This window comes from Nocardia nova NBRC 15556 (genome assembly GCF_001613005.1).
Classification (GTDB): Bacteria; Actinomycetota; Actinomycetes; order Mycobacteriales; family Mycobacteriaceae; genus Nocardia; species Nocardia nova.
On the sequence record NZ_BDBN01000060.1, the window covers coordinates 1 to 55,662 of the forward strand.

The 55,662-nt window shown below is 68.1% G+C and carries 58 protein-coding genes and 2 pseudogenes (1 of these 60 only partly in view); 33 read left to right on the forward strand and 27 right to left on the reverse strand.

The genetic code is table 11. The features are described 5' to 3' along the window. Positions 1-874 (forward strand): DUF8176 domain-containing protein (locus NN2_RS22950; protein ID WP_063015928.1); only part of this gene is annotated, 874 nt, incomplete at its 5' end. Positions 875-959: 85 nt separating this feature from the next. Continuing rightward, positions 960-2,135: an aminotransferase-like domain-containing protein gene (locus NN2_RS22955; protein ID WP_063015929.1), complete on the forward strand. Its 1,176-nt coding sequence runs from the start codon at positions 960-962 to the stop codon at positions 2,133-2,135. 325 nt (positions 2,136-2,460) lie between these two features. Here the strand turns inward: NN2_RS22955 and glpK are convergent, their stop codons facing one another. After that, complete coding sequence (gene glpK / locus NN2_RS22960; protein WP_063015930.1) at positions 2,461-3,960, reverse strand: glycerol kinase GlpK; 1,500 nt, start codon at positions 3,958-3,960, stop codon at positions 2,461-2,463. Between the two features lie 132 nt (positions 3,961-4,092). Here glpK and NN2_RS22965 point away from each other — a divergent pair, with 132 nt between their 5' ends. Then, complete coding sequence (locus NN2_RS22965) at positions 4,093-5,841, forward strand: glycerol-3-phosphate dehydrogenase/oxidase (RefSeq protein ID WP_063015931.1); 1,749 nt, start codon at positions 4,093-4,095, stop codon at positions 5,839-5,841. 3 nt (positions 5,842-5,844) lie between these two features. Here the strand turns inward: NN2_RS22965 and NN2_RS37370 are convergent, their stop codons facing one another. The 4 genes and pseudogenes from NN2_RS37370 to NN2_RS39225 all read right to left on the reverse strand — a co-directional run. After that, positions 5,845-6,018: a hypothetical protein gene (locus tag NN2_RS37370; protein WP_156511422.1), complete on the reverse strand. Its 174-nt coding sequence runs from the start codon at positions 6,016-6,018 to the stop codon at positions 5,845-5,847. A 119-nt stretch (positions 6,019-6,137) separates the two neighbouring features. Continuing rightward, on the reverse strand, positions 6,138-6,944 hold the full coding sequence (locus NN2_RS22970) for a DNA-formamidopyrimidine glycosylase family protein (RefSeq protein ID WP_063015932.1): 807 nt from the start codon (positions 6,942-6,944) through the stop codon (positions 6,138-6,140). Positions 6,945-6,985: 41 nt separating this feature from the next. Further along, positions 6,986-10,978: pseudogene (locus NN2_RS38690) on the reverse strand (Lhr family ATP-dependent helicase); the annotation flags it as partial. A 396-nt stretch (positions 10,979-11,374) separates the two neighbouring features. Further along, positions 11,375-11,983, reverse strand: a pseudogene (locus NN2_RS39225) (DEAD/DEAH box helicase); the annotation flags it as partial. 90 nt (positions 11,984-12,073) lie between these two features. On the opposite strand from NN2_RS39225, the gene NN2_RS22980 reads away from it, so the two are divergent. The 3 genes from NN2_RS22980 (at position 12,074) to NN2_RS22990 (ending at position 14,439) form a co-directional block, all read left to right on the forward strand. Then, on the forward strand, positions 12,074-12,562 hold the full coding sequence (locus NN2_RS22980) for a VOC family protein (RefSeq protein ID WP_425437679.1): 489 nt from the start codon (positions 12,074-12,076) through the stop codon (positions 12,560-12,562). An 81-nt stretch (positions 12,563-12,643) separates the two neighbouring features. Next, positions 12,644-13,591, forward strand: coding sequence for a patatin-like phospholipase family protein (locus NN2_RS22985; RefSeq protein WP_063015934.1), 948 nt, complete (start codon positions 12,644-12,646; stop codon positions 13,589-13,591). Further along, complete coding sequence (locus NN2_RS22990; RefSeq protein WP_063015935.1) at positions 13,588-14,439, forward strand: SDR family NAD(P)-dependent oxidoreductase; 852 nt, start codon at positions 13,588-13,590, stop codon at positions 14,437-14,439. The genes NN2_RS22985 and NN2_RS22990 overlap by 4 nt, the downstream gene beginning before the upstream one ends. A 4-nt stretch (positions 14,440-14,443) precedes the next feature. Here NN2_RS22990 and amaB read toward each other — a convergent pair whose 3' ends face one another. Further along, complete coding sequence (gene amaB, locus NN2_RS22995; protein WP_063015936.1) at positions 14,444-15,973, reverse strand: L-piperidine-6-carboxylate dehydrogenase; 1,530 nt, start codon at positions 15,971-15,973, stop codon at positions 14,444-14,446. 97 nt (positions 15,974-16,070) lie between these two features. Here amaB and NN2_RS23000 point away from each other — a divergent pair, with 97 nt between their 5' ends. The 5 genes from NN2_RS23000 to NN2_RS23020 all read left to right on the forward strand — a co-directional run bounded on the left by NN2_RS23000 (position 16,071) and on the right by NN2_RS23020 (position 21,008). Further along, positions 16,071-16,523 carry an Lrp/AsnC family transcriptional regulator gene (locus NN2_RS23000; protein WP_030513603.1) on the forward strand — a complete coding sequence of 151 codons (453 nt, stop codon included), beginning with the start codon at positions 16,071-16,073 and terminating at the stop codon, positions 16,521-16,523. 64 nt (positions 16,524-16,587) lie between these two features. Then, positions 16,588-17,952: an L-lysine 6-transaminase gene (gene lat, locus NN2_RS23005; protein WP_063015937.1), complete on the forward strand. Its 1,365-nt coding sequence runs from the start codon at positions 16,588-16,590 to the stop codon at positions 17,950-17,952. A 146-nt stretch (positions 17,953-18,098) separates the two neighbouring features. Further along, complete coding sequence (locus NN2_RS23010; RefSeq protein WP_063015938.1) at positions 18,099-19,739, forward strand: acyl-CoA carboxylase subunit beta; 1,641 nt, start codon at positions 18,099-18,101, stop codon at positions 19,737-19,739. A 206-nt stretch (positions 19,740-19,945) separates the two neighbouring features. Then, positions 19,946-20,281: an acyl-CoA carboxylase subunit epsilon gene (locus NN2_RS23015; RefSeq protein ID WP_030513606.1), complete on the forward strand. Its 336-nt coding sequence runs from the start codon at positions 19,946-19,948 to the stop codon at positions 20,279-20,281. A 1-nt stretch (position 20,282) separates the two neighbouring features. Then, a complete protein-coding gene (locus NN2_RS23020) occupies positions 20,283-21,008 on the forward strand; it encodes a Maf family protein (protein WP_063015939.1) in 726 nt (241 codons plus the stop codon). Here NN2_RS23020 and NN2_RS23025 read toward each other — a convergent pair. After that, positions 20,916-21,707, reverse strand: coding sequence for a helix-turn-helix transcriptional regulator (locus NN2_RS23025; protein ID WP_063015940.1), 792 nt, complete (start codon positions 21,705-21,707; stop codon positions 20,916-20,918). The two genes, NN2_RS23020 and NN2_RS23025, sit on opposite strands and share 93 nt — an antisense overlap. Before the next feature lie 158 nt (positions 21,708-21,865). Here NN2_RS23025 and NN2_RS23030 point away from each other — a divergent pair, with 158 nt between their 5' ends. Then, entirely contained in the window at positions 21,866-22,795 is a 930-nt protein-coding gene (locus NN2_RS23030) for a sulfurtransferase (protein ID WP_063015941.1), read from the forward strand. 121 nt (positions 22,796-22,916) lie between these two features. Further along, positions 22,917-24,719 (forward strand): acetyl/propionyl/methylcrotonyl-CoA carboxylase subunit alpha, encoded by a 1,803-nt coding sequence (locus NN2_RS23035; protein WP_063015942.1) that lies wholly within the window; start codon positions 22,917-22,919, stop codon positions 24,717-24,719. 91 nt (positions 24,720-24,810) lie between these two features. On the opposite strand, the gene NN2_RS23040 is transcribed toward NN2_RS23035, so the two are convergent. Further along, complete coding sequence (locus NN2_RS23040; protein WP_063015943.1) at positions 24,811-26,322, reverse strand: serine/threonine-protein kinase; 1,512 nt, start codon at positions 26,320-26,322, stop codon at positions 24,811-24,813. Positions 26,323-26,612: 290 nt separating this feature from the next. Between NN2_RS23040 and NN2_RS23045 the strand changes: the two genes are divergently transcribed. The 7 genes from NN2_RS23045 (at position 26,613) to NN2_RS23075 (ending at position 31,330) form a co-directional block, all read left to right on the forward strand. Further along, positions 26,613-27,068 carry a DUF1707 SHOCT-like domain-containing protein gene (locus NN2_RS23045; RefSeq protein ID WP_063910848.1) on the forward strand — a complete coding sequence of 152 codons (456 nt, stop codon included), beginning with the start codon at positions 26,613-26,615 and terminating at the stop codon, positions 27,066-27,068. Then, on the forward strand, positions 27,068-27,406 hold the full coding sequence (locus tag NN2_RS23050) for a hypothetical protein (protein ID WP_063015944.1): 339 nt from the start codon (positions 27,068-27,070) through the stop codon (positions 27,404-27,406). Before NN2_RS23045 ends, NN2_RS23050 begins: the two co-directional genes overlap by 1 nt. Before the next feature lie 132 nt (positions 27,407-27,538). Then, positions 27,539-27,775, forward strand: coding sequence for a hypothetical protein (locus tag NN2_RS23055; protein ID WP_036523144.1), 237 nt, complete (start codon positions 27,539-27,541; stop codon positions 27,773-27,775). A 123-nt stretch (positions 27,776-27,898) separates the two neighbouring features. Beyond that, entirely contained in the window at positions 27,899-28,696 is a 798-nt protein-coding gene (locus NN2_RS23060) for a biotin--[acetyl-CoA-carboxylase] ligase (protein ID WP_030513667.1), read from the forward strand. 29 nt (positions 28,697-28,725) lie between these two features. Next, positions 28,726-29,274, forward strand: coding sequence for a PH domain-containing protein (locus tag NN2_RS23065; protein ID WP_063015945.1), 549 nt, complete (start codon positions 28,726-28,728; stop codon positions 29,272-29,274). A gap of 61 nt (positions 29,275-29,335) precedes the next feature. Then, entirely contained in the window at positions 29,336-30,013 is a 678-nt protein-coding gene (locus tag NN2_RS23070; protein ID WP_030513615.1) for a response regulator transcription factor, read from the forward strand. Between the two features lie 6 nt (positions 30,014-30,019). Beyond that, positions 30,020-31,330 carry a sensor histidine kinase gene (locus NN2_RS23075; protein ID WP_030513616.1) on the forward strand — a complete coding sequence of 437 codons (1,311 nt, stop codon included), beginning with the start codon at positions 30,020-30,022 and terminating at the stop codon, positions 31,328-31,330. Between the two features lie 9 nt (positions 31,331-31,339). Here the strand turns inward: NN2_RS23075 and NN2_RS23080 are convergent, their stop codons facing one another. Continuing rightward, positions 31,340-31,885, reverse strand: a complete 546-nt coding sequence (locus NN2_RS23080; RefSeq protein WP_063011191.1) for a GtrA family protein — start codon at positions 31,883-31,885, stop codon at positions 31,340-31,342. Between the two features lie 151 nt (positions 31,886-32,036). Here NN2_RS23080 and NN2_RS23085 point away from each other — a divergent pair, with 151 nt between their 5' ends. Together NN2_RS23085 and purE are read left to right on the forward strand one after the other, a co-directional pair. Then, a complete protein-coding gene (locus NN2_RS23085; RefSeq protein ID WP_063015970.1) occupies positions 32,037-33,239 on the forward strand; it encodes a 5-(carboxyamino)imidazole ribonucleotide synthase in 1,203 nt (400 codons plus the stop codon). Then, positions 33,232-33,735, forward strand: a complete 504-nt coding sequence (purE, locus tag NN2_RS23090) for a 5-(carboxyamino)imidazole ribonucleotide mutase (protein WP_063015946.1) — start codon at positions 33,232-33,234, stop codon at positions 33,733-33,735. Before NN2_RS23085 ends, purE begins: the two co-directional genes overlap by 8 nt. A 7-nt stretch (positions 33,736-33,742) precedes the next feature. Here the strand turns inward: purE and NN2_RS23095 are convergent, their stop codons facing one another. Both NN2_RS23095 and NN2_RS23100 read right to left on the reverse strand, forming a co-directional pair. Further along, positions 33,743-34,309 carry a PIN domain-containing protein gene (locus NN2_RS23095; RefSeq protein WP_063015947.1) on the reverse strand — a complete coding sequence of 189 codons (567 nt, stop codon included), beginning with the start codon at positions 34,307-34,309 and terminating at the stop codon, positions 33,743-33,745. Position 34,310: 1 nt separating this feature from the next. Next, positions 34,311-34,763 carry a helix-turn-helix domain-containing protein gene (locus NN2_RS23100; RefSeq protein WP_063015971.1) on the reverse strand — a complete coding sequence of 151 codons (453 nt, stop codon included), beginning with the start codon at positions 34,761-34,763 and terminating at the stop codon, positions 34,311-34,313. 106 nt (positions 34,764-34,869) lie between these two features. Between NN2_RS23100 and NN2_RS23105 the strand changes: the two genes are divergently transcribed. From NN2_RS23105 to NN2_RS23115, 3 genes are all read left to right on the forward strand, one after another. After that, positions 34,870-35,550 carry a TetR family transcriptional regulator gene (locus tag NN2_RS23105; protein WP_063015948.1) on the forward strand — a complete coding sequence of 227 codons (681 nt, stop codon included), beginning with the start codon at positions 34,870-34,872 and terminating at the stop codon, positions 35,548-35,550. A 182-nt stretch (positions 35,551-35,732) separates the two neighbouring features. After that, positions 35,733-36,890: an acyl-CoA dehydrogenase gene (locus NN2_RS23110; RefSeq protein ID WP_063015949.1), complete on the forward strand. Its 1,158-nt coding sequence runs from the start codon at positions 35,733-35,735 to the stop codon at positions 36,888-36,890. 301 nt (positions 36,891-37,191) lie between these two features. After that, positions 37,192-37,500: a hypothetical protein gene (locus NN2_RS23115; RefSeq protein ID WP_030513629.1), complete on the forward strand. Its 309-nt coding sequence runs from the start codon at positions 37,192-37,194 to the stop codon at positions 37,498-37,500. A gap of 30 nt (positions 37,501-37,530) precedes the next feature. Here the strand turns inward: NN2_RS23115 and NN2_RS23120 are convergent, their stop codons facing one another. Together NN2_RS23120 and NN2_RS23125 are read right to left on the reverse strand one after the other, a co-directional pair. Next, positions 37,531-37,821, reverse strand: a complete 291-nt coding sequence (locus NN2_RS23120) for a GNAT family N-acetyltransferase (RefSeq protein ID WP_030513630.1) — start codon at positions 37,819-37,821, stop codon at positions 37,531-37,533. Positions 37,822-37,958: 137 nt separating this feature from the next. Beyond that, positions 37,959-39,317: an FAD-binding oxidoreductase gene (locus NN2_RS23125; RefSeq protein ID WP_030513632.1), complete on the reverse strand. Its 1,359-nt coding sequence runs from the start codon at positions 39,315-39,317 to the stop codon at positions 37,959-37,961. 50 nt (positions 39,318-39,367) lie between these two features. Between NN2_RS23125 and NN2_RS23130 the strand changes: the two genes are divergently transcribed. Beyond that, positions 39,368-39,688 carry a GroES family chaperonin gene (locus NN2_RS23130; protein WP_030513633.1) on the forward strand — a complete coding sequence of 107 codons (321 nt, stop codon included), beginning with the start codon at positions 39,368-39,370 and terminating at the stop codon, positions 39,686-39,688. 47 nt (positions 39,689-39,735) lie between these two features. Here NN2_RS23130 and NN2_RS23135 read toward each other — a convergent pair whose 3' ends face one another. Further along, entirely contained in the window at positions 39,736-41,199 is a 1,464-nt protein-coding gene (locus tag NN2_RS23135) for an MFS transporter (RefSeq protein WP_063015950.1), read from the reverse strand. Positions 41,200-41,356: 157 nt separating this feature from the next. On the opposite strand from NN2_RS23135, the gene NN2_RS23140 reads away from it, so the two are divergent. Further along, positions 41,357-41,944 carry a TetR/AcrR family transcriptional regulator gene (locus NN2_RS23140; RefSeq protein ID WP_063015951.1) on the forward strand — a complete coding sequence of 196 codons (588 nt, stop codon included), beginning with the start codon at positions 41,357-41,359 and terminating at the stop codon, positions 41,942-41,944. A gap of 12 nt (positions 41,945-41,956) precedes the next feature. On the opposite strand, the gene NN2_RS23145 is transcribed toward NN2_RS23140, so the two are convergent. Both NN2_RS23145 and NN2_RS23150 read right to left on the reverse strand, forming a co-directional pair. Then, positions 41,957-42,601 (reverse strand): cysteine hydrolase family protein, encoded by a 645-nt coding sequence (locus NN2_RS23145; RefSeq protein ID WP_063015952.1) that lies wholly within the window; start codon positions 42,599-42,601, stop codon positions 41,957-41,959. 7 nt (positions 42,602-42,608) lie between these two features. Beyond that, positions 42,609-42,935 carry a YciI family protein gene (locus NN2_RS23150; RefSeq protein WP_030513637.1) on the reverse strand — a complete coding sequence of 109 codons (327 nt, stop codon included), beginning with the start codon at positions 42,933-42,935 and terminating at the stop codon, positions 42,609-42,611. A gap of 67 nt (positions 42,936-43,002) precedes the next feature. On the opposite strand from NN2_RS23150, the gene NN2_RS23155 reads away from it, so the two are divergent. Next, entirely contained in the window at positions 43,003-43,335 is a 333-nt protein-coding gene (locus tag NN2_RS23155) for a winged helix-turn-helix transcriptional regulator (protein WP_030513638.1), read from the forward strand. A gap of 27 nt (positions 43,336-43,362) precedes the next feature. On the opposite strand, the gene NN2_RS23160 is transcribed toward NN2_RS23155, so the two are convergent. The 3 genes from NN2_RS23160 to NN2_RS23170 are packed head-to-tail and all read right to left on the reverse strand — an operon-like array spanning position 43,363 to position 45,326. Continuing rightward, on the reverse strand, positions 43,363-44,013 hold the full coding sequence (locus NN2_RS23160) for a Type 1 glutamine amidotransferase-like domain-containing protein (protein WP_063015953.1): 651 nt from the start codon (positions 44,011-44,013) through the stop codon (positions 43,363-43,365). Positions 44,014-44,019: 6 nt separating this feature from the next. Then, entirely contained in the window at positions 44,020-44,859 is an 840-nt protein-coding gene (locus tag NN2_RS23165; RefSeq protein ID WP_063015954.1) for a maleylpyruvate isomerase family mycothiol-dependent enzyme, read from the reverse strand. After that, the gene (locus tag NN2_RS23170) at positions 44,856-45,326 is read right to left on the reverse strand and encodes an HIT family protein (protein WP_063015972.1); all 471 of its coding nucleotides are present in this window, start codon (positions 45,324-45,326) and stop codon (positions 44,856-44,858) included. The genes NN2_RS23165 and NN2_RS23170 overlap by 4 nt, the downstream gene beginning before the upstream one ends. 326 nt (positions 45,327-45,652) lie before the next feature. Between NN2_RS23170 and NN2_RS23175 the strand changes: the two genes are divergently transcribed. The 4 genes from NN2_RS23175 (at position 45,653) to NN2_RS23190 (ending at position 48,999) form a co-directional block, all read left to right on the forward strand. Continuing rightward, positions 45,653-46,741 carry a Re/Si-specific NAD(P)(+) transhydrogenase subunit alpha gene (locus NN2_RS23175; RefSeq protein WP_063015973.1) on the forward strand — a complete coding sequence of 363 codons (1,089 nt, stop codon included), beginning with the start codon at positions 45,653-45,655 and terminating at the stop codon, positions 46,739-46,741. Beyond that, positions 46,741-47,082, forward strand: a complete 342-nt coding sequence (locus NN2_RS23180; RefSeq protein ID WP_063011164.1) for an NAD(P) transhydrogenase subunit alpha part 2 — start codon at positions 46,741-46,743, stop codon at positions 47,080-47,082. The genes NN2_RS23175 and NN2_RS23180 overlap by 1 nt, the downstream gene beginning before the upstream one ends. A gap of 3 nt (positions 47,083-47,085) precedes the next feature. After that, complete coding sequence (locus NN2_RS23185) at positions 47,086-48,498, forward strand: NAD(P)(+) transhydrogenase (Re/Si-specific) subunit beta (RefSeq protein WP_063015955.1); 1,413 nt, start codon at positions 47,086-47,088, stop codon at positions 48,496-48,498. Positions 48,499-48,681: 183 nt separating this feature from the next. After that, positions 48,682-48,999, forward strand: a complete 318-nt coding sequence (locus tag NN2_RS23190) for a hypothetical protein (protein WP_063015956.1) — start codon at positions 48,682-48,684, stop codon at positions 48,997-48,999. Between the two features lie 6 nt (positions 49,000-49,005). Here NN2_RS23190 and NN2_RS23195 read toward each other — a convergent pair whose 3' ends face one another. Beyond that, complete coding sequence (locus NN2_RS23195) at positions 49,006-49,512, reverse strand: MarR family winged helix-turn-helix transcriptional regulator (RefSeq protein ID WP_063015957.1); 507 nt, start codon at positions 49,510-49,512, stop codon at positions 49,006-49,008. A gap of 59 nt (positions 49,513-49,571) precedes the next feature. Here NN2_RS23195 and NN2_RS23200 point away from each other — a divergent pair, with 59 nt between their 5' ends. Continuing rightward, on the forward strand, positions 49,572-51,008 hold the full coding sequence (locus tag NN2_RS23200) for an MFS transporter (RefSeq protein ID WP_063015958.1): 1,437 nt from the start codon (positions 49,572-49,574) through the stop codon (positions 51,006-51,008). A 69-nt stretch (positions 51,009-51,077) separates the two neighbouring features. On the opposite strand, the gene NN2_RS23205 is transcribed toward NN2_RS23200, so the two are convergent. From NN2_RS23205 to NN2_RS23235, 7 genes are all read right to left on the reverse strand, one after another. Further along, positions 51,078-51,362 carry a hypothetical protein gene (locus NN2_RS23205; protein WP_146101057.1) on the reverse strand — a complete coding sequence of 95 codons (285 nt, stop codon included), beginning with the start codon at positions 51,360-51,362 and terminating at the stop codon, positions 51,078-51,080. 9 nt (positions 51,363-51,371) lie between these two features. After that, positions 51,372-51,674, reverse strand: coding sequence for a hypothetical protein (locus tag NN2_RS23210; protein ID WP_063015960.1), 303 nt, complete (start codon positions 51,672-51,674; stop codon positions 51,372-51,374). Further along, a complete protein-coding gene (locus NN2_RS23215) occupies positions 51,675-53,096 on the reverse strand; it encodes a hypothetical protein (protein WP_063910849.1) in 1,422 nt (473 codons plus the stop codon). It lies immediately after the preceding gene. A 5-nt stretch (positions 53,097-53,101) separates the two neighbouring features. Beyond that, the gene (locus NN2_RS23220) at positions 53,102-53,422 is read right to left on the reverse strand and encodes a hypothetical protein (RefSeq protein ID WP_063015962.1); all 321 of its coding nucleotides are present in this window, start codon (positions 53,420-53,422) and stop codon (positions 53,102-53,104) included. Between the two features lie 196 nt (positions 53,423-53,618). Beyond that, positions 53,619-54,407 (reverse strand): oxidoreductase, encoded by a 789-nt coding sequence (locus NN2_RS23225; RefSeq protein WP_063015963.1) that lies wholly within the window; start codon positions 54,405-54,407, stop codon positions 53,619-53,621. A gap of 68 nt (positions 54,408-54,475) precedes the next feature. Further along, on the reverse strand, positions 54,476-55,051 hold the full coding sequence (locus tag NN2_RS23230) for a TetR/AcrR family transcriptional regulator (protein ID WP_063015964.1): 576 nt from the start codon (positions 55,049-55,051) through the stop codon (positions 54,476-54,478). 9 nt (positions 55,052-55,060) lie between these two features. Then, positions 55,061-55,662 carry the end of an MFS transporter gene (locus NN2_RS23235; RefSeq protein ID WP_063015974.1) on the reverse strand. Its footprint extends 739 nt past the window's final position, so 602 of the gene's 1,341 nt are visible here — the last part of the coding sequence; its start codon lies beyond the right edge, outside the window; it ends in the stop codon at positions 55,061-55,063.

Genomic DNA, 55,662 nt, shown 5'->3' on the forward strand with positions numbered 1-55,662 from the left:
GCGGACGCCCGCGCCGGAAACCATGCGGACGCCCGCGCCCGAAACCCGCCGCGTTCCCGAGCCGCCGCACGGCACGGACGCGGCACGCGCCCCGGAGACGGTGCGCTACCCCGACGCCGGCGGTGCCGACGCGGACCGCGGAACCTGGTGGCGCGCAGACGATTCCGGCTTCCCACCCACCCCGCCGCGGGAAACCACGGGCTCGCTGTGGGACGACGAACTGGCGAAGAAGCTCACGGTGCCGCGCGGTGGCGCCGAGCAGAAATCGGGTTCGGGCTCGTTGTGGGACGACGACGAGCTGGCCAAGAAGCTCGCGCCCTCGCGGCCGGTGCCCGGACCGGAACCCGCCGAGGCCGGCCGCAACAAGACGGTCCTGATCGGCAGCATCGGCGCGGCGGTCGTGCTGATCGTGGCGTTGATTGTGGTTGTCGTCTTCGCCACGAGCGGTGGTGGCGACAAGTCCGACAATGCGCAGGCCGGTGGTGCGACCAATGCGGCCGACGGCACCGGCTGCCAGGCCCGCACCGAGGGCAATCTGGTCTACGGCAACGGACCCGGCGACACCTCGAGCGGTGCGAACGCAATCTTCGGCTACCAGCACGCGTATTACACCGATCGCAATGCCGAGAAGGCGCACACCTTCATCGCTCCTGGGGCGAACGTGCAGGCCCCGCCGGACCTGCAGAAGACCATCGACGAGCACATCCCGAAGGGCACGACGTACTGCCTGCGGATCGCGACGACCGCGCCCAACCAGTTCAACGTCGAGGTCTCGGAGTTCCACCCCGACGGTACGAAGTCGTTGTATCTGGAGGTCATCACGACCGTGAATCAGGGAGGCCGGAACCTCATCCAACTGATCCAATCGTTCTAAATCTCACAATATGAGAATATGAGTTCATATTGTGGATGCCGCTGTGCGAAAGTGGAGGTACCACCCTTTTCGCTCGGAGGTCTCCATGTCGCCGCATACTCCACCCCTGTCCCGTCGGCTGGGCGGTCTGCAGAGTTCGGCGATTCGGGATCTGCTCAAGCTGACCTCCCGGCCGGACATAGTCAGCCTGGCCGGGGGCCTGCCCGACGAACAGCTGATGCCGCGCGATGCCATCGCCCGCGCCGCGGAGTCGGCGCTGGCCGACCCGTCCCGGTTGCAGTACACCGAGTCCGCGGGTTGGGGGCCGCTGCGTGAGGTGCTCGCCTCGCGGGAGTCGGTGCGACTCGGCCGGCCGGTGCCGGTGGAGGAGATCTTCGTCACGCACGGTTCGCAGCAGGCTCTCTCGCTGCTGGGTGAGGTCCTGCTGGATCCGGGCTCTCTCGTGGTGGTCGAGGATCCGGCCTACGTCGGTGCGTTGCAGGTGTTCCGCGCGGCGGGGGCGCGGATCGTGGCGATTCCGCTGGATTCCGACGGTATGCGTGTCGACGCTCTGGCCGAGCTGCTCGAGCGCGGCGAGCGTCCGGCGCTGGTGCATACGGTGAGCAATTTCCACAACCCGCGGGGTGTGACGCTGATCCCGCAGCGTCGTCGCGAACTGGCGGCGCTGGCCGAACGCTACGGCTTCTGGGTGGTCGAGGACGATCCGTACGGCGAGCTCTGGTTCGATCGCCCCGCGCCGCAGGCCGTTGCCTCCTACTCGCCCAACGTGATCCGGCTGTCGAGCGCCTCGAAGATCCTGGCGCCGACACTGCGGGTGGGCTGGATGATCGCCCCGAACGCGGTGTGCCGTGGCGTGGAATTGCTGAAGCAGGGCGCCGATCTGTGCGGTTCGGCGCTCACCCAGCAGATCGCCGCGGACCTGCTGGCCGACGAGCCGTGGCTGGGCGCCCACCTGGACAAGGTGCGCGGCATCTACGGCGAGCGTGCCACCGCCCTGGTGAACGCGGTTCGCACCCGTTTCGGCGACCGGGTGGTGAGCACCGACGCCGCCGGCGGCATGTTCGTGTGGCTCGACTTCACCGACGGCACCGATACCGTCGAACTGCTTCCGCGCGCGATCGACCACGGCGTGGCCTACGTCCCGGGCTCCGCCTTCGCGGTCTCGCAGCCCTACCGCGGCTCGATGCGCCTGTGTTTCACCACGTCGGATGCGGCGACGTTGGAGCATGCGGTCGACCGGCTCTTCGCCGCCGCAGAGTGATCCGTTACCTCGATTACCCACTAGCGCAATAATTTTCGCAATTGCGCAGTAGTTGATCTTGCCGTTACGATCCATGTGGACTCAAGGGAGGGAGAATGTGATGTCCGCAAAGGTTGTTTTCGGGGTAGCGATTGTCGTGTCACTCATCGGGTTCGCGCCGAGCGTGGCAGCGGCAAGTGGTCCTTGTCAGCCAGGTGTATCGACAAACTGCACGTCGACACCGCCGCCGCCGCAGTGTCAGCCTGGAGTGTCGACGAGATGCCCGCGGTGACTGGTAGTGCGTCACGGTAGCGTCGACGGTCAATGACACTACGGGTGGGCTGGCTTAATCAGCCCACCCGTAGGTGCGTTCGACGGCCTTGTTCCACTCGGCGTAGAGGCGTTCGCGGTCGGTGTCGGACATGGTCGGCTGCCATACCTTGTCCTCGGACCAGTTGGCGCGGATGTCGTCGGTTCCGGACCAGTAACCGACGGCCAATCCGGCCGCGTAGGCGGCGCCGAGCGCGGTTGTCTCGGTGATCACCGGCCGCACCACCGGCACATCCAGGATGTCGGCCTGGAATTGCATGAGCAGTTCGTTGGCCACCATGCCGCCGTCGACCTTGAGAGTCGTCAGTTCGACGCCGAGATTCTCCGCCTCGGCGTCGGCGCGCATCGCGTCGATCACCTCGCGGGTCTGAAATGCGGTGGCCTCCAAGACCGCTCGGGCCAGATGCGCCTTCGTGACGAAACGGGTGAGTCCGCTGATCACGCCGCGCGCGTCCGGCCGCCACCGCGGTGCGAACAGACCCGAGAAGGCGGGCACGATGTAGGTGCCGCCGTTGTCGTCGACACTGCGGGCCAGCGGTTCGATCTCGGCCGCGGATTCGACGATGCCGAGGTTGTCGCGCAACCACTGCACCAAGGATCCGGTCACCGCGATCGAACCCTCCAGCGCGTACACCGCGGGCTGGTCGCCGAGCCGGTAGCAGACCGTGGTCAGCAGGCCGTGCTTGCTGAATACCGGAGTGGTACCGGTGTTGAGCAGCATGAAATTGCCGGTTCCGTAGGTGTTCTTGGCCTCGCCCGGCGACAGGCACGCCTGCCCGAAGGTCGCGGCCTGCTGATCGCCCAGGATGCCGGCCACCGGAACCCCGGCGAGCGGTCCGGCGGAGATCTCGGCATACACCTCCGAGGAGCTGTGGATCTGCGGCAGCATCGAGACGGGGATGCCGAACTCCGCGCAGATCTGCGAATCCCATTGCAACGTCTCAAGATTCATCAGCATCGTGCGGGAGGCGTTGGTGACGTCGGTGAGGTGACGGCCGGTCAGCTTCCACAGGATCCAGCTGTCCATGGTGCCGAAGCACAAATCCCCGGCCTCCGCGCGGGCGCGCACCCCCTCGACGTTGTCGAGGATCCACCGCAGCTTGGGGCCGGCGAAATACGTGCTCAGCGGCAGTCCGGTCCGGTCGGCGTAGCGCGCGGGACCGACGTCGCCGGCCAGCTCGTCGCACAGCGCCGCGGTGCGGGTGTCCTGCCAGACGATGGCGTTGGCCACCGGCTTCCCGGTGGCGCGCTCCCAGACCAGGGTGGTTTCGCGTTGGTTGGTGACGCCCACCGCGGCGATGTCCCCGGCGCCGATCCCGGCGTCCTCCAGGGCGGCGCCGATCACGAATTCGGTGTTGCGCCAGATGGTTTCGGCATCGTGCTCGACCCAGCCCGGCCGTGGGAACAACTGCTCGTGCTCACGCTGCCCGAGGCCGGCGATGCGGCCGGAGCGGTCGAACACGATGCACCGGCTCGAGGTTGTCCCCTGATCGATGGCGGCCACGAAGCGTCGCATCCGTGCAGGCTACTAAACCTCGCACGCGCCGCGCATCACATCGCCGCGGGCCCGGCGGTGGACTAGGGTAGTAGCGATTACCGACGGGTAACGCAGGACGATCCCACCGAACAGTGCGGAGGAAGTCGAGCGATGAACGAGAAATCACACGGTCAGCACACCGGCGAACTGGGGCCCGAGCAGCGGGAGGCCAGCTGGGAAAGCTTGGGCGCCAAGCATTTCGACGTCATCGTAGTCGGTGGCGGGGTCGTCGGCGCGGGCATCGCCCTCGATGCCGCCACGCGGGGCCTGGAAGTGGCCCTGGTGGAGGCGCGCGATCTGGCCTCGGGCACGTCGAGCCGTTCGTCGAAGATGTTCCACGGCGGCCTGCGCTACCTCGAGCAACTGGAATTCGGGCTGGTCCGGGAGGCGCTGCGGGAACGTGAGCTCAGCCTGAAGACACTGGCCCCGCATCTGGTGAAACCGCTGCGGTTCCTCTACCCGCTGACCAACCGCGGCTGGGAGCGGCCCTACGTCGCCTCGGGACTCGTGCTCTACGACACCATGGGTGGCGCGAAATCCGTTCCGGGACAACATCATGTGACCCGGTCCGGCGCGCTGCGGCTGGCGCCGGGGGTGCGCCGGGACGCGCTGATCGGCGGGGTCACCTACTACGACACCGTGGTCGACGACGCCCGCCACACCATGACGGTGGCCCGGACCGCCGCCCACTACGGCGCGGTGATCCGCACATCGACGCAGGTCGTGGACTTCCTGCGGGAGGCCGACCGGGTGGTCGGAGTGAAGGTGCGCGACAGCGAGGACGGGCGCACCACCGAGGTCCGCGGACATGTCGTGATCAACGCGACGGGCGTGTGGACCGACGAATTGCAGGCGCTGTCGCATGTACGCGGCCGATTCCATGTGCGCGCGTCCAAGGGCGTGCACATCGTGGTCCCGCGCGATCGGATCGCCAGCGACGCCGCGCTGATTCTGCGCACCAAGACCTCGGTGCTGTTCGTGATTCCGTGGGGCAGCAATCACTGGATCATCGGCACCACCGATACCGACTGGAATCTGGACCTGGCCCATCCGGCCGCCACCAAGGCCGATATCGACTATCTGCTCGAACGGATCAACGAGGTGCTCGTCACCCCGCTCACCCACGCCGATATCCAGGGTGTGTACGCGGGGCTGCGGCCGCTGCTGGCCGGGGAGAGCGACGAGACGTCCAAGCTGTCGCGCGAGCACGCGGTGGCGCAGATCGCGCCCGGTCTGGTCGCCATCGCGGGCGGCAAGTACACCACCTACCGGGTGATGGCCTACGACGCGGTGGATATCGCCGTTCACGACATTCCGCAGCGGGTGTCGTCCTCGATCACCGACAAGGTGCCGCTGCTCGGCGCCGACGGCTACTTCGCCCTGCTCAACCAGACGCCGCAGCTGGCGCAGACCTACGGTGTGCACCCCTACCGGATCGAACATCTGCTCAACCGCTACGGCGCCCTGATCACCGACGTACTCGATCTGGCCGAGGGCAAACCCGAACTGCTGCAGCCGATTACGGCCGCGCCCAGCTACCTGCGGGTGGAGGCGGTGTACGCGGCGGCCGCCGAGGGGGCGCTGCATCTGGACGACATCCTGGCCCGGCGCACCCGGATCTCCATCGAGTTCTCCCACCGCGGCACCGAATGCGCCGACGAGGTGGCGCGGCTGGTGGCGCCGGTGCTGGGCTGGGACGAGGAGCAGATCCGGCGCGAGGTCGGGACGTACAACGCCCGGGTCGACGCCGAGATCCGGTCGCAGACCCAGCCCGACGACGTCTCGGCCGACGCCCTGCGCGCCGCCGCACCGGAACCTCGTCCGGAGATTCTGGAACCGGTGCCGCTTCCGCAGGGATAGCGGTCAGGGCGCGGTCGACGTGGGCGCCGAGGTGTGACCGGAATGCACGGGGCCCGTACTCGGCGAGTGCTGCAGGGCATAGGTGAACAGCACGGTGGCCGCGATGGCGATGGCGGTGATCATCAGCTGGGTGACGAGCCGTGTGCTACGACGCATCGCGGTGCTCGCATATGCCATCTGCCCTGCTTCCCGACCGGTGACGATCTGTGTCGCCCTTATGTCGCGCTCACGCTCCGAAACGTTAGCGGCCGAAAGAAATATAGCTATCAATCGGCAAACATTGTGCTTCGTCCCGGTCAGCGGCGAGCCCGGCGTGCGGCCCTCGGTTCCGGCGTCTCGGGTGCGGGCTGACAGCGAGGGCAGAAGTAGATGCCGCGTTCGGTGGCGGTGGCGGAGGCGGCATCCGGTCCGAACATGCGGACGAGAATCATCGATCCGCAGCGCCGGCAGGGTTGGCGCTGCCGGCCGTAGACCACCGCGGGCCGGGGTGGATGGTGGGCCGCTCGCTCGAGGATGCGGTGCGCGGCGTCGACGAGTCCGGGGAGATCGGGTACGGCTGCGACCGGAGTGGCCGGGTGGATCCGCTCGGCGAAACAGATCTCACTGCGGAAGATGTTGCCGACTCCGGCCATGACGGTCTGGTCCAGCAGCGCGAGCCCGATCGGCCGCTCCGGGTCCGCGCGCAGCCGGCGGACCGCCTCGGCCGCATCCCAATTCGGGCCCAGGAGATCCGGGCCGAGATGATCGATGGCGGTGTGCTCGTCGGCGAGCGGGAGCACCTCGACCAGGCCGAGGGAGAAGCCGACGGCTTCGGTGTCGTCGGTGGCGAGAATCAGGCGCGCGGTGAATCCGGGTTTGGTCCACCGCTGGCCGGGGCGGTAGACCCGCCAGGTGCCCTCCATCTTGAGATGGGTGTGGATGCTGACCTTTTCGGTGCGCACGAACAGGTGTTTGCCGTAGCTGCCGACGCTGTCGACCCGGCTGCCGCGCAGATCGAGCGTGGCATAGCGCGGGACACGAAAGTCACTGCGAGTCAGCGTCTTTCCCGCCAGCGCGGTTCGCAGCCGGGCCGCCGCGAGGTAGACGGTATCTCCTTCCGGCATCGCCGTTCACCCCCTGTGTCGCCCGAGGATGCGCGCCGGTCTCATGCTGTGCTGCGGAGCCGGAAGCCCCGGGGAGTGGTGTGGAAGCCGGCGTCGGTGAGGAATGTGGCGAAGGTGTTGCCGTGCACCGATTCCCCGTCGACGCGTTCGACGACCAGTGAGTCGATCCGGCGGTCGTGGACCAGAGCCGCCAACGCGGCCGCGGCCTCGGTCCGGATCTCGGGGTCCTCGGTGAAGGTGAGCAGAGTCTTACCACCGCGTTCCAGGTACAGTGCCAGCTCGCCCGCGACCAGGACGACCAGGGCTCCCGCCTTACGGCCCGGACGGTGTCCGGCTCCCTCACCCGCGTTCTTCGGCCACGGCAGTGCGGCGCCGTACGGATTGGCCGGATCGCAGGCGGCGAGCGCGACCGTGCCGCCCCGGCCGATGTCGCCGCCCACCCGGTCGGAATCGTAGGAACGCAGCCGATCCACCACGTCGGTGGTGGAGAACTGCGCCCCGCCGAGAGTATCGACGAAATAACCGCGCCGGCAGCGCCCGCGATCCTCGAATTCGGTGAGCACCCGGTACATGAGCGCGAAGCCGCCCGGAATCTCCTCGTTCTGCACCGAACCCCGGGTCAGCACCCCGTAGCGTTCCAGCAGGAGATCGGCGGTGGCGTGGGCACGAATGGTGTTGTCCGGCAGGCGCTGTGGCAGCAGCGACCATCGACCGGCCACCGCGGGCGGGCCGGTTCGGGTCGGCATGGCCGGTCGCGGCAGGTACATGCGGCCGCGCGGGGTTCGTCGCGGGGTGCGGTGGGCGGTGGTGCTGCGGGTTGTGCCGGACAGTCGCGCCCGGACCGGGGCGAAGGTGTCGCCGGACAGATACCCCGCCCACACCAGCTCCCACAGTGCCGCCGCCACGGCCGCATCGTCGAGCACCCCGGTGGCGTCGGACAGTTGCCGGAAGAAGTAGGCGCCGCCCGCCACCGCGACGATCCGGTTGCCGCCGAACGCAGCCGGTTCGGTGGCGGCCGCGTCGTCGCCATCGCCATCGAGCGCGATCGCGTCGCCGGTCGCCACCGTCAGCTCCGCGCCCAACGCCGTCAGCAGGCGCACCTGGACATCGGTGAAGTCGATCTCCTGCGGCGGCGCCAGCGTGACCGGTGCCTGATCCGCCGGATGCAGGGCGATCCAGCCGTCCTTCGCGGTGATGGCGCCGTGGCCGGACCAGAGCACCTCACCGGAGGCGGTGAGTTCGTCGAGCATCGCCGGTGTGTAGTCACGGACCCGCGACGGCAGAATGAGCGACTCCCACGCCGAGGCCGGAATCGGCACGCCCGCAAGCTGTTCCACCACCGTCGCGACACCGTCCACGCCGCGCAGTGTCGAAGTGCCGATATGCTGCCACGCCGGCAGGAACCGGCCGAACGCGCCCGTGGATACCGGCTCGACCTCCTTGCGCGCCGCGGCCAGCGAACGGCGGCGCAGCCGGCGCAACACCTGCGCGTCACACCATTCCGCACCGGCCGAGCCCGGCGTGAATTCACCTTCCACCACCCGCTTCTCGGCCCCGAGGTGGTGCAGGGCGGTGGCGGCGACGGCCGGTCCGATTCCGAAGCGCCGGGCGACGGCGTCGAGGGTGAACGGGGCGTGGGTGCGGGCGTAGCGCCCGATCAGATCACCCAGGGGATCGGCGACCGGTTCGATGAAGGCCGCCGGGGTGCCGATCGGCAGGGGGACGCCCAGGGCATCGCGCAACCGGGCGGCGTCCTCGATCGCCGTCCACCACCGCGATCCCGCGAACGACACCTCGAGAACGCGCCGGGCCCGCAGCAATTCGGCGAACCACGGGTTCGGGTCGGCGGTGCAGCGCGCGGCCGCCTCGGCCGGGGTGAGCGGGCCGAGCAGTCGCAGCAGGTCGGCGAGCCCTTCCGCGTCGCGGGCGTGGCGCTCGGGGGTCAGCCGCTGCAGTTCGCGTTCGGTCAGTTCGAGGACCGCGGCGTCGAGGAGTTCGCGCAGTTCCACCCGCCCCAGCAGTTCGGCGAGCAGGCTCGAATCCAGCGACAGCGCGGCCGCGCGACGCTCGGCCAGCGGGCTGTCGCCCTCGTACATGAACTGGCCGATGTAGTCGAACAGCAACGCGTTGGCGAACGGTGACGGGGCGGCGGTCTCCACCTCGACCAGGCGCAGTTTGCGCCGCGCCACATTCGTCAGCAGATCTCGCAGGGCGGGCAGGTCGTAGACGTCGCGCAGGCATTCGCGCACCGTTTCCAGCAGGATCGGGAAGTCGGGGAATTTCCTTGCCACATCGAGCAATTGGGCGGCGCGCTGGCGCTGCTGCCACAGCGGCGCGCGGCGGCCGGGATCCCGGCGCGGCAACAGCAGCGCTCGCGCCGCGCATTCGCGGAAGCGGGAGGCGAACAGCGCCGATCCGCCCACCTGCTCGGTCACCACGTCGTCGATCTCGTCCGGTTCGAAGACGAACAGTTCCGCGCCCGGTGGATCGTCGGTGGTGTCGGGCAGCCGGACCACGATGCCGTCGTCGGAGGCGGTCGGTGCGGCATCGACCCCGAACCGCTCCCGCAACCGCGCGCCGACCGCGAGCGCCCACGGCGCGTGCACCGGTAGACCGTAGGGCGAGTGCAGGATCAGCCGCCAATCCCCGAGTTCGTCGCGAAACCGTTCGACCAGCAGCGTGCGATCGGTCGGCAGATGGCCGGTCGCCTGCCGCTGCTCGGCCAGCAGTGAGACCAGATTCGCCGTCGCGAAATCGTCAAGGCCGGCGGCGTGGACGAGTTGTTCGAGTTCGACCAGTTCGTCGCCCTTCGCGGCGGTCTTACCCGCCTTGGAGGCCGCGGCTCCCGCGCGGGAGGGCGTGCGTCGCGTGGCGCCGTTTCCGCTGGGGTCCGCGGACGATCGGCGTTGCCGCGCAGGACTTTCCGCACGCGCCGCCGGGGACTTCGGCTGCTCGTCGCCGAACGAATCGGCGCCGTTCCCCGCGGCCCGGCGCGCGGACTGCTGCCGTCCGCGGCCGCGCGTCGCCGGCCCGGAGTCGAGTGCTTCGCCGTCGAGCGCCGCATCGGACCCACCCGCGTCTCGCACGAGTTCCGCGATCCGCCCGGCCGGTGCGTGTTCGACCGCCTGACCGGCTGTGCGGATGAATTCGCCCAGGGCCGCGCCCAATTCGGCCGGACGCCCGAGGGAATCGCCGTGCCAGAAGGGGAGTCGGCCCGGCAGGCCGAACGCGGGGGAGACGAGGACCCGGTCGTGGGTGATGTCCTCGATGCGCCAGCTGGTCGCGCCGAGGGCGAACACATCGCCCACGCGCGATTCGTAGACCATCTCCTCGTCGAGTTCGCCTACCCGCGAAGCCTTTTCGCCGACCATGAACACCGGGAACAGGCCACGGTCGGGAATCGCGCCGCCGGAGGTGACCGCGAGGCGCTGAGCGCCGGGACGCCCGGTCAGAGTGCCCGCATCGCGATCCCACACCAGGCGCGGACGCAGCTCGGCGAATTCGTCGGAGGGATATCGACCCGACAGCAGGTCCAGCACCGATTCGTACGCCGAGCGCGGCAGCGCGGCGAAACTTCCTGTCCCCCTGACCGTTTCGAACCACTCGTCGACATCGATCGGTTCCAGTGCGCAGGCGGCCACGGTCTGCTGGGCGAGGATGTCGAGGGGATGGGCGGGGATCTTCAACTCCTCGATCTGTCCCGCCGTCATCCGCATCGACGCCACGGCGCAGTGGATCACATCGGTGCGGTGTTTGGGGAAGATCACCCCGCGCGAGATCTCACCCACCTGATGTCCGGCGCGTCCGACCCGCTGCAGCCCGCCCGCGACCGACGGCGGCGCCTCGACCTGCACCACCAGATCCACCGCACCCATATCGATACCGAGCTCGAGGCTGCTGGTCGCCACCACACACCGCAACCGGCCGCTCTTGAGATCGTCTTCGATGATGGCGCGCTGTTCCTTGCTCACCGAGCCGTGATGGGCCCGGGCCAGCAGCGGCGCCGCCCCGTGATTGACCTCGGTCGGCGACCCGAGCTGGGCGGGCGGCGCGTGCTCGCGGCGTCCCGCGACCTCCTCCGCCTCGTCGGGTTCGGCGATCCGCTCGGCGTATTCCTCGTTCAGCCGCGCCGTCAGGCGTTCGGCCAGCCGCCGCGAATTCGCGAACACGATCGACGAGCGGTGCGCCAGCACCAGATCCACGATCGCGGCATCCACATGCGGCCAGATCGAGCCCGGCTGATCGGATTCGTCCGGCTCGGTCATATCCGCCACCGGCACCCGCACCGACAGGTCGAACGTCTTCGGCGCCGGCGGCGACACGATCGTGATCGGCGCCGAGCCGACCAGAAAGCGCCCCACCTCCTCCGGCGGACGAACGGTCGCCGACAACCCGATGCGCTGGGCGGGCCGCTCGGTGAGCTGGTCGAGCCGGGCCAGCGACAGTGCCAGATGCGCCCCACGCTTGGAACCGGCGATCGCGTGGACCTCGTCCACGATCACGGTGCCGACCTGCGACAACGTCTCGCGGGCCGCCGAGGTGAGCATTAGGTACAGCGATTCCGGGGTGGTGATCAGGATGTCGGGCGGCTTGCGCTGCAGGGTCCGCCGATCGGCCGGGGTGGTATCGCCCGACCGCACGCCGACGCTGATCTCCGGGGCGGGCATACCGAGCCGCGCGGCCGTGCGGGTGATGCCCACCAGGGGTGCGCGCAGATTGCGCTCGACGTCGACCGCGAGGGCCTTGAGCGGGGAGATATAGAGCACGGCGGTGCGCTGCGGGCCGTCCGTGGGTTCGCGGGTGGCGAGCCGGTCGATCGCCCACAGGAAGGCCGACAGAGTCTTACCGGACCCGGTCGGCGCGATCACCAGAGTGTGTTCTCCCGCGGAGATCGCCTCCCAGGCTCCCAGCTGGGCGGTCGTGGGCGCGGGGAACGCACCGTCGAACCACTCCTGGGTCGGCCGGGAGAACTGCTGCATGGGTTCAGTGTGCACCCGGGCACCGACATCGAGACCCGGCGGCGAAGTCCCTCGGCGCATTTCCGGGCTCGAGCTCGGCGGACGGGGTCGCCGACGCGGACGGATCGGCGCCGGTCCACGGCTCGTCCCGATAGGCTGGCCGCGACCGCGGTGGCTACCGACGATGGGACCGACATGAGCGAGCGCCCCGACACTGTGACCCAGATTCCGGCCGACCCCGCACAGGTGACGAACGACCCCGCCGACCCGCCGGTCCCGCCCGGCACGATGCTGCTCGAATTGGTGCCGGTTCCGGTGCGCGATATCGACCGGGGAATCGAGTTCTATCGCGATCGGCTCGGCTTCCATCTCGATGTGGACGTGGCTCCGGCACCGGGCGTGCGGATCGCGCAGCTGACTCCACCCGGTTCCGCCTGTTCGATCCTGCTGTCCGAAGGCGTCCCCACCGCGGACGGCGCGGTCGGCTCCCTGCGCGGATTGCATCTTGTCGTGGCCGATATCGAGGCAGCGCGCGCGGAACTCGTCGCGCGGGGCGTCGCGGTGGGCGCGATCGCCGATGTCGGCGGTGGTGTGCTGTACGCCCATTTCGCCGACCCCGACGGCAATACCTGGAGTCTGCAGTACATGCCCTGGCGGTAGCCGGGGCCGTTCATTGCCGAACGGTTGCGATCGGCCGATCGGGCCGCGCATCGTGGCCCTCGCCCGCTAGTGTTTGAGACTATGCGTAACAGTAACGGGTTACAGCGGCGTGGCCTGGCGATCGGATGCGGCGGCACGGTCGGCGCGGCCTGGATCGTGGCGGCGCTCGCGGCGGTGCGAGATGTCCTGCAGTGGGATCCGCGCGAGGCCGATGCGCTGATCGGCACGTCCGCCGGCGCGGAAATGGTGACGATGCTGGCCTCGGGAGTCTCCGTCGACGATCTGGTGGCGATGCAGCGCGGCACCGTCGCCGATCCGATCCTGGCCCGGCATATGGCCGACGAACCGGGCCGCTTCCCGCCGCTGCCCCGTCCCCGCCTCGGCGCCCCGCGAATGGCCTTGCACGGCAATCGTTCCCGGCAAGCCCTGCTGACCGCGGGCAGCCGGCTGCTGCCGCTCGGCGGCGGCGATGCGAGCTGGCTGCAGCGCCTGGCCACCGATCTGAACCGTCACCGGGACTGGTTCGCCCATCCGGCCGCGTGGCTGGTCGCGATGGACTACGACTCCGGCGAGCGGGTCGCCTTCGGCGCACCGGAGGCGCCGGCCGCGACGATCGGCCAGGCGCTGCGGGCGTCGTGGGCGGTTCCGGGCTGGTTCCCGCCGGTGCCGATCGCCGGTCGGCGGTTCGTCGACGGCGGCGCCGCCTCCACCGCCTCGGTGGATCTGCTGCTGCCGCTGGGCCTGGACGAACTGGTGGTGCTGACACCGATGGCTTCGGCGCGGTCGGTGCCCGCCGGCGGACCGGGACACTGGCTGGAGCGTCAGCTCCGCGGGCCGATGAGCGCGCAACTGGAATCGGAGATCGCCGCCGTGCGCGCGGCCGGAACCCGTGTGTTGCGGCTGGCGGTGACCGCGGCCGACCTGGCGGTCATGGGCCCGAACTTCATGGACGGCCGCCGGCGCGGCGAGACCTTCGAGCACAGTCTGCGCAGCACCCGCAGCGCCATGGAACGGAGTGAATTCGCATGAACCTGTTCGGTACCGGCTATCCGCCGATCGACCTGGCCGCAGCCCGCGTTCTCGTCACCGGCGCCGGTCGCGGCATCGGCCGGGCCACGGCGGAGTTGTTCGCGCACAAGGGATCCGACGTGGTCCTCGCCGATGTGGACGCCGCGGCCGCGACCGCCGCGGCGGCCGACATCGGCGCCCGCGCGGTCGAACTCGACGTGCGCGACCGGGAGCAGTGGGACCGGGTCGTCGCCGACCTGGGCCGGATCGACGTCCTGGTGAACAACGCCGGAGTGATGCCCGCGGGCCCGTTCCTCGGCGAGCCGGATGCCGTGGGGCACACCACGATCGATGTGAACGTCTGGGGACTCATTTACGGTATGCGGGCCGTCGCGCCGGCGATGATCGACCGCGGCCGCGGTCATATCGTCAACGTCGCCTCGCTGGCCGGAAAAATCCCGCTGCCCGGGCTGGCGGTGTACAACGCGAGCAAGTTCGCCGCCGTCGGACTCTCGGCCGCGACCCGGCTGGAATTCGCCGAATCGGGGGTCAGCGTGAGTTGTGTGCTGCCCTCCGCGGTGCGCACCCGCCTGTCCTCGGGGCTGACCCTGGGCCGCGGGTTGCCCACGGTCGACCCGATCGACGTCGCCGCCGCGATCGTCAAGACCTGCCGGACCCGGCGGGCCGAGGTGGCGGTGCCGCAGTATCTCGATCCCGTCGACATCGCGCTGGCGGCCGCCCCCGAATCGGTCGTGCGCATGGTGCGCGGCCTCTTCGACGGCGACCGGGCGCTGCATCCGGGCGATGCGGCGGTACGGGCCGCCTACGAGGACCAGGTCCGCGCCATCGCGCGCGAACCGGAGCGCTGAACGCTCAGCCGAACCGAATGCCTTGTGCCAGCGGCAGTTCGGTGGAGTAGTTGACCGTATTGGTGGCGCGGCGCATATACGCCTTCCAGGAGTCGGAGCCCGATTCGCGTCCGCCGCCGGTCTGCTTCTCACCGCCGAACGCACCGCCGATCTCCGCACCCGAGGTGCCGATGTTCACATTGGCGATGCCGCAGTCGGAGCCGTCGGCGGCCAGGAATCGTTCCGCCTCGCGCTGGTCGCCGGTGAAGATGGCCGACGAAAGCCCCTGTGGCACAGCGTTGTGCAGGGCGATCGCGGAATCCAGATCGTGATAGGTGAGCACGTAGAGAATCGGCGCGAACGTCTCCTCGCGCACGATCGCGGTCTGAGCGGGCATCCGGATGATCGCGGGACGTACATAGTAGGAATCGTCGCCGCCGACCTCGACGCGCTCACCGCCGCAGATCAATTCGCCCCCGTCGGCGAGCGCACGGTCGATCGCCGCCCGCATCGCGGTGTGGGCGCGGCCGTCGATCAGCGGCCCGACCAAGACCGAGTCGTCGAGCGGATTGCCCACGGGCAGTTGGCGATACGCCGCGCTCATCCGATCCAGCAGCGACCCGGCGATATCCACGTGCGCGATGACCCGCCGCAGTGTCGTGCACCGCTGTCCGGCCGTTCCCGCCGCGGCGAAAACCACGGCCCGCGTGGTGAGGTCGAGGTCTGCGGACGGGGTGACGATCGCGGCGTTGTTACCGCCGAGCTCGAGCAGGCACCGGCCGAAACGCGCCGCCACCCGCGGTGCCACCGCCTGCCCCATCCGCACCGATCCGGTGGCGCTGACCAGAGCCACCCGTTCGTCGTCGACGAGCTGGGTGCCGACGTCGGCGCCACCCTGGATCAGCTGGTGGATCCGCGGGTCGGCGCCGACGTCGAGGGCCGCGCGCCGCAGCAGCGCATCGCAGGCCAGCGCGGTCAGCGGCGTCGTCTGCGAGGGTTTCCACACCACGGTGTCGCCACAGACCAGGGCGATCGCGGTATTCCACGACCAGACCGCGACCGGGAAGTTGAACGCCGAGATCACCCCGACCACCCCGAGGGGATGCCACGTCTCCATGAGCCGATGCCCGGGTCGTTCGGAAGCCATGGTGCGGCCGTACAGCTGGCGGGACAGGCCGACGGCGAATTCGCAGACGTCGATCATCTCCTGCACCTCGCCGCGCGCCTCGGCGCCGATCTTGCCCGCCTCCAGGGTGACGAGTTCGGCCAGCGCGTCGAGATTGTCGGCCAGTAGTCGTCCCAGCCGCCGCACCACCGCGGCACGTTGCGGTGCGGGCACGGATCGCCACGCCTGAAAAGCGCTGTGCGCCTTGTCGATCGCACAGGACACGTCGAATGCGGAGGTGGCCGGGACGCGCATCAGCTCACCGCCGGTGATCGGTGTGCGGGCCGGCAGGTCGCCCGAATCGACGGGGTCGGCGCCGAGTTCGACCAGCAGGCGCGCGGCCCGATCGCGCAGTTCGCCGGTGGTGGGCAGAACGGGTGCGGATGTCATCTACGGCTCCGTTTCCGAAATCGGTTGATGGGGGGCTTCGCACCGGTGGGAGATCGTTTCCGGCCCCGGCCACCGCCCGCTGGGTTAGCCTTCGCTGATGGCGGATGCACCTGCGAAACCTGTTCTCGACGACATCGATCGGCTCCTGATCCGCGAATTGATGGCCGACGGCCGGGCCACGCTGTCCAATCTCGCCGAGAAGGCCAGTCTGTCGGTATCCGCGGTGCAGTCGCGAGTGCGCCGGCTCGAGGCGCGCGGCGTGATCCGCGGATATTCCGCGAAGGTCGACCCGGAGGCGCTGGGACAACTGCTCTCGGCATTCGTCGCGATCACTCCTCTCGATCCCTCGCAGCCCGACGATGCTCCGGCCCTGCTCCAGCACATCCCCGGCATCGAGGAATGCCATTCGGTGGCGGGGGAGGAGAGCTACATGCTGCTCGTCCGGGTGGCCTCGCCCCGGCATCTCGAACAGTTGCTGCAGGAGATCCGCGCCACCGCCAATGTCCGCACCCGAAGCACCATCATTCTGCAGACATTCTATGACAGGTGAGACCTGATCGTAATTTATACGTTTGCTCGTAGTGAAACCGTAAATATTTTCGTATCCTGGGGGTGTGACCCTCGAACTGGAGCGCCCCGGAACGGCCGACGCGGAGGTCACGAACCCGGCGTCGGTCACCGCCTCGCGCGTACACGACATCCTGTCCGCCCATATGCTCGCCGACGGTTTCGATCTGGTGCTGGACCTGCGCAGATCGCGGGGACTCGACCTGGTCGACGCCCGGGACGGCACCGTCTATCTGGATATGTTCGGCTTCTTCGCCTCCTCCGCGCTGGGGATGAACCATCCGGCGCTGGCGGCGAATGCCCGATTTCGCGCCGAACTCACCAGGGCGGCGCTGAACAAGCCCAGTAATTCCGATGTCTATACGGTCGCGATGGCGCGCTTCGTCGACACCTTCGCGCGGGTCCTCGGCGATCCGGCACTGCCGCATCTGTTCTTCATCGACGGCGGTGCGCCGGCGGTCGAGAACGCGCTGAAGGTCGCCTTCGACTGGAAGAGCCGCCACAACGCGATGCACGGCCGCCCGGCCGAACTGGGCACGAAGGTGCTGCATCTGACCGGCGCCTTCCACGGCCGCTCCGGCTACACGCTGTCGCTGACCAACACCGACCCGATCAAGACCGAACGATTCCCGGCCTTCGACTGGCCGCGCATCGAGACCCCCTATCTGCGCCCCGGCATCGACATCGAGGTCGCCGAGCAGCGCGCGCTGGCGCAGGCCTGGGCCGCATTCGCCGAAAATCCGCACGACATCGCGTGTTTCATCGCCGAGCCGATTCAGGGCGAGGGCGGCGATCGGCACATGCGACCGGAATTTCTCCGGCGCATGCAGCAGCTGTGCCACGAGCAGGACGCGCTGTTCATCGTCGACGAGGTGCAGACCGGCGTGGCGATGACCGGGTCGACCTGGGCCTACCAGCAGTTGGGCCTGCGACCGGATGTGGTCGCCTTCGGAAAGAAGACGCAGGTCTGCGGAATCATGGCCGGCGGGCGCGTCGACGAGGTGCCCGACAACGTGTTCGCGGTGAGCTCGCGGCTCAATTCCACCTGGGGCGGCAACCTCGCCGATATGGTGCGGGCCCGCCGCATTCTCGAGGTGATCGAATCCGAGGACCTGGCCGCCCGCGCGAAGGAGCTGGGCGCGCTGCTGCTCGACCGGCTGCGCGCGCTCGCCGACCGGCACGAGCTGCTCACCGATCCGCGCGGTCGCGGGCTGATGTGCGCGGTGACACTGGATTCCGCCGAACTGCGCGATGCCGTCCTCGCGGAACTGCGCGAGCGCGAACGGGTACTGTTCCTCGGAACCGGCGAGCGCGGTATCCGGTTCCGGCCGCCGCTGACGGTCACCGCCGACGAACTCGAGCGGGCGGTGGATGCCCTGGATCGCGTCCTCGCGGGCATGGCCGATCGCTGACGATTCCCAGGCTCGCGCGAGCGTGTCCGGACCGTCGTTGTGGCACTTCACCAGCGCTTTTCTGCTGGCGGGTAGCCAATAAGGGTACTGGTCGGTAGCCCCCACTGGAATTCCGCCGGGCTGCGCCACTGGTTACACTCCGGGGCATGACGAGTGTCCAGAGTCAGCCTTCGCCGGGTTCGGCGGGCGCCCCCGATATCCACACCACCGCAGGGAAGCTGGCTGATCTGCGCAATCGGCTGGAAGAGGCCAAGCACCCGATGGGTGAGGGCGCGGTCGAAAAGGTCCACGCCAAGGGCAAGCTGACCGCGCGCGAGCGCATCCTGGCCCTGCTGGACGAGGGTTCGTTCGTGGAGATGGACGCGCTCGCCCGGCACCGCAGCGTCAACTTCGGCCTGGAGAACAACCGTCCGCTCGGCGACGGCGTGGTCACCGGCTACGGCACCATCGACGGCCGCGACGTCTGCATCTTCAGCCAGGACTCGACGGTGTTCGGCGGCAGCCTCGGTGAGGTCTACGGCGAGAAGATCGTCAAGGTCATGGACCTCGCGATCAAGACCGGCCGCCCGTTGATCGGCATCAACGACGGCGCCGGCGCTCGCATCCAGGAGGGCGTGGTCTCGCTCGGCCTCTACGGCGAGATCTTCCACCGCAACATCCAGGCCTCCGGCGTGATCCCGCAGATCTCGCTGATCATGGGCGCCGCGGCGGGTGGGCACGTGTACTCCCCGGCGCTGACCGACTTCGTCGTGATGGTCGACCAGTCCAGCCAGATGTTCATCACCGGCCCGGACGTCATCAAGACCGTCACCGGTGAAGAGGTCACCATGGAGGAGCTGGGCGGCGCCCACACCCATATGGTGAAGTCCGGTACCGCGCACTACGTCGCCTCCGGCGAGCAGGACGCGCTGGACTGGGTGAAGGACCTGCTGAGCTACCTGCCCAGCAACAACCGCGCCGAGGCGCCGCGCTTCCCGGCCAGCGACCCGATCGCCGGCGCGATCGAGGATTCGCTGACCGAGGAGGATCTCGAGCTCGACACCCTGATCCCGGATTCGCCGAACCAGCCCTACGACATGCACGAGGTCATCCGGCGACTGGTCGACGACGACGAGTTCTTCGAGGTGCAGGCCGAACGCGCGATGAACGTCATCGTCGGCTTCGCCCGCATCGACGGGCGCAGCGTGGGTTTCGTGGCCAACCAGCCCACTCAGTTCGCCGGCTGCCTCGACATCGACGCCTCGGAGAAGGCCGCCCGGTTCGTGCGCACCTGCGACGCGTTCAACATTCCGATCATCACGCTGGTCGACGTTCCGGGCTTCCTGCCGGGTACGGGCCAGGAGTACAACGGCATCATCCGCCGCGGTGCGAAGCTGCTCTACGCCTACGGTGAGGCCACTGTGGGCAAAATCACGGTCATCACTCGCAAGGCCTACGGCGGCGCGTACGACGTGATGGGCTCCAAGCACATGGGCGCCGATGTGAACCTGGCGTGGCCCACCGCCCAGATCGCCGTCATGGGCGCTTCGGGCGCGGTCGGCTTCGTCTACCGCAAGAAGCTGCAGCAAGCGGCCGCGGAGGGCGCCGATGTCGACGCCCTGCGCCTCGAGCTGCAGAACGAGTACGAGGACACGTTGGTCAACCCGTACGTGGCGGCCGAGCGCGGTTACGTCGACGCGGTGATTCCGCCCTCGCACACCCGCGGCCAGATCGTCGCGGCGCTCCGCTTGCTCGAGCGAAAGATGGTTACTCTTCCGCCGAAGAAGCACGGCAACATTCCGCTCTGATCCGACGATATGTGCGGTAGCGGAGGCACACTTTCCGGGAGAGTGGCGAGTTCGTACCGCGCACGATTGCCGCATCCGGGTGAAGATGGTAGGAAAAGGCCCTCATTCGATGAGGGCCGCACGAATACCGTTCGCGGCGTGGGTTCGTCCCGCGCCGTGAACGCCGGGCCCTCTCGGTCCGGCACAGAACAGGAGGAGTTGGCGCTGTGACGGCTGTGGCTGACGAAGAGATATTGCGCGCTGCCGAATTGGATTTGGCGGTCGACGAATTCGGTGACGGCGACACCAGGCTCGCATCCGACACCGCTGTCGTCGAGGCCGAGGTCGGCCACGGGCCGGTCATCCGCGTTCTGAAGGGTTCGCCCACCGACGAGGAACTCGCCGCTCTGGTCACCGTGTTCGCCGCCGCGGGCGCGAACGCCGACGCGGCGCCGCAGGATCAGGGCCCGGTGGACAACTGGGGCCGGCCCACCATGATGCACCGCGGTACCTCGCCGTTCTCTCCCTACGCCTTCCCCTATCTGTCGCACATCCGCGGCTGACGTGACGGGATTCGTTCTCGGCTCCGCCTCGCCGGCGCGACTGCAGGTGTTGCGTTCGGCCGGGCTGGATCCCGTGGTCCGAATATCCGAGGTCGACGAGGACGCGGTCGCCGCGGCGCTCCCGCCGGACACACCACCCGCGGGCGTGGTGACCGCTCTCGCCCGAGCCAAGGCCCACACCGTCGCCGCCGCGTTGATCGCCGACGCCGCCGCGTCCGTGGAGGGCCCGGCCGCCCCGGATTCCTATGGCCTAGTGGCCGCGCGGGCCCCGCGCTTGGTCGACGACTGCGTGGTCGTCGGCTGTGACTCGATGCTGCTGGTCGGCGGCGTGCTGCAGGGCAAGCCCCATACCCCGGACGTCGCCCGCGCCCGCTGGGCCGAGATGGCCGGGCGCAGTGCCGATCTGCTCACCGGCCACTGTGTGCTGCGCGTGCGCGACGGCGCGATCGTCGCCGACGCCCAGGACTGCAGCACCACCACCGTGCATTTCGCCGATCCCGGGCCGGCCGAGCTGGATGCCTATATCGCCACCGGCGAGCCGCTGCGGGTGGCCGGTGCGTTCACCCTCGACGGAATGGGCGGCTGGTTCGTCGACCGCATCGACGGTGACCCGTCCAGTGTCATCGGAATCGGCCTACCGCTGCTGCGTCGCCTCCTGGGCGACGTGGGCGTCGGAATTGCGCAACTGTGGTTCCGTGCGCAGCTGCGGGCCGACGCGATTGGCTGACGGCGTCGGTAGTCGCGGTCCGGTCCCGGCCTGATCGGGGATGTGGGCGGGATCCGGGAGCGTGCTCGCCAGTGCCTCCAGATGGATCACGCACAGTTCCGGGCCCACGAACGGGTGCAGCCGGACGTTGACCGCATCGCGTCCGCCGTTGCGGTCCAAGACTTCGCGCATCAGGCCCTGATGCACACCGCAGACCACCTCGGAGTGGGTGCGCGCCAATTCGCGCAGCGGGCAGGCGGTCAGGCGGATGTTGAGCTGGTCGCCGGTTTCGGAGGCGGGATCGCGCTCCGGGGCGAAACCCAATTCGGAGCTCACCGTGACCGCGACATCGCGCGCGTCGTCGAGCGAGGCGATGGGCTGTTCGAGCTGTTCGACCTTGGCGCCCCACGCGCGACCCGCCGTCACGGCCAATTCGGAACGCCGGCGGGGATCACTGCCGAGCTGATCGGCCAGCACCTGCGCGAGATCTTGATAACCGACCGATCGCTGCACCGCCGTGTATCCGATGCGCGGGCGGCCGCGGCCGCGGGGCGGCTGCTGGAATTGGCGGACCAGCGATTCCCGGGTGAGAACATCCAGATGAAAGCGGACGGTGGTGACGTGCTGTCCGGTGATGCGCGCCAGTTCCTGGGCATCGAGAGGCTCGCTGGCGCTGCGTAGGATCGCAAGCAGGCGCCGTCGTGGCCAAGAATCGGACATAGCTCACCCCTCCTCCCATGTGACTTTATCGGACGAAGCTGCGACTTAATCGCGCTTCATCCGATTCGTGATGTGAAACCGACGGCGCACATTGTTCGCACCTACGATCGGTACTGCCCAGCCGCCCATCGTCTACCACGCGTGAAGGATCTTCCACCGTGCCCGTCGCTCCGGACTCTCATCCATCCTTCGGCTCTCATGCATATCCACAACGATTGGTAACCACTGAGTGGCTGTCGGCAAACATCGGTACGCCGGGCCTCGCGATCGTCGAGTCCAACGAGGACATCCTGCTCTATGACATCGGCCATGTGCCAGGGGCGGTCAAGATCGATTGGCGCGCCGAGCTTACCGATCCGCTCACCCGCGACGTGATCGACGGCGCCCGTTTCGCCGCACTCATGCGTGCCAAGGGCATCGCTCGCGAGGACACGGTCGTTGTCTACGGCGACAAGGCCAACGGCACCGCCGCCGCCACCGCGTGGGTCTTCGGCCTGTTCGGGCATCCGGATGTGCGGCTGCTCGACGGCGGCCGGGACGCGTGGATCTCCGAGGCTCGCGACACCACCTTCGAGGTGCCCGACGTCGGGCTGGGGGAGTATCCGGTCGTCGAGCGCGACGATCGCAGCGCCCGGGCCTTCCTCGAGGATGTGCGCGCCTGCCTGAACGACGGCGGAACGGGCGCCGGACTGGTCGACGTGCGCGCGGTGGGGGAGTACACGGGCGACGACGACCGCATCCGGGACCGCCCGGAGGAACAGTCACTGCGCGCCGGGCACATTCCGACCGCGATCAACATCCCGTGGACCACGGCGGTGGGCGGCGACGGCCGATTCCGCAGCCGGTCGGAGCTCGAGGAGATCTACGCGCCGCTGCTCGGCGCCGAGGACACCATCGTCTACTGCCGCATCGGCGAACATTCGGCACACACCTGGTTCGTGCTGACTTCGCTGCTGGGCGTGGCGAATGTGCGTAACTACGACGGCTCCTGGACCGAGTGGAGCAACGCTGTGCGCACGCCGATCGTCAAGGGAAGTGAACCGGGTTCGGCTCCGGCCGCCGTGTCGGCGGCGGCACAGTCGGTCTAGGGTGTTGTTCACGTCACGGGGGTCCGGGCTACTGTTCGGTAGCCCTATCCCTGTTCGGAGTCTGTTGGCACACTGCCTACACTCACCCGAGACGTAAGTTGTCCAAAGCACAGGAGGCTCAGTGCCCAGCCATGCCAGCGCGCAGATCACGAAAGTCCTGATCGCCAATCGGGGCGAGATCGCGGTGCGTGTGATCCGGGCCGCCAAGGATGCCGGTATCGCCAGTGTCGCCGTGTACGCGGAACCGGACGCGGACGCGCCATTCGTCAAATTGGCCGATGAGGCATTCGCGCTCGGGGGGCAGACCTCGGCCGAGTCGTACCTGGTCTTCGACAAGATTCTCGACGCGGCGCGCAAGTCCGGCGCCGACGCGATCCACCCCGGTTACGGCTTCCTGTCCGAGAACGCGGATTTCGCCCAGGCCGTCCTGGACGCCGGGCTGATCTGGATCGGCCCCTCGCCGCAGTCGATTCGCGATCTGGGTGACAAGGTCACCGCTCGCCACATCGCCGAGCGCGCGCAGGCTCCGATGGCCGCGGGCACCAAGGATCCGGTGAAGGACGCGAACGAGGTCGTCGAGTTCGCCGAGCAGTACGGCGTCCCGGTGGCCATCAAGGCCGCCTTCGGTGGTGGTGGCCGCGGCATGAAGGTCGCCCACACCATCGAGGAGATTCCCGAGCTGTTCGACTCCGCCACCCGCGAGGCGACCGCCGCCTTCGGCCGTGGCGAGTGCTTCGTCGAGCAGTACCTGGACAAGGCCCGCCACGTCGAGGCCCAGGTGCTGGCCGACAAGCACGGCAACGTCATCGTCGCCGGCACTCGCGACTGCTCGCTGCAGCGCCGGTTCCAGAAGCTGGTCGAGGAGGCGCCCGCGCCGTTCCTGTCCGACGAGGTCCGCGCCAAGATCCACGAGTCCGCCAAGCGGATCTGCAAGGAGGCCGGCTACTACGGCGCCGGCACCGTGGAGTACCTGGTGCAGGGCGAGACCGTGTCGTTCCTCGAGGTCAACACCCGCCTGCAGGTCGAGCACCCCGTCACCGAGGAGACCTCGGGTCTGGACCTGGTGCGCTGGCAGTTCCGCATCGCCAACGGCGAGGAGCTGACCATCACCGAGGACCCGACTCCGCGCGGCCACTCGATCGAATTCCGCATCAACGGTGAGGACGCCGGCCGCGGATTCCTGCCCGCACCGGGCCCGGTCACCGTCTACAAGGAGCCGTCCGGCCCCGGCGTGCGCGTCGATTCCGGCGTGGTCGCGGGCAGCGTGATCGGCGGACAGTTCGACTCGATGCTGGCCAAGCTGATCGTCACCGGCGAGAACCGCACCCAGGCGCTGGAGCGGGCCGCGCGTGCGCTGGCCGAATACGAGATCGAGGGCCTGGCGACGGTGCTGCCCTTCGACCGCCACATCGTGACCAACCCGGCGTTCGTCGGTGACGGCACCAAGTTCGACGTCTACACCAAGTGGATCGAGAACGAGTGGGAAAACACCATCGAGCCCTACACCGGTGGCCGGCCCATCGAGGACGAGGACGAGGGTGCGCGCCAGACGGTGGTCGTCGAGGTCGGCGGCCGTCGCCTCGAGGTGTCGCTGCCGGGCCAGTTCAGCGTGGGCGCGGGCGCGGCCGGCGCCGCGGGCAACGGGGCGGGCGTGATCCGCAAGAAGCCCAAGCCGCGCAAGCGTGGCGGCGCGGGCGCCTCGGCCGCCTCCGGTGACGCCGTCACCGCGCCGATGCAGGGCACCGTGGTCAAGGTGGCCGTCGAAGAGGGCCAGTCGGTCGAGGCCGGCGACCTGATCGCGGTGCTCGAGGCCATGAAGATGGAGAACCCGGTCAACGCGCACAAGTCCGGTGTGGTCACCGGTCTGGCCGTCGAGGCCGGCGCCGCCATCACCCAGGGCACCGTGCTCGCCGAAATCAAGTAGGCAGCAAGCGATTTCGTGAATAACCCCGCTCCACGACGGAGCGGGGTTCTTCACGTTCTGGGCAGAGAACCGACGGCAACCCGCACGAGACCTAACCGGCGTGCGGAGAGTGTTGTTTGCCGGGCTCTGTCGGTTTGTCGTGCTTGTTCTCGGAATAGCTTGTGGCATGCGGGATTTGGAAGGGCGGCGGCAGCACGCCGGTGGGGAAGGGCAGCAGCCGCGGTGGGATGACCGCGGTCGTGTATCCCGGTTCCGGGGTCGTCGGGGCCGCGGTGGTCGGTGCGGGGGTGGTGACCTCGGGAGGGGTGGTCGACTGCTGGTCGGAGGGAGTGCGGGAGCCGCTGCTCAGCAGGGCCGTGCACCCGGCGACGACCGCGAGGGCGACGATGGCTGCGCCGATCAGCGCGGCGGCGACGGTGAGGGCCGAGCGGCGTGGCGGTGCGGGTGAAACCTGCTGTGCCGCTGAGGACAAGGGATGCGGCCGGCTGGATGGTCCGAGGGCTGCGGGCGGTGCGAGGGCATCGGCCGGTGTGCCCGGGCCCGGCAGGAAGCGAGTCGGGCGTGCCGCACCGCGCGGCCGCCCGGCCGCGGCACCCGCGAATCCGGGCACGGGGGCCGGTCCGGAGTCGAATCGTCTGGTCGTCGCGGGTTGCGCGGCCGCCAGGGGCGAAGGACCGAGTTGTCCGCGTGCCGCTGGTGCGGGCCCGGGCTGCCCGCTCGCCTCCGGTGTCGCGACTGGATGCGGCGTCTGCGACTGCTCGGATTGCAGGACCGGCGGTGGGTGGTCGACGGTGGTCGTTCCCGCCGCGGCCCGGGCCGCCGCCGCCAGCTCGCCCGCGGTGCGGTAGCGGTCGTCCGGCCGCTTCGCCATCCCGCGGGCGACGACGGCGTCGAGCGCGACGGGGACGTGAGCGGCGACCGCGGAGGGGCGCGGCGGAGGCTCGTGCAAATGGGCGTGCAACTGCCGGACCGCGTCGGTATCACCGAACGGCCTTTGCGCGGTGAGGCATTCGTACAGCACGCAGGCCAGTGAGTACACGTCCGAGCGGGAGTCGCCGTGCCCGGTGAACCGTTCCGGCGCCATATAGGCGAGCGTGCCGACCGTGAAACCCGTTGCGGTGATGGTGGTTTGCCCCGCCGCGCGAGCGATCCCGAAGTCGATGAGATACGCGAACCCGCCGGGATGCACGATGATGTTGGCGGGCTTCACGTCCCGGTGCACCAGCCCGGCCGCGTGGGCGGCGTCGAGTGCCTCGGCGATCTGCGAGATCAGATCGATCGACTCCGGCACCGCCATCGCACTCGACCGCACCAGCCGCGCCAGATCCACACCCGGGATGTAGGCCATATCCAGGTACAGCCGCCCGGCGTATTCGCCGAATCGATGGATCGGTGCGATATGCGGATTGTCCAGATGCGCTCCGATCCGGGCCTCGCGCTCGAACCGCCGCCGGTAATCCGCGTCCTCGGCCGCGCTCCCGGACAAGATCTTCAGCGCGACGGTCCGCGCATCCGCCGGGTCGTACGCCAGCCACACCTCCCCGGCCGAACCCCGGCCGAGCAGTCGATCGAGGCGGTACCGCCCGAACTCCCGCGCCGTCATCGCATCCGCCCGAGGTGCCTACCGGGCCGGATGAAGGGGCCGGGGGTACGGCGGCTCGCCGGTATCGTCCGCGCCCCGAGCCTCGCGTCGCTGGTCTGCGGCCGCGTCTCGGTACTCGGCTGTGGTGCTGGACCGGTCGTCGCGGCGACGAGCGGGGCGGCAGCGGTGCCGATGCCGCGCTGGCGGAACATGAGACCGACGATAGTGCGGATGTGCGGCCGGCGGTACCGCGGGTGGAATGCCGCGACGACGGGCCCGCTCACCGGCGCCCCGCGCGGTAATCTCGTGCCATGGCTGATTCTCCCGACGTCCGCATCGGTACCGCGGAGCGCGAGCAGGCGATGCAACGCCTGTCGGAGCACTTCGCCGCCGGGCGGTTGTCGGTCGCCGAGTTCGACGAGCGCAGCGGCCTCATCGCCGCGGCGGTGACGCGAGGTGATCTGGCGCCGGTGTTCAGCGACCTCCCGGCCGTCGTGCCGGAGCCGCCGGAATCGCCGGAACCGGCCGCCGCGCAGCCGGGTGGGCGGCGGGAGTTCGCCGGTTCGATGATGGGCCTGGTGGTGATCATCGCGCTGGTGCTGTTCTTCACCACCCATACCTGGCTCTGGTTCCTGCTGATCCCCGCGGCCGGCATCATCACCGGCGGCCTCCAGCAGCGCGGCCACGATCGCCGGTTGCTCGACGGCGACGACCACCGCCTGCTCGACCGCCGCCGCCGTCGCCGCGACCGTCGCTGGAGGTTCTGATGGAACCGATCGAAATCAACGCCGGCAGTTGGTATCTGCGTGCGCTGCGTGCCGACGACCGCATCGACGACCGCCCGGCTCTGGCCGACGGCGGCATCACCGATCCCGGCTATGTCGAACGCCGTGCCCGCGAATGGGCGGAACAGACCGGATATTCGTGGGCGGTGTGCGAGCCGACCACCGCGGAACTGGTCGCCGAGATCGTGGTGACGCCGCAACCCGATGGCACCGCGGAGATTTCGGGCTGGGCGCGCGAGGGCTACGATTCCGCGCTGCAGTCCGGCCTGACCGCGGTGAGCCGATTCGTCGCCGGGGCCCTGGGCCTGCAACCTCTGTAAGGCGCGCCGAACGCTCTGTGCCGCAGCCCTTTTCGCGTCGAGCGGCCGGGGTCGCCGATTAAATCGGTGGATTGCCGGGGTTCCGTACCCGTACCGTGAAGACTCCGAAATCAAGCACTGGGGAGGTGCGCGATGTGGGAGTGGAGTAAATCGGTCGCGGAACGGGCCACCGCGACAGCGTGGACCCGGTCGGCCGGGGAGCCGGAGCCGACCGTCGTGGATCCGGAGGTCCGGGCCGAGCGGCCGGACGAGCAGGCGCCGGAAGAGCTCGGCGAATGGGCCTCCGACGCCGTCATGGCATATGGCGGAGCAGGCGCCGGCGGACCGGTGCGCTCGATCCATCTGCCGGAGTACGACCTGGCCCGCTGAGAGGAACCGGGATGCGGGTGCCGCTCACATGGCGGTGCCCGCATCTTGGTCCCGCCCCCGGGCGAACCGTCCGATTGGAGCGGCACAACGACCGTCCGAGCAGGCAGGAGTAGCCTGCGAGGCGTGCAGAGGCCACCGTTGGACGCCGATATCCTGCGACATGCCGTCGCCGAACAGCCCGACCTGTCGTTCTTCTCCCACATCGATGTGGTGGAGTCGACCGGTTCGACCAATGCGGATCTGATCGGGGTGGCGGGCGATCCCTCCTCCGATCGGCGGGTGCTGGTCGCCGAATATCAGGACCGCGGTCGCGGCCGCCACGAACGGTCGTGGGTGAGTCCGCCGCGCGCGCAGATCGCGATGTCGATTCTGGTGCGGCTCGGCGGTATCGAGCCGGCCGTCCTCGGCTGGTTGCCGCTGCTGACCGGTGTCGCCGTCGTCGACGCGGTCCGCGAAACCACCGGACTGGACGCAAATCTCAAGTGGCCCAACGACGTTCTGATCGGCGGCCGCAAGGTGGCCGGCATCCTGGCCGAGGTCGCCTCCGGGGCGGGCGCGCCGGCGGTCGTGGTCGGCGTCGGGCTCAATGTGAGCCTCACCGAGGACGAACTGCCTGTGCCGCACGCCGTTTCGCTCACCCTGGCCGGTGCGGAGAACGCCGATCGCAACGAGTTGGTCCTCGCCCTGCTGCGCGCCTTCGCCCGCCACTTCACCGAATGGCGGACCGAGAACTGGAATGTCACGGCGCTGGCCGACGCCTACCGTGCCCGGTGCGCCACCCTCGGCGCCGACGTGCGGGCGGAACTGCCCGGCGGCGAGGTCATCACCGGCGTGGCCACCGATATCGACGCCTACGGCCGCCTGATCATCGGCGATCGTTCGGTATCGGCGGGCGACGTCACTCATCTTCGCCCGGCATAGCGGGCCGAATCAGGGGGTAGGGTTCGCATATGAGTTATCCGGAGGAGCTGCTCGCGCCGGACGAGCAGCTGCTACTGCACCGTCATCCGCATTGGAAGATGTTGTTCTTGCCGGCGCTCACCTTCATCCTCGCCACGGCGCTGGCCGGATTCCTGAGCGGGCTGGCCTGGCGCAACACCGAGGGCACCACGCGCAACGCCGTTCTCATCGCGATCGTCGTGGTGTGGGCGCTGCTGGTCGTGTGGCGTTGCCTGTCGCAGGTGATCCGTTGGAAGTCAACGCATTTCATCATCACCGACCGGCGGGTGCTGGTGCGCGAGGGCGTGCTCACCCACACCGGCATCGACATTCCGATGAACCGCATCTCCAGTGTGCAGTTCCGCCACGGGTTGTCGGACCGGTTGCTCGGCACGGGCACCCTGATCATCGACGCCGCCTCGGGTGATCCGTTGGAGTACGACGACATTCCGAACGTGCAGAAGGTGCATTCGTTGCTGTACCACCAGGTCTTCGACAACCCGCACGGCGATCCGGGCCACGAGCAGTATCAGGACCCTCGCTACGGCGGCCGTCGGTAGCGGCGGGCCGCGGTTCGGTGGCGCACGCCCGATCGGCCCGGTTCGCCAGTAATCTTGTGCTGTGACCGCCGTACTGCTGGCCGAGGACGATGAGGCCATCGCCGCTCCGCTGTCGCGAGCGCTGGGGCGCGAAGGCTATTCGGTAACCGTCGAGAGCTTCGGCCCCGCCGTGCTGCGCCGGGCGCTGGAGGGTGAACACGATCTGCTCATCCTCGACCTAGGGCTGCCCGGTATGGACGGCCTGGAGGTGTGCCGCCAGGTCCGTGCCCGCGGCGCCGATCTCGCGGTGCTGATGCTGACCGCCCGCACCGACGAGGTCGATTTCGTGGTGGGTCTGGACGCCGGCGCCGACGACTATGTCGGTAAACCGTTCCGTCTCGCCGAACTACTGGCCCGCGTGCGAGCCCTGTTGCGGCGCAGTGGCATCGGCGACGAGGCGGTGGAGATCGGCGGAGTGCGGCTCGAACCCGCCGCACGTCGGGTGCTGGTCAACGGCCACGAAGTGAATCTGGCCAACAAGGAGTACGAACTGCTCAAGGTGCTCATCGACCGGGCCGGGCAGGTCGTGCCGCGCGAGACGATTCTGCGCGAGGTGTGGGGCGATGCCGATCTGCGCGGCTCCAAAACCCTCGACATGCACATGTCCTGGCTGCGCCGCAAGATCGGCGACGAGGGCCCGGTCGCGGAGCGGCGCATCGTCACCGTGCGCGGTGTCGGTTTCCGCTTCAACACCGATTGATCGCCGATGCGGCGCCGAATTCTGCTGTCCATGCTGGCGGCCCTGACCCTCACCACCGTGGTGCTGGGTATCCCCCTGGCGTTCACCGCCTGGCAGTGGGTGGCCGATATCACCCGCAGCGATCTGCGGGCCCGCCTGGATCGCATGTCGGTGGAGATCGTCGGCCAGGAGCGTGAGGACGGGTTGGTCCACGGCGTGCTCGACCTGCGCTCGGTGCGGCCGCTGATTCCGTCCGGCGGACGTCTCACAATCATCTATCCGACTCCCGAGGACGCCGCGCTGCGCGTGGACGCCGGGGCGCCGGAGGTCGACAACCCGGTGGTGGAATCGCTGTCGATGGGCACGTCGGGCTCGCTGCGACTCGAGGTGCCGGCCGCCCCCATGCATTCGATGCAGCGGCAAGCGGTGGGCGCGGTGGCGTTGGTGGCGCTGGCCTCGCTGGCCGCGGGCGCCGCGGTGGCGGTGGTGACCGCGCGGCGGGTCGCCGATCCGCTGCGGGATGTGGCCGCCCGTGCCGCGCGGTTGGCGAAGGGCGATTTCCGGCCGGACCCGCGCCGGCACGGCATCACCGAACTCGACCGGGTCTCGGATGTGCTCGATTCGGCCACGGTCGAGATCGCGGGCCGGCTGCAGCGCGAGCACGCGCTGGTCGCCGACGTGTCCCATCAGTTGCGCAGCCGCTTGACGGCGGTGCGGCTGCGCCTCGACGAATTGTCGGCGCATCCGGACCCGGCGGTCGTCCAGGAATCGGAGGAGGCGATGGCGCAGGTCGATCGGCTCACCGAGGCGATCGACGAGTTGGTTCGCGATTCCCGCGACCAGGACGCCGCCGATCACGAACCGGTCCCGGTGGTCGCGGAATTGCGCGGGGTTGTCGCCGAATGGCGGCATCCCTTCGCCGAGGCCGGCCGCAAACTCGTGCTGTCCGGCGATCCGGCCCTGCGCGCGCCGGTGACCGGACCGCGGTTGCGCGAGGCGGTGGCCGTACTGGTCGACAACGCGCTGGTGCACGGCGGCGGAGACTGCTCGGTGTCGGTGCGCACCGTCTACGGCGGGCCCGACCGCGAACCGCTGGTGGCGGTCGAGGTGGCCGACGAGGGCGAGGGGGTCAGCGACGAACTGGCACCGCACATCTTCGACCGCGGCTTCTCCGGCGCCGGATCGACCGGGGTGGGGCTGGCGCTGGCGCGCGCGCTGATCGAAGCCGATGGCGGCCGGTTGGAACTACAGCGACGGCGTCCGGCGCTGTTCGCGGTATTCCTCGGTAAGCCGACCGCGGGGCGGTCGGGTAACGGCGTCATCGGGGAGCCCCGCTGAACGGTGGGTTCAGCTGAAGCCGAGCGGTTTCTCTTCCTCGTACAGTTCTTCGAATTCTTCGACCAGTGCGTCGATTTCGTCGGGGAACACCCAGCGCTTCATCGCCCAGAATCGGAACACCATCTGCAGGATGTTGCCGATGATGAAGGCGCTGACGAAGTCGGCGATGTTCTCCACGGTCAAGCTGACATCGGGAACGTGCAGATGGAAGAAATACCGCGAAACCCACAGCGGGAGATTCGACAGCAGCACACCGATGGCGCTGACCACGAAGAACAACAGGGCTTCGTGGTGTTTCTCACGACCGCCGCGACCCTTGAACGACCATTCCCGGTTCAGGATGTAGGACGCGATGACCGCGATTACTCCGGAAATGATCTTGGCAGTGATCGGTTTCGACTCGAGAACCGTCAATTTGAGGATGTAGAAGATACCGCTGTCGATGACGAAAGTGGTCGCTCCGACAATCGCGAACTTGATCAGCTCGTGATGACGAATAGCGAGGTCCCGTAGTGTTTTGGGGAGGATGTTGACCACATCGTCGACAAATGGCACCCGGTGAGTCTACGTCCGTCCCGCGCTGGGCAATCAACCCGCACTCATCCCCGCGTGTGGGCGCATGACAACATGGTGGGCTGTGAGCGAGCGTAGTGGGCCATCGATGGACCCCTCCACCGGGGTGCAAGAGGTTGCCGAGGGTGAACCGATGCCGGTTTCGCGCAGTTTCGAAGGTGGTGGAATGCCGACCGTCGCGATGATCGGCGGCGGGCAGCTGGCGCGAATGACGCATCAGGCCGCCGTGGCGCTGGGGCAGTGCCTGCGGGTCCTGGCCGAGCGCCCCGACGATCCGGCGGCCCAGGTCAGCCCCGAGCTGGTCCTCGGATCGCATACCGACCTGGCGGCCCTGCGCAAGGTTGCCGTCGGTACGCACGCGATGACCTTCGATCATGAACATGTGCCGACCGAACATCTGCTGGCGCTGGTGGCCGAGGGCGTGAACGTGCAGCCGCCGCCGGCCGCGCTGGTCTACGCCCAGGACAAGCTCGCGATGCGGCGCAAACTGGCCGAGATGGGCGTGCCGGTCCCGGCGTTCACCGCGGTCGAGAACGTCGCGGATGCCACCGGTTTCCTCGCCGAACACGGTCCGTTCGTGCTGAAGGCGGTGCGCGGCGGCTACGACGGGCGCGGCGTGTGGATGATCGACGACGCCGCCGAGGCCGAGCGCATCGTCACAGACCAGCTCGGGCACGGTGTGATCTTGCTCGCCGAGCAGCGGGTGGATCTGAAGCGTGAGCTCTCCGCGATGGTGGCGCGCTCGCCGTTCGGGCAGGCCGCGGCCTGGCCGGTGGTGGAGACCGTGCAGCGCGAGGGCCAGTGTGCCGTGGTGATCGCGCCCGCGCCGCAGCTGTCGGACGAGGCCGCGACCGAGGCCGAATCGCTGGCTCTGCGGCTGGCCGCCGAGCTCGGCGTCACCGGTGCGATGGCCGTCGAGCTGTTCGAAACCCACGCCGGTGAACTGCTGGTCAACGAACTGGCCATGCGCCCGCACAATTCCGGGCACTGGGGGATGGACGGTGCCGTCACCGGGCAGTTCGAACAGCATCTGCGCGCGGTTCTCGACTATCCGCTCGGTGCCACCACGCCGCTGGCGCCGGTGACGGTGATGGCGAACATCCTCGGCGCGGCCGAGGCGCCGGCGATGTCGATGGACGAGCGGCTGCACCACCTGTTCGCGCGGATGCCGGAGGCGAGGGTGCATCTCTACGGCAAGGGCGAACGCCCGAAGCGCAAGATCGGGCATGTGAACATCCTCGGTGACGACGTGGCCGAGGTGCGGGAGAAGGCCGAACGGGCGGCGCACTGGATGTCGCACGCGGTGTGGACCGATGGATGGGATCCCCATGAGTGACGGAGCACAGGTCGGCCTGATCATGGGCAGCGATTCCGACTGGCCCACGATGGAAGCCGCCGCGGAAGCGTTGGCGGAGTTCGGGATTCGCTTCGAGGTCGGTGTCGTCTCGGCGCATCGCACGCCGCAGCGCATGCTCGACTACGCCCGCGAGGCCGCCGGTCGCGGCGTGAAGGTGATCATCGCCGGTGCCGGTGGCGCCGCCCACCTGCCCGGCATGGTCGCCTCGGCCACCCCGCTGCCGGTGATCGGCGTTCCGGTGCCGCTGAAATATCTCGACGGCATGGACTCCCTGCTGTCGATCGTGCAGATGCCCGCCGGCGTCCCCGTCGCCACGGTCTCCATCGGCGGCGCCCGCAACGCGGGCCTGCTCGCCGTCCGCATCCTCGCCGCCACCGACCCCCAGCTGCGCACCCGCATGGAACAGTTCCAGGCCGACCTGGAAAAACTGGTCCTCGACAAGGACGAAGCCCTGCGCACCCGCTTGCTGGGTTAGGACCGATTCATTCCACGGCCCGACCCGCACGCAGGGCGGCGATCGATTCGATGAGGCCCGCGCGTTCGAGTGCGTCGAGGACATCTTCGACGGTCTCCGGAGGATTGTTCCGTGAATCGGCAATCGACTGTGTGCACGCCCAGACGATGCGATCGTCCAGCGACATCTGGTCGAGAATGAACTCGTCGGGGCTTTTCGCCTCGATGTGCCACTGTGCGAGGTATTCGTTCGGGAAGTCGTCGAGGTTGGCGGTGACGATGACTCGCGCACCGGCCTTGATCGCCGCGGCGAGCACGTGGCGGTCGTCCATGTCGGGTAGTTTCAGGCCCTCGATGAGCGGTTCGTAGCCCTCGACCAGGCAGTCGGGTACAGCCCTGATGAGCAGCTGTCGAAGCCGCACGAACTTGTCGGGTGCGATGTCGGGCCGTTTGGCGGACAGGTTGTCGAAGGTTTCGTCGAGAATGCGGGCCGACCATTTCGCCTGCACTATGCCCGACCGCGCGAGCCGGACCATCATGTCCCGCAGTGTATTTCCGTAGAGAACGTTGGCGTCGTAGAGCACTACGAATGCCACGTCAGATGCCCAATTCCTGCCCGAGGGCCCCGAGCTCGTCGGCTGCGGACCTGCTGAGGACTTCGGTGCGTTGCTGGTATGCCTTCAGGTCGTCGAACCGGACTCGGCGGTGGCGACCGACGAGGCGGAACGGAATCTCGCCGGATTCGAGGAGGTTGACCAGATACGGCCGCGACACGTTCAGCATGTCGGCTGCCTGCTGTGTGGTCAGTTCCGCATTGGAAGGAACGACGGACACCCCCCGGCCTTCTGCTGCCTGGGCGAGGATGAACGCCAGCAGACTCACGGCCTCGCGCGGGAGTATCAAAGCGTCGCGGCCGGTCTCACCGGAAGCGACGATGGTTTGTTCGTCCGGGTGGCGCATGAGGTAGTCCTTGATCCGACGCATGGCGCGCGCGGCTACCTCCGGATCGATGGCGCCGGGTTCCGTCCGTTTGGCTGTCTGCATCCCCATCGTGGTCACCACTCCTTCCTGTTCGAACTATACGCAATATTCGCAATATTCGAAACGGTCAGCGGTTCACTGGGGGGTCGCCGTGGCATCTCGCTACCGTTTAGACGTGCCCAGCGACAATTCGACCCCCGTTCGTGCTGCCGACGCCGCGGAGTTTCGGCTGGCTGTGGTCGATCATGCGTTGCGGCTGTTTGCCGAGCAGGGGTACGAGGCGACGACGGTGGACGAGATCGCGGAGGCGGCGGGGATTTCGCGGCGGACGTTCTTTCGGCAGTTCCGGTCGAAGGAGGATGTGGTCTTCGCCGACCACGAGGAGCAGCTCGCCCGGGCGAAGGCGTATCTGGCCGCGGCGCAGGGGGATCCGTGGGATGCCGTGCGGGAGGCGGTGGTCGGGATCTTCGAGCGGTTCACCGAGACCAGGGAACTGGCCGCGCGCCGGTACCGGGTGGTCCGGCAGGCCTCGGCACTGCGCGACCGTGAGATCGTGACCGTCTTCCGGTACGAACGGCTGTTCACCGACTATCTGCGCGATCGGCTGCCGGAGGTGCCCGATCTCGCGCTGATCCAGTTCAGTGCGGCCGTCACCGCCACCCACAACTATCTGCTGCGCCGCATGGTGCGGGGTCGGTCCGAGGCGAGCGCGGCCGATCTGCGCGCGGCGGTCCGGGCGATCGCGCCCCCCGGTGCGGCCCCGGAGCCGGGTGAGATGGTGGTCGCGGTCTTCCCGCGCGAGATGCCCGCACGGCAGGTCGCCGACCTCCTGGCCGACCGCCTCGATAATCTGTGAATCGGGCACCGAATCCACGATTTGGCACTGAGTGCCACGCCGGATTCTGGCCATCCCCTCACGTCGTCGCCCTCGGACGGCGTATAGTCGAACCCGACTGGCACTGAGTGCCGAGGTGCGCCAGTGTAGTGCCGGGATTCGCGGACCAGGCGAATCGAAACCCCACGACCAGGAGTGAACCCATGGCGGGCAACCCCGATTTCGAACTGTTCAAGTTGGACGACATCCACGACGAGTTGCGCGCGGCGATTCGCGGCCTGGCCGAGAAGGAGATCGCCCCGCACGCCAAGGATGTCGACGGCAACGCCCGGTTCCCGCAGGAGGCCCTGGACGCGCTGAACGCCGCGGGCTTCAACGCGGTCCACGTCCCCGAGGCCTACGGCGGCCAGGGCGCCGACTCGGTCGCCACCTGCATCGTCATCGAGGAGGTCGCCCGCGTCTGTGGTTCGTCCTCGCTGATCCCGGCGGTGAACAAGCTCGGCACGATGGGCCTGATCCTGCAGGGTTCGGAGGAGCTGAAGCAGAAGGTGCTGCCCGACCTCGTCGAGGGCAAGATGGCCTCCTACTGCCTGTCCGAGCGCGAGGCCGGTTCGGACGCCGCCTCCATGCGCACCCGCGCCAAGCGCGACGGTGACGACTGGGTGATCAACGGCTCCAAGTGCTGGATCACCAACGGCGGCCAGTCCACCTGGTACACCGTGATGGCGGTGACCGATCCGGAGAAGGGCGCCAACGGCATCTCCGCGTTCATGGTCCACAAGGACGACGAGGGTTTCGTGGTCGGCCCGCTCGAGCACAAGCTGGGCATCAAGGGTTCGCCGACCGCCGAATTGTACTTCGAGAACTGCCGCATCCCGGGTGACCGGATCATCGGCGCCGAGGGCACCGGTTTCAAGACCGCGCTGCAGACCCTCGACCACACCCGGCCCACCATCGGCGCGCAGGCGGTCGGCCTGGCCCAGGGTGCGCTGGACGCCGCGATCGCCTACACCAAGGACCGCAAGCAGTTCGGCAAGGCCATCGCCGATTTCCAGAACACCCAGTTCATGCTCGCCGATATGGCGATGAAGGTCGAGGCCGCGCGCCTGATGGTCTACACCTCCGCCGCACGCGCCGAGCGTGGTGAGAAGAACCTGGGCTTCATCTCCGCCGCCTCCAAGTGCTTCGCCTCCGATGTGGCGATGGAGGTCACCACCAACGCCGTGCAGCTGTTCGGCGGCGCCGGCTATACCACCGATTTCCCGGTGGAGCGGATGATGCGCGATGCCAAGATCACCCAGATCTACGAGGGCACCAACCAGATTCAGCGTCTGGTCATGTCGCGCCAGCTGCTGCGCTGATCGCAGACCCGATCGACGACGCGCGCGGCGCCGGGGAACGACTCGGCGCCGCCCGCGTTCGCTTGTGACATCGAACCGAAGCGGCACTGCCTCGTGGCGCGTCGCGCACGGTGAGTTGTCAGGACGCGTTACGGTATCGAAGCGCCGAATTCAGTGAATTACCGGCAATTTTCGCTGGTAGAACGGTAGTGCCACGAAAATCTCTGCGAAGTACTTTCAGATGCAATTTCAAATGTTCGTTCAATCGCAATCGGGCGAATTCGGAATTGTCCCAACGGCTTTCGCAGCGCACTATTGATGCATGGCAGGCGTGGAGATCACCGACAGGTTCGTCCGCCGCACCCTGGACAACGGGCGAATCGAAGAGGTCACCTGGCTGGAGCTGACCGAGGTGCGCATCATCACCACCGCCGACGGTCCCTTCGCCGACGACGTGTTCTTCGTACTGATCGGTGTGCGCGGGAACGGTTGCGTGGTCCCGCATTCCGCTGCCGACACCGAGTTCCTGGCCCGCCTGCAGAAACTACCGGGCTTCGACAACGCCGCCGTGATCGAGGCGATGGGGACGGTCGGCGACCGCCAGTTCCTGGTCTGGCGGCGCCGCATCTGACGCGGAGACCGCGGCGCCGCAGGAGGACCGCTAGGCGACCAGATCGGCGTATTCGCGATGGTCGCCGATGTACTGCTCCACGTACCAGCAGGTCGGCACGACGGCGAAGCCGTTGTCGCGGCAGTCGGTGAGCGCGTATTCCACCAGTTGCGCCGCCACCCCGCGCCCGCGGAACTCCGGGAAGGTGAGGGTGTGGTTGAGATCGCGAATCGGCTTGTCGCCCACGCTGTTCTCCGCGTAATCCGCGTAGCCGGCGAGAGTGTCGTCGATGTAGATCTCGTAGCGGCCGGCGGCCGTATTGTGCTCGAGCCTGGTCGTCATATCAGGTAGAACTCCGTCGTCGCCACGATTTGTTCCGCGCGCGGGTCAGCTCCCGCAGACTCGATTCAGCTCGTCCGACATTTCGCAGCCTAGCCGTCGACTGTCCGATTTGCGAGATTTTTCCGGCCGGTCCGAGTTCAGAGCACCGCGCCCGGATTGAGGATGCCGTGCGGATCCAGGGCTTCCTTGATGCGCCGGGTCAGATCCATCACCTCCGGACCGACCTGATCCGGTAGCCACGCCTTCTTCAACCGGCCGACGCCGTGTTCGCCGGTGATCGTGCCGCCCAGCGCGATGGCCAGGTCCATGATCTCGCCGAAGGCCTGATGCGCGCGTGCGGTCTCGTCCGCATCGGCGGGGTTGTAGACGATCAGCGGGTGGGTGTTGCCGTCACCGGCGTGCGCGATCACCGAGATCAGCACCTCCCGCCGCGCGGCGATCTCGGCGATACCCGTGACCAGCTCGCCCAGGCGCGGGAGCGGCACGCCGACGTCCTCGAGCAGGAGCGGACCCTTGCGTTCCACCGCGGGGATGGCGAATCGCCGTGCGGCGCAGAACGCTTCGCCCTCCTCGGGGTCCTCGGTCCGGAAAACCTCGGCGGCTCCGGCGCTTTCGCAGGCCTCGGCGATGATCGCGGCCTCCCGGGCCCGGTATTCGCCGGGAGCGTCCGAGCGGGCCACCAGCATGGCTGCGGCCTCGCGATCGAGTCCCATCCGCATCTCGTCCTCGACGGCGTTGATCGCCACCGAGTCCATGAATTCCAGCATCGAGGGACGCAGCCGGGCCGCGACCGCCTCGATCGCCGCGGTAGCCGCGGTGAGGGTGGAAAACGTGGCGACCACGGTGCTCTGCTGCGGCTGAGCGGGCAGCAACCGCAGCGTCAGCTCGGTGATGATGCCGAGGGTGCCCTCGCTGCCGACGAACAGTTTGGTCAGCGACAGCCCGGCGGAATCCTTGAGTCGCGGCCCGCCCAGCCGCACCACCGTGCCGTCGGCGAGCACCACCTCCATACCCAGGATGTAGTCGGTGGTGACGCCGTATTTCACGCAGCACAGCCCGCCGGCGTTGGTGGCCGCGTTGCCGCCGATCGAGCAGATCTCGAACGATGACGGATCCGGCGGATACCACAGTCCGTGTTCGGCCGCCGCCCGTTTGACCTCGGCGTTCAGCAGTCCGGGCTGGGTGACGGCGGTCCGGGTGACCGGATCGACCGTGATCTCCCGCATGCGTTCGGTACTCACCAGCAGGGCGCCGTCCTGCGCGGTCGCGCCGCCGGACAGTCCGGTTCCGGCGCCGCGCGGCACCAGCGGGACCCGATGTTCGTGCGCCCAGCCGACCACGGTCGCGACCTGTTCGGTGGTCAGCGGCCGGACCAGTGCCGCCGGCATTCCGGCCTGTGGATCGAGCGCGCGGTCGTGGCGGTACCCGGCGAGGATGTCGGGATCGGTGACGACCGTGCCGTCGGGAAGCCGGTCTGCGAGTGTTGCGATGTCCACACCCCGAACCTACGTGCTCGCGCGGGATCCGTGCGCAGTACACTGCCGCGGTGTCCGATGCCAAGCTAGAGATCCAGATGCTCCACGACCGGATCATGGTTCGCGTCTCCCAGGAGGAGGGCGAACGACGCAGCAGCGGCGGCATTCTGATTCCCGCCACCGCGCAGGTGGCGAAGCGGCTGACCTGGGGTGAGGTCAGCGGGGTGGGTTCGCATGTGCGCAGCGTGGGCGTCGGCGACCGTGTGCTGTTCAGCGCCGAGGACCAGTTCGAGGTGGAGGTGCAGGGTCAGGCCTACCTGGTGCTGCGCGAGCGCGATCTGCACGCGGTGGCGAGCGAACGCCCCGAACACGGCACCGGCCTGTACCTGTAACCGGCACGGCGATGCCCCCGGCCGGGTAGCCAGGGGCATCGAGCGCATCAGCGGGTGTGCCGCGGTAGCGCCAGCGCGGCGGCGAGCACCACGGCGAGGACCGCGATCCCGGCTACCGCGGCCATCTCCATGGCGGTCACATAGCTGCCGGTGCTGTGCACCGCGCCCAGCGCCGAGAAGAAGATGACGCCGAGAACGGTTGCGCCGATGGCGTTTCCGAACTGCTGCGCGGTGGTGAGCACGCCGGCCGCCATCCCGGCCTGCGGTGCGGGGATGCCCGAGGACAGCACGGCCGAGACCACCGACGGGATCGTCATCCCGTTGCCGAGGCCGACGACCATCATGCCCGGAATCAACGCGAGGGCGCTCACCTGCGTGCCCATGCCGACCAGCACAGCCAGGGTGATTCCCAGGCCGGTCAGGCTGGTGCAGGTTCCGATCACCATGACCCGGTTGCCGAACCGGTTGGCGACCCGCGGTGCCAGGAACAGCGAACTGCCCGCGAAGCAGAGTCCCAGCGGCGCGAACGCCGAACCCGCACGCAGCGGCGACAATCCGAGGCCGCCCTGCAGCATCAGCGTCAGGCAGAGCATGAATCCGGCGAAGAAGGTCAGATAGCCGCCCGCGATCACGAGGCCGAGGCTGAAGCCGCGTTCGCGAACCATGGCGGTGTCGAGGACCGGTTCCCCGCCGCGGCGTGCCAGCCGGTTCTCGTAACGCAGGGTCGCCAGCAGCACCGGCGCCGCGGCCGCCATCGACACCCAGGTCCACAGCGGCCAGCCCTCCGGCCGGCCCAGTGTGATCGGAATCAGCAGCAGTGCCAGTGCCGCGGAAATGCCCACGGCGCCAACGGGATCCAGCCGCGCCCGGCGAGTGCTGCCGGTGCGGGGCAGCCAGCGTGCGGCCAGGGCGGCCGCGACCAGTCCGATCGGCACGTTGATGTAGAAAATGGTCCGCCAGCCCCAGCCGAACAGATCGGCGTCGAGCAGGACGCCGCCGAGCACCTGGCCCGCGACCGCGCCGAGGCCGATGGTGGCGCCGAACGCGGCCATCGCCCGGGGCCGTTCGAGCGGCGGGAACAGGGTGTTGATCAGTGCCAGCATCTGCGGCACCATCAGCGCCGCGGTGCCGCCCTGCAGGACGCGCGCGCCGACCAGCGCCCAAGCATTCGGTGCGAGGCCGCAGAGCAGCGACGCCACCGTGAAGGCCAGCATGCCGACGACGAACAGGCGCCGATGGCCGAACAGGTCGCCGAGCCGGCCGCCCGTGATCAGGCCCGAGGCGTAGGCGAAGCCGTAGCCGCCGACGATCAGTTCCAGCGCCGCTTCGCCGGCGTTCAGATCGTGTTGTAGCGAGGAGGCGGCGACATTGACGACGAACCAGTCGAACATCGCCATGAACATGGCACTCAGCACCACCGGCAGCACCCGCCAGCGCGCCGGGTAGGGCACGGGCTCGGCCGACGGCGTACGCAGAAGTGGTGGGGCGGTGGGTGTTTCGAGGGTGGGCATATCGGACTCCCCGGAATCGGTCGAGAGTATCGACGGCGCCGCGCTGCGCCGCGGGATGCGGATCGGTCTCCGCACGGGATGTAACTAACCGGTTGGTTAGAACTATTCCAGCGCCCGCGGCGTCGTGTCAACCAATTGGTTGGTTAGCATCGATGGCATGCCCCCGCGCGATCCCGAGGCCACCAAGGCCCGCATCTTCGAGGCGGCGACCGAGGAGTTCGCCGCCCACGGGATCGCCGGTGCCCGCGTGGATCGCATCGCCCGCAACGCCAAGGCCAACAAGCAGCTGATCTACGCCTACTTCGGCGACAAACAACACCTGTTCGAACAGGTGCTGGAGAAGGCGATGCTCGATGTGGCCGCGGCGGTCTCGACCGATATCGACGATATCGATGCCTGGGTGGACGCCCATATCGCCTACCACCGCGAACATCCGGAATTCCTCCGGTTGCAGATGTGGGAGGCGTTGGAACTCGCGCCGGACCGAGTGACCGCCGGCGAGGCCCGCGCGCGCCGCTACCGGGACAAGATCGAGAAGGTCGAGGCCGCACAACGGCGGGGACTGCTGCGCGACGATATGCCGCCCGGCTATCTGCTCACCCTGCTGACCGGGCTGATCAACTATCAGCAGGCGCTCCCGCAATCCCGGCGGTTCGTCGTCGGCGGCCCCGACGATCCGGCGGAGCTGCGCAACTGGGTGCGTGACGCCGCGCGCCGGATCGTGGCGCCGCGCGAGGAATCCTGAGCCTTACACCCGCTAACGCCGCGCGGCGATCTCCGTCTCGAGGGTGGCCAGGTCGGTGGTCAGCGATCCGCCGGCGAAAGCCATTGCGGCATATGACCGTTCGGCCGCATCGGCATGTCCGGCGCCACAGGCGTCGGTCACCGTGATCGGCAGATAACCCAGATCGATGGCATGCCGCACCGTCGGCTCGATACCGACCTCGAGGGCGATCCCCGCGATCACGACGGTATCGATGCGCAGGTCACGCAGGGCGATATCCAGGGGTGTGCCCGCGAAGGCCGACATGGTGATCTTGTCGAAAACCACCTCGTCCGGGCCGGGGGTCAGCTCCGGAACCAGGTGATACTGCGGTGAGCCCTGCGGGAACATCGACCGCACCCGGCTCGGATCGTCCACGCGCTGCCACGCCATGGCCGTCCGCAGCTGCGCCACCCCGGCCGCGGCCGGCGGCAGTGACATGTGCCGGGTGTAGAACACGCGAAAACCGTTGGCTCGAGCCATATCACGAAGCCGGACGCAGGCATCGACGATCTGCTGCCCGGCGGCGATCTGACCGACGATGCCGACCTGCATGTCGTAGATCAGCACCGCGGTCCGAGCCGGATCGCACGCGTCCGCCACGGTCAGGGCGATGTCGAGTCCGAATGCATGCCGCATATACTGCTCACCTGGTCCGATCGTAGGGTTCGGCCGTGTCGACCGACGCGTCCATGAGCGCCTCGAGCGGGAGTGGGGCGGTCACCGGAACGTAGGTCCATTCCAGAAAGCCCTTCTTGGACAACGGGAAATCGTCCACATATCGCCGGGCCTCCGCGACACTGTCCACCTCGAAGACGATCACCACACCCGATTCGTCCGCACGGGCGTAGTTCTCCCGGACGATTCCGGCCTTCCAGAGGCGCCACACATTCGCGACCTCCTCGGGCAGATACGGTGTGATGGTCTCGAGCGTGACCCCGGGTTTGAAGCGGTCGAAGGCGATAACTTTCATGAGATCCATGCAAGTCCCGCGATTACAGTGTTACAAGAGCGCACTTTTCGGTAAGTAGGTGAGCGCGATGTCGCAGCGGCGGTATTACTGCCCGGTCGAGGTCACTGTCGACCTGATCGGTGGGAAGTGGAAACCGGTGATCCTCGCGCATTTGAAGGAGGGGGTGCGGCGCTACGGTCACCTGCGCCGGGCCATGCCCTCGACCAGCGAGAAGATGCTGGTGCAGCAACTGCGCGAGCTCGAGGCCGACGGTCTCGTCAGCCGGACCGTATTCGATACCGTCCCGCCGCAGGTGGAATACGATCTGACCGCCGAGGGGCGCAGCCTGGTTCCGGTGTTGACCGCGCTGTACGAATGGGGCGAAAAACGGTGTGAGCGAACGGGTATCACCCTCGGGTGAGCACGATCGCGGCCGGACCGTGCCGGGTCAGCCGGCTGCGGTCAGCACCTCGGTGCGTGCACCGTCGACCACGACGGCATCGTCGTCGGTCAGCGCCCAGTGCGGCGTTCCCGCCGCGCGCAAACGGGCGGCCAGGCGGGTGCCGTGGCCGTCCGGATCGGTGGCCGGCGAATCCACATGCGGGACGATCGCCCGGTCCACCAGTCCCAGTCCGTCCCAGCGCGGCTCGATACCACAGGCGAGCCGCACCTCGGCCGGATCGTCGGCGTCCTCCAGGCCGTGCAGGTCGGGAGTGAGCAGGCAGGCGCCCGCGCTGTACCCGGTGTAGGCCAGCGCGTCCTCGGCCAACAGGTCACGCAGCACGAGATCGGCCGCGCTGCGGGCGAACTGGGCCCGCAGGACGAAGGTGTTGCCGCCGCGAACCCACAGCGCCGGATATCCGCGCAGCACCCGCTCCAATTCGGCGCGACGACCGATGTAATCGCGCAGATCGACCACCTCGGGCCGAAAACCGCTGCGCCGCAGGGGAACCAGATCGCTGGTCACCGCCCCGGACCACGCGGACGGCCACGCATCGCAGGCGTTCGGAACGACCGCGATCGGCCCCGGACCGCCGACCAGCTCGGCGAACCGGTCGTAGTGGGCGCCGAATCGGTAGCTGGACAGGAAGAGTCGCACGGCGAGTCAGATGGTGAAGGCGAGATTCGCGGCGATCCGCTCACCCAGTGCGCGGTCGCCGTCGACCTCGATCTCGTCGCGATGATCCGCGGCGGCGGTGCGTCCGCCGCACAGGCGGGCGAACAGGCTCGAACTCAGCCGAACGACGGTGTCGGCCGGACGATCGAGGGTCGCGACGACGTCCGCGCGCCCGTCGACGCGGATGTGGACGGTCCGGGCGACGGGACCGGTGGTCTCGATCGTGATGCGGGATCCGTCGGGCGCGCCGCCCCGCTTGACCACCACGCGCCCGAGGAAGGGTTCGATCTCGTCCAGTGCGATCTCGGCGCGCCGGCCGCCCTCGTCCATACCCAGGGCTTTCGCATCGCCGCCGAGCGCGTCGGTGATGTCGAGTTGATGCATCCAGCAGTCGAACAACCGCACCCGCATGAACCTGCCGTACGGCACCACCCCGATCGGGGACTGGATATCGGCGGTCCAGGCGGCCTCGTCGACGGCCGCCAGCGCGGCGCGGCGCCGGTCGGTCACCTCGGTGAACCGCCGCAGCAGTTCGTCGCCGCGCAGCGGTCGCAGCGATTCCAGCCACATCTCGTTCAGCGCTCCGGTGTCGTTGCGGACGTGGTCGAAGGCGTGAACGTCACGGTCCACCTGTGGTAGCGACTCGCCGAGCAGCATCGACTCGGTGCCGACGACATGGGCGAGCACATCGAAGATCGTCCACCCCGGCAGCGGTGACGGCAGCCGCCAGCGGTCCTCGTCCAATCCGGCGGTCAGTTCCGCCAGCACATCCCACTGGCCGGAGAGCGCACTGGTCAGTTCGGCGCGGTCGAGTGAGGCTGTGCTCATGAACGAGTCTCCCTGTCGGTCGGGTCGAGTCGGTCCGGTTCCGCGCCGAGCCGGTCGAGCCCGGTGCGGAGCGCGGCCGCGGTGGCCGTCGGATCGTGCGGCCGTCGCAGCAGGAAGCCGCGGGCGAAGGTGAACAGATCACCACCGCGGCGCGGCACCACGTGCAGGTGGACGTGATGCACCGTCTGGAAGGCCGCTTTACCGTCGTTGAGTACGAGATTCGCGCCGTCGGCGCCGAGATCGCTGCGCCGCAACGCCTTTGCGATGCGATGGCCCACGCGGAACAGGTCCGCGCCCAGTTCGGCGTCGAGTTCGTCGAGGTGGGCGGCATGGCTTTTCGGAATCACCAGGGTGTGTCCCCGGGTGACTGGCCGGATGTCGAGGAAGGCGTACACGCGCTCGTCCTCGTAGATCCGCGTCGCCGGCGCGTCGCCCGCGACGATCCGGCAGAAGATACAGCCACTCACCACGCAGACATTACGGCGTAAGGCGCACCCGGCATAGCCCGCTTCTGCGCTGCGTGAAGCGGCAATCGAGGGAAAAGCCGTGGTGTGATGTGATGTTGATCTCAACTAATCTCACCGGCCTGCCGGGTACAGTTGCGAGAATTATTTCGGACCTTACTGAAAAGTAAGTTCCGCTCGGCCAGACCCAACAGGCGGCCCACCTGGACATCAGGGGGCCAGCTTGCCGTCACAAGTAAGGAAGTTGACCAGTGGAGACAACGCAGGGCGCGAACGAGGGCGCGCAGCCCGGCGACGACAGTCGCGCGTCGCACCGCACGCGTGTCGGTGTGGTTCGTGAGACCAATGCCGACGAACGACGCGTCGCGTTGGTGCCGAAGATCATCCCGAGCCTGGTGAAGCAGGGTGTACAGGTCGTCGTCGAAGCCGGCGCGGGTGTCGGGGCATTGATTCCGGACGAAGCCTACGAGGCCGCGGGCGCGACGATCGGTGATCCGTGGCAGGCCGAGGTCGTGGTGAAGGTGGCCCCGCCCAACGACGCCGAGATCGCCAAACTGTCCGAGGGCCAGACGCTGATCGGATTCCTCGCTCCGCGCAACGCCGACAACAAGATCGGGGCGCTGCAGAACGCGGGCGTGCGCGCATTCGCCGTGGAGGCGATCCCGCGCATCTCGCGTGCGCAGGTGATGGACGCGCTCTCCTCGCAGGCCAATGTCGCCGGGTACAAGGCGGTGTTGCTGGCGGCGTCGGAGTCGACGCGCTTCTTCCCGATGCTGACCACCGCGGCGGGCACGGTGAAGCCGGCGACGGTGCTGGTGCTCGGTGTGGGTGTCGCGGGTCTGCAGGCCCTGGCGACCGCCAAGCGTCTCGGTGCGCGCACCACCGGATACGACGTGCGGCCCGAGGTGGCCGACCAGGTGCGGTCGGTGGGTGCGCAGTGGCTGGATCTGGGTATCGATGCGGCCGGCGAGGGTGGTTACGCCCGCGAGCTGACCGAGGACGAAAAGGCCCAGCAGCAGCAGGCTTTGGAAGATGCCATCAAGGGTTTCGACGTGGTGGTGACCACCGCGCTGGTGCCGGGTCGCCCCGCGCCGCGTCTGGTGACCGCCGCGGCGGTGGAGGGGATGAAGCCCGGCAGTGTGATCGTCGACCTGGCGGGGGAGACCGGCGGCAACTGCGAGCTGACCGAGCCCGGTAAGACGGTGGTCAAGCACGGTGTCACGATCTGCTCGCCGCTGAATCTGCCGGCGACGATGCCCGAGCACGCCTCGGAGCTGTACTCGAAGAATATTGCGGCGCTGCTGGAGCTGATGCTGAAAGACGGCGAGCTCGAGCCCGATTTCGGCGACCAGGTGCTCGCCGATTCCTGTGTGGCCGGTGCGCCGAGCCGTCCCGCCGATTCCGAGGAGCAGGGCTGATGTATACCGAGCTTTTGGCCAATATCGCGATTCTGGTGCTGTCCGGATTCGTGGGTTTCGCGGTGATCTCCAAGGTGCCCAACACCTTGCACACCCCGCTGATGTCGGGCACCAACGCCATTCACGGCATCGTGGTGCTGGGTGCGCTGGTCACCCTCGGCAAGGTCGAGCACCCGTCGGTGATCACGCAGATCATTCTGTTCGTCGCGGTGGTGTTCGGAACGCTGAACGTGGTCGGTGGTTTCGTGGTGACCGACCGGATGCTGGGGATGTTCAAGGGCAAGAAGCCCGCTGCGTCGGGCGCGGAGCGCCCTGGAAATACCGAGAAGGCGGGCCGCTGACTCATGGACAATCTGGTCAACATCCTTTATATCGTCGCGTTCTCGCTGTTCATTTATGGCCTGATGGGCTTGACCGGTCCGAAGACCGCGGTGCGTGGTAACTGGATCGCGGCGGTCGGTATGGGCATCGCGGTGATCGCGACGTTCATCTCCATCCGGGACACCTCGAACTGGATCATCATCATCGCGGGCCTGGTTGTCGGTGTGGCGCTGGGTGTTCCGCCGGCGAAGTTCACCAAGATGACGGCGATGCCGCAGCTGGTGGCGGCGTTCAACGGTGTCGGTGGTGGCACGGTCGCGTTGATCGCGTGGTCGGAATTCCTCAACAGCGACGGCTTTTCGTCGCTGCACGAGCAGCCCACCGTTCACATCATCATCGGTTCGCTGTTCGCGGCGATCATCGGTTCGATCTCGTTCTGGGGCTCGCTGATCGCGTTCGGCAAGCTGCAGGAGATCCTGCCCGGCCGCCCGATCGGGCTCGGGAAACTGCAGCAGCCGGTCAACCTGCTGCTGGCCCTGGGCGCGATCGCCTCCGCGGTGGTCATCGGTATCGGCGCCACCAAGGACGGCGCGCCGTGGTGGTGGATGGTGCTGCTGCTGGTGCTGGCCGCGGTGCTCGGTCTGATGGTCGTGCTGCCGATCGGCGGCGCGGACATGCCGGTGGTCATCTCGCTGCTCAACGCGCTGACCGGTCTGTCCGCGGCGGCCGCGGGTCTGGCATTGAACAACACCGCGATGATCGTGGCCGGCATGATCGTCGGCGCGTCCGGCACCATCCTGACCAACCTCATGGCCAAGGCCATGAACCGGTCCATCCCGGCCATCGTCGCGGGTGGTTTCGGTGGTGGCGGCGGTGCCGCCGCGGCCGGTGGCGGTGAGCAGAAGCAGGCCAAGGCCACCTCGGCCGCCGATGCCGCGATCCAGATGGCCTACGCCAACCAGGTGATCGTGGTGCCCGGCTACGGTATGGCCGTCGCCCAGGCCCAGCACGCGGTGAAGGAGATGGCCTCGCTGCTGGAGGCCAAGGGTGTCGAGGTCAAATACGCCATCCACCCGGTCGCGGGTCGCATGCCCGGCCACATGAACGTGCTGCTGGCCGAGGCCGAGGTCCCCTACGACGCGCTCAAGGAAATGGACGACATCAACGGCGAATTCTCGCGCACCGACGTGGCTTTGGTGATCGGCGCCAACGACGTCACCAACCCCGCCGCGCGCGAGGACTCCTCCAGCCCGATCTACGGCATGCCGGTGCTCAACGTCGATCAGGCCAAGAGCGTGATCGTGCTGAAGCGGTCGATGAACTCCGGCTTCGCCGGCATCGACAATCCGCTGTTCTACGCCGACCACACCTCCATGCTGTTCGGCGACGCCAAGAAATCCGTGGGAGCCGTCACCGAGGAACTCAAGGCGCTCTAACGATCGAGGCGTCACCACCGCATCGGTGGCGGCTCAGGTTCGGACCCGAAACGGCCCGCAGCACATCTGCTGCGGGCCGCTTCCTTGCGTGCACGGTGCCTTCCGGCAGCGCGGGGCAGACTAGAGTGGCCCGCAGAGCGCGGTGGTGCCGGGAGCGTCGCACAACAGCCGGAAGGGGTCGACATGACGGTTCGGGAGCGATTCGATCTGCCTGCGGTGGGCGATGATTCGGCGGTCTACGGGACGCCCTATCAGACCCCCGAGGGCGCCACGGTCATCCCGGTGACGCGCCCCGGCGGAAAATTCCGGCGTGCGCGACCGCTGGGCGTCTTCGTAATCCAGGACGGGAACACCGGCTGGCATGCCGTCACCGACGACACCGCCATCGCGCTGCTGGGCATCTTCGTCGGCTTGGTGGCGACGACGCTGTCCTTGATTGCGGTCGTACGGAATCCGCCGTGGCCGGACGTCAGGATCCGGATCGACCGCAAGGAGCGCTGAGGAGGGTCATCGCCGCCAGGCGTCGGTGCGCTCGGCACTGTCGAGAAACGCGTCGACCATGCGGTGGTTGAGCGCCGCGAGCTGACGCAGGTCCTCGGTCGACCAGTCCGCCAGCGCGTCGCGCATATGACGTCGGCTCACCGCGCGGATAGCGTCGACGGTGGCCCGGCCCTCGTCGGTGATGCGCACCCGCTGTGCCCGGCGGTCCTCCGGATCGGTCACCCGATCGACGTAGCCGGCCCGTTCCAGGCGCTGGATCTGACGCGTGACATGCGGCGCCTCCACATCCAGGCAGGCCGCGAGCTCACCCATGCGCATGGGCTCCGCGGCGTCGGCCAGCATCCGCAGCAGCGGCACGTTCGCGCGGTCGAGATTCACCCCGGCCGCGGCCACGGTGCGATCGTGCCGTCTGGCCCGGGTGAGCAGGTGCGCGATCCGGGTCAGGGCGCGCTCGAGTTCCACGATGTAGTCGGCGTCGACCACCGATTCGGGACTTCCTTCGGAACGCGGCACAGGGTTATCCTACTACCCAACTTACTTAAGTTAGGTAAGTATAAAGATAGGGAACTCAGATGACGTCGACCGTCACCGGCCGATCCACCGGAACCGATTCCGAAACCGGTGCGCCGGCGCACCTGGTCGTCACGCTGCTGGCGCTGTGCGCGGCAGGACTCGTGGTCTCGCTGCAGCAGACCGTGGTAATTCCGTTGCTGCCCAGGCTGATCGGGCAACTTCACACCGACGTAGCGGGTGTGACGTGGTTGTTCACCGCCGCGTTACTCACCGGAGCCGTTGCCACGCCGCTGCTTTCGCGTTTCGGCGACATGTACGGCAAGAAGCGCATGGTGATGTTCTGTATGGGACTGCTGATCGCCGGTTCGGTGGTCTGCGCGGTGGCGACTTCGCTGGGCGTCTACATCGTCGGCCGGGCGCTGCAGGGCACGTCGTCGGCGTTGATTCCCCTGGGCATCGGCATCATTCGCGACACCTTCCCGCGCGAGCGGCTCACCACCGCCATCGGCGTCATCAGCGGCACCATGGGTGTCGGCGGCACCATTGGCATGCTGGTGACCGGCGTCATCGCGGACAAGACCACCAATCCGCATCCCGTGTTCTGGATGACCGCGGTGCTGGCCGTGATCGCCACAGTGCTGGTCGGGGTGAGCGCCAAGGATGTCGGGCAGCGCCACGGCGGGCAGCCGGACTATCTCGGCGCGGTCCTGCTCGCCGGTCTGCTGGTGTGCCTGCTGCTGGCCATCAGCGAGGGACCGCGCTGGGGCTGGGGGGAGACCAGCGTGATCGGGCTGTTCGCCGCGGCCGCCGTGCTGGCGGTGGTGTGGGTGCTGGTGGAGCGCAAGGTCGCGCAGCCGCTGGTGCGCTTGCCCCTGCTGGTCGGCCCGCGCTCGCTGTCGGCCAATATGGCGTCGGCGCTGCTGGGCTTCGCGATGTTCGGCTCCTTCACCCTGATCTCGAATTTCGTGCAGACCCCCGCCGACAAGGTCGGCTACGGTCTGTCCGGCTCGGTGCTGGCCGTGGGTCTCTACGGCATTCCCAGCTCGGTGCTGATGACCTTCTTCTCCTTCCGGACCGGGCGCATCGTCGCGCGCATCGGACCCGCCTTCACCCTGGCCATCGGCGCGGCCTTCGCCGGCGCGGCGACCGGATGGCTGGCGCTGTCGAATGCGCACGGCTACGACATGGTCATCTCGAATACGCTGCAGGGCATAGGCTTCGGGATCGGCTATGCGGCGCTGGGAACCCTTGCCGTCCAGCATGTTCCGATGAGCGAGAGCGGAATCGCCAGCGGGATCAACTCACTGGTGCGTACGGCGGGCGGCAGTATCGCCGGCGCCATCACGGCCTCGATCCTGAGCGCTCTCACCATCGGTCACACCGGGGTGCCGTCGCTGCACGCCTACGTGATCAGCTTTGCGGTGCTGAGTGTCGGGGCGTGGCTGGCCGCGGCCGTGGCGCTGGGCAACGGCCTGCGGCACAAGCACGAACGGTAGCGGTCAGCGGTTATCGTATGCCGTAACCGGGATCCCACATTTCTGGCGGATCGAGAACGCGGATGACCGTCAGGACAACCGTCCCAGTGCGGGGAGCAGCACAAAGCAGCCGGCAGTGCCGACCAACGCCACCGCGATGCCTGTGCCAAGCTGTCGCGCGCCCCCTCCGCGAGCGCAGAGCACAGCAGCGGCGATCAATTCGATCGCGTACAGCAGGACGAGCGCGAAGATCAGGTAACCGTTGATGAAGAACGGAATCACGTTCAGCGTGAGGCACACTGCAGCCCCTCTGAATGACAGTGGGCCGAACCAGGTTTCGCGCCTGTGCTGCGGAGCGGAGTGTTCTCGGGTCACAGGACGCTCCTACCTGGTCGCGAAATAGAGGCATCCGATGATGACAGACGACCCGAGCCATATGCCCGCGGTGGTCACTGCGGCAAGAGCTACGCCGCGGGCGGGCCCCCGCGCCTTCCATCGAAGGAGCGAGGCGATCAGGGTACCTACCACCGAGGCGGCGAGAAACGAACCGAAGATCGTGCCGTCGGTGTCCGAGTGCATCGCGCGCGCCGCGATGATCATGACCACCAACTGCAGCAGGAAGAAACCCGCGACGCCCCATGTGGCGAGGCGCCAGAACCGCGCATCTTCCGACGAAGAGGGCGTCATTCAGGCCGTCCCTGCGGGTATCCGCTGCACTGGGGCGGTAGGCGGCGCCGTGACCGGACCGAACGATGTCGACGGCTTCGGATTGCCTGGCACATCATAGCGATCGTTCCACTCGGTGAACGGACCGAAGGCCGCACCTCCCACGCCGATGTCATGGTGAAACGGCAGATTCAGAGCCGGGCCGAGTGAGCTCCCGGATCGAGCCGGATCCAGCGCGATCGTTTGCGTGCGACCGTCGGGGGTGTCTTGATACACCTCCAATGATGGGTAATCGGTGCGCGTCCCGTTCACTTGGACCCCGTTCGGACCGGGCTGGAACACCAAATCGCCGTTGACCGTGACATCGTGGCCATCCAGGCCGGGAGGTTTGGTCATCCAAGAGGGCGGCAGTGGGTTACCCGCGTCGTATTGGATGCGTACCGACCCGTCTGGGTTCTGCCACACTTTCCCTTCCGGCGCACCAACTTTGACCTCGCCCGGGCTGCCGTCGTCGTTCTCGCGGACAGACGGGTTCTGGCGCATGACGACGATGCCGTTCTCGTAGTCGACATACGTAGTGACCTTCGTATGTTCGGGATCGAAGTTCGGGTCGGCCGTTCGATTGTTGCCCAAGTCGCGAGCGCCGGGATTGAGATTGAGCGGGTTGGGGTCCGGGTCGGAGACGTCACGTTGCTCGATGTACTGAGACGATCGGACCACCCCCTGCCCAGGAACGGGCGTGATCTTGACGACACGGATCTCGGGCCCGACCCCCTTGAACTCCGGGGTATAGCTGTTCGGGTTCAGGACCTCGGCTGTACTCCAGTCGGATGCGGTTGTCGGCGGACGCCCGAACAACTGCTGGAACGCCGCGGCCGAGGTACGGATCCGATCCGGATCGGCGCGGGAATCCATCGATTTGAAGCTCTGATCGGCCACCTTGATCGCCGTCAAGGTAGTCGTCGATGCCAGCCTCGTCAGTTCGTCGTTGGCCGTGGCAATGGCGGCGCTCCATTGCGCATCGGCGGTTCGGAGGCTGGCGACCAGTCCCGGCAGGCGAGAAAGCTGCACGCCCGCTTCGGAATTCGGATCTTGTATTCCGGTTGCGCTCCAGTCGTCAGCGACGGCAACCGGCGGGACGACGTAATGCTGAAAGATCGTCTTGATTTCCGCTATCGGGTACTGAAGGTCGCGAGCTGCGCCGGCGCAGGCGGCACTGAGGTCATCGTATGCGGTGGCAATCGCTCGCATCTGAGTCTGTTCACGGTCGGCTTTGTCTTCGGCGGCTCGGGCCGCCGCGCCTTGCCACGCCAGATCGTCGTGGATGGTCTTGTGGAGCGTGCCCGCTACTTTGACGATGGCGTCGGCAATCTGGCCGGCCCGGTCGGCGACGCCCTGCAGGCCCGAGGTATCCATGGCCAGTACTTCTTTCGGAGTCGGCATGATGGCTACCGACCCGCGTGCGGATCGCCGGAATTCAGATCCGCGACAGCGGCGAGGCGCTGAGCGGCGTCTTGGTCGTTGCCGTGAAAGCTGTCTGCACACGTCACCAACAGGGCTGAGAACTCGTCGAAACGCGCCTTCAGAACGTCTTTGGCTTGCGTACTCGCCGCATTGGACTTGCCGAGTTCGGTCCCTACCGACAAACCCGCGAGCAATTTCGCCACCGGATCGGCGTCGAGTTTCGGCGCATTGTCGACCTCGGTCGGTAGTAGCGCCAACTCCCCGGCCGCGGCCCGCAGTCCGTCCGGATCGACTTGAAATGTCATTTCCCCTCCTCGTGTCAGCATAGAGCAGGGAAGCGGGTCTCGCGGTGGATGACGACTGCGACGACCGAGCGCGCACACCGGGGTGCCGTCGCTGCACGCCTACGTGATCAGCTTTGCGGTGCTGAGTGTCGGGGCGTGGCCGGCCGCGGCCGTCGCCCTGGGCAACGGCCTGCGGCACAAGCACGAGCGGTAGGGGTCAGGCGACTTTCAATGTTCCGCCGTCGATGACGTAGTCGGCGCCGACGATGTTGCCGGCCCGCGCGGAGACGAGGAAGGTGACCAGCGCGGCCACCTCCTCGGGCTCCGAGATCCGCCCCGAGGCGATGCCGAAACTCTCGCTGATTCCCGCGAGTAGATCATCGTGCGAGATGCCCTGCGCCGCAGCGAGTTTCCCGCCGAATCGGTTCGGGTCGCGCCAGAGCGGCGTGCCCACGACACCGGGGGATACGGTGTTGACGCGCACGCCGCGCGGGGCCAATTCCTCACTGAGGCGTTTGCTCAGCGAGGTGAGCGCGGCCTTGGCCTCGCTGTAGCCGATCGGTCCGGCCGCGGGCAGACGCGAATTGATCGAAGAGATGTTCACGATCGAACCGCGGCGTTCCAGCAGGCTGGGCAGCGCCGCGCGCGTGGTCCAGACAGCGCTGAACAGGTTGAGGTCGAACAGGGTTCGCCACTGCTCGTCGGTGATGTCGGTGAATGCGCCCAGCCCGAGCCGATCGGCGTCGCCGCCGCCGACATTGTTGACGAGGATGTCGATGCCGCCGAGTTCGCGCAGTGCCGAATCGATCAGCGTGGTGGCGCCCTCGGAGGTACCGAGGTCGACCGAATAGGCTGCGATGCTTGCCTTTTCGAGCTCCGGTGTGACGGTGCGCGCCGCGCCGACCACCAGCGCGCCCTCGGCGGTCAGCGCCTCGGCGATCGCCAGTCCGATGCCTCGGCTCGCGCCGGTGACGACGGCGGTCTTGCCGGTCAGTTCGAGGTCCATGAGATTCCCTTTCTTGAACTTAAGGTCAAAAATTCGGGTGTGAAAAAGGCCGCGACCGCGGCCGGATATCAGAATGTGGTCAGTGCGGTGTCGATGATGCGGTGCAGAGCCTCCGCATCGCTGGTCTTGGCCATGACGCGCAGTCCCACGATGGTGTTCATCAGGAATTCGGCGGCGGCTCGCGGATCGACGTCCTGTGCCACGTCGCCGTCGCGGCGACCCTGATCGATCCGCTCGGCCAGGGCGGACATGGTGTGCTCCTGCATGGTATGGACCGCCTTCGTGATCTCGGCATCCCGCGCGGAGAATTCGGTAGCGGTGTTCACCGCCAGGCAGCCACGCCGAACAGGCTGCGCCACATCGGAATCCACCAGAAACCGGATGAACGCGCCGATGCACTCCCGTGCCGTTCCCGGCCGCGCCATGAACTCGCCGACTACTTCCGACCCCATCCGGTCGTAGCGGTTCAGCACCCGCTCGAACAGCTCCCGCTTACTGCCGAACGTGTTGTACAAACTCCCCTTCCCGATCCCGGTCGCCTCGGCCAGCTGCGCCGGCGAAGTATTCGCATACCCATGAGTCCAGAACGCATCCATCGCCCGATCCACCACGGTCTCGGTCTCGAAGTTGCGCGGCCTGCCCATACCGCAACCTTACGAGTTTTTGTCCTCCAGGTCAACAACTCGGTGTGCGTCCCCGACGGTCCCGGCGAACCAGGCGCAGAGCAGGACGGCTATCAGGGGGAAGGTGAAGGCGAGGGTGAGGGAGGTGAGTTGGGCGAGCCAGCCGATGACCGAGGGGCCGGCGAGGAAGCCGAGGTAGCCGAGGCCGAAGACCTTGGACATGTCGGTGGCGGCGGTGGTGGTGCCCAGATTGCCTGCGGCGGTGAAGATTTGGGGGACGCCGCCGGCGAGGCCGAGGCCGGCGAGGATCCAGCCCGTGAGGCTCAGCGGCAGCCACGGCGAGACCATGATGACGGCGAGGCCGGCAGCGCCGAGGACCGAACCCCAGCGGACGACGGCGACGCGGCCGAAGCGTTCGCTGACCCGGTCCGCGGTGAAACGGCCGACGGTCATCGCGATGGAGAACGCGCCGAACGACAGTGCGGCGGTGGCGTCGCCGACCCCCAGGTGTTCGTGCGTCTGCAGGGCGCTCCAGTCGTTGGCCACGCCCTCGGCCATCAGCAGGGCGAAAGCGATGGCGGCCAAGGCCAGTACCTTCGGCGGGAGCAGACGCCGGATGCGCCGCCGCACGG

Bases quoted from the DNA above. Each gene is read 5' to 3' on its own strand.
- NN2_RS22965 (WP_063015931.1), top strand. From the start codon at position 4,093: ATGAACGAGAAATCACACGGTCAGCACACCGGCGAACTGGGGCCCGAG.
- NN2_RS23185 (WP_063015955.1), top strand. From the start codon at position 47,086: ATGGACAATCTGGTCAACATCCTTTATATCGTCGCGTTCTCGCTGTTC.
- NN2_RS23110 (WP_063015949.1), top strand. From the start codon at position 35,733: ATGGCGGGCAACCCCGATTTCGAACTGTTCAAGTTGGACGACATCCAC.
- purE (WP_063015946.1), top strand. From the start codon at position 33,232: ATGAGTGACGGAGCACAGGTCGGCCTGATCATGGGCAGCGATTCCGAC.
- glpK (WP_063015930.1), bottom strand. From the start codon at position 3,960: ATGCGACGCTTCGTGGCCGCCATCGATCAGGGGACAACCTCGAGCCGG.
- NN2_RS23145 (WP_063015952.1), bottom strand. From the start codon at position 42,601: ATGCGGCATGCATTCGGACTCGACATCGCCCTGACCGTGGCGGACGCG.
- NN2_RS23155 (WP_030513638.1), top strand. From the start codon at position 43,003: ATGTCGCAGCGGCGGTATTACTGCCCGGTCGAGGTCACTGTCGACCTG.
- NN2_RS23225 (WP_063015963.1), bottom strand. From the start codon at position 54,407: ATGGACCTCGAACTGACCGGCAAGACCGCCGTCGTCACCGGCGCGAGC.
- NN2_RS23215 (WP_063910849.1), bottom strand. From the start codon at position 53,096: ATGCCGACTCCGAAAGAAGTACTGGCCATGGATACCTCGGGCCTGCAG.
- NN2_RS23140 (WP_063015951.1), top strand. From the start codon at position 41,357: ATGCCCCCGCGCGATCCCGAGGCCACCAAGGCCCGCATCTTCGAGGCG.
- NN2_RS37370 (WP_156511422.1), bottom strand. From the start codon at position 6,018: ATGGCATATGCGAGCACCGCGATGCGTCGTAGCACACGGCTCGTCACC.
- NN2_RS22970 (WP_063015932.1), bottom strand. From the start codon at position 6,944: ATGCCGGAAGGAGATACCGTCTACCTCGCGGCGGCCCGGCTGCGAACC.
- NN2_RS23085 (WP_063015970.1), top strand. From the start codon at position 32,037: ATGCCGGTTTCGCGCAGTTTCGAAGGTGGTGGAATGCCGACCGTCGCG.
- NN2_RS23180 (WP_063011164.1), top strand. From the start codon at position 46,741: ATGTATACCGAGCTTTTGGCCAATATCGCGATTCTGGTGCTGTCCGGA.
- NN2_RS23165 (WP_063015954.1), bottom strand. From the start codon at position 44,859: ATGAGCACAGCCTCACTCGACCGCGCCGAACTGACCAGTGCGCTCTCC.
- NN2_RS23050 (WP_063015944.1), top strand. From the start codon at position 27,068: ATGGAACCGATCGAAATCAACGCCGGCAGTTGGTATCTGCGTGCGCTG.
- NN2_RS23065 (WP_063015945.1), top strand. From the start codon at position 28,726: ATGAGTTATCCGGAGGAGCTGCTCGCGCCGGACGAGCAGCTGCTACTG.
- NN2_RS23100 (WP_063015971.1), bottom strand. From the start codon at position 34,763: ATGGGGATGCAGACAGCCAAACGGACGGAACCCGGCGCCATCGATCCG.
- amaB (WP_063015936.1), bottom strand. From the start codon at position 15,973: ATGACATCCGCACCCGTTCTGCCCACCACCGGCGAACTGCGCGATCGG.
- NN2_RS23190 (WP_063015956.1), top strand. From the start codon at position 48,682: ATGACGGTTCGGGAGCGATTCGATCTGCCTGCGGTGGGCGATGATTCG.
- NN2_RS23000 (WP_030513603.1), top strand. From the start codon at position 16,071: ATGGCGGATGCACCTGCGAAACCTGTTCTCGACGACATCGATCGGCTC.
- NN2_RS23120 (WP_030513630.1), bottom strand. From the start codon at position 37,821: ATGACGACCAGGCTCGAGCACAATACGGCCGCCGGCCGCTACGAGATC.
- NN2_RS23055 (WP_036523144.1), top strand. From the start codon at position 27,539: ATGTGGGAGTGGAGTAAATCGGTCGCGGAACGGGCCACCGCGACAGCG.
- NN2_RS23010 (WP_063015938.1), top strand. From the start codon at position 18,099: ATGACGAGTGTCCAGAGTCAGCCTTCGCCGGGTTCGGCGGGCGCCCCC.
- NN2_RS23075 (WP_030513616.1), top strand. From the start codon at position 30,020: ATGCGGCGCCGAATTCTGCTGTCCATGCTGGCGGCCCTGACCCTCACC.
- NN2_RS23135 (WP_063015950.1), bottom strand. From the start codon at position 41,199: ATGCCCACCCTCGAAACACCCACCGCCCCACCACTTCTGCGTACGCCG.
- NN2_RS23200 (WP_063015958.1), top strand. From the start codon at position 49,572: ATGACGTCGACCGTCACCGGCCGATCCACCGGAACCGATTCCGAAACC.
- NN2_RS23220 (WP_063015962.1), bottom strand. From the start codon at position 53,422: ATGACATTTCAAGTCGATCCGGACGGACTGCGGGCCGCGGCCGGGGAG.
- NN2_RS22990 (WP_063015935.1), top strand. From the start codon at position 13,588: ATGAACCTGTTCGGTACCGGCTATCCGCCGATCGACCTGGCCGCAGCC.
- NN2_RS22955 (WP_063015929.1), top strand. From the start codon at position 960: ATGTCGCCGCATACTCCACCCCTGTCCCGTCGGCTGGGCGGTCTGCAG.
- NN2_RS23150 (WP_030513637.1), bottom strand. From the start codon at position 42,935: ATGAAAGTTATCGCCTTCGACCGCTTCAAACCCGGGGTCACGCTCGAG.
- NN2_RS23230 (WP_063015964.1), bottom strand. From the start codon at position 55,051: ATGGGCAGGCCGCGCAACTTCGAGACCGAGACCGTGGTGGATCGGGCG.
- NN2_RS23115 (WP_030513629.1), top strand. From the start codon at position 37,192: ATGGCAGGCGTGGAGATCACCGACAGGTTCGTCCGCCGCACCCTGGAC.
- NN2_RS22985 (WP_063015934.1), top strand. From the start codon at position 12,644: ATGCGTAACAGTAACGGGTTACAGCGGCGTGGCCTGGCGATCGGATGC.
- NN2_RS23040 (WP_063015943.1), bottom strand. From the start codon at position 26,322: ATGACGGCGCGGGAGTTCGGGCGGTACCGCCTCGATCGACTGCTCGGC.
- NN2_RS23210 (WP_063015960.1), bottom strand. From the start codon at position 51,674: ATGACGCCCTCTTCGTCGGAAGATGCGCGGTTCTGGCGCCTCGCCACA.
- NN2_RS23045 (WP_063910848.1), top strand. From the start codon at position 26,613: ATGGCTGATTCTCCCGACGTCCGCATCGGTACCGCGGAGCGCGAGCAG.
- NN2_RS23025 (WP_063015940.1), bottom strand. From the start codon at position 21,707: ATGTCCGATTCTTGGCCACGACGGCGCCTGCTTGCGATCCTACGCAGC.